Origin of the sequence: Candidatus Pelagibacter sp. (assembly GCF_052049855.1) — a bacterium.
Taxonomy (GTDB): Bacteria; Pseudomonadota; Alphaproteobacteria; order Pelagibacterales; family Pelagibacteraceae; genus Pelagibacter.
In genome coordinates, this window is record NZ_JBNGZE010000002.1 from 56,672 (window position 1) to 110,901 (window position 54,230).

At 29.5% G+C, this 54,230-nt stretch carries 69 protein-coding genes and 1 tRNA gene (2 of these 70 running past the window's edge); 47 read left to right on the top strand and 23 right to left on the bottom strand.

Going from position 1 to position 54,230, the window contains the following annotated elements; translation table 11 throughout:
- The 4 genes from ACTT9X_RS02300 to ACTT9X_RS02315 all read left to right on the top strand — a co-directional run.
- On the top strand, window positions 1-256 hold the 3' end of the coding sequence (locus ACTT9X_RS02300; protein ID WP_440934083.1) for a Gfo/Idh/MocA family protein. The gene continues 782 nt to the left of window position 1, outside the view; 256 of the gene's 1,038 nt are visible here — the last part of the coding sequence; its start codon lies off the left edge, out of view; its stop codon occupies window positions 254-256.
- A 61-nt stretch (window positions 257-317) separates the two neighbouring features.
- Window positions 318-827 (top strand): pentapeptide repeat-containing protein, encoded by a 510-nt coding sequence (locus ACTT9X_RS02305; RefSeq protein WP_440934084.1) that lies wholly within the window; start codon window positions 318-320, stop codon window positions 825-827.
- 3 nt (window positions 828-830) lie between these two features.
- Window positions 831-1,124: a hypothetical protein gene (locus ACTT9X_RS02310; protein ID WP_440934085.1), complete on the top strand. Its 294-nt coding sequence runs from the start codon at window positions 831-833 to the stop codon at window positions 1,122-1,124.
- 119 nt (window positions 1,125-1,243) lie between these two features.
- The gene (locus ACTT9X_RS02315; protein WP_440934086.1) at window positions 1,244-2,683 is read left to right on the top strand and encodes a sodium:solute symporter family transporter; all 1,440 of its coding nucleotides are present in this window, start codon (window positions 1,244-1,246) and stop codon (window positions 2,681-2,683) included.
- Here ACTT9X_RS02315 and ACTT9X_RS02320 read toward each other — a convergent pair.
- The gene (locus ACTT9X_RS02320) at window positions 2,676-3,056 is read right to left on the bottom strand and encodes a thioredoxin family protein (RefSeq protein WP_440934087.1); all 381 of its coding nucleotides are present in this window, start codon (window positions 3,054-3,056) and stop codon (window positions 2,676-2,678) included. The two genes, ACTT9X_RS02315 and ACTT9X_RS02320, sit on opposite strands and share 8 nt — an antisense overlap.
- A gap of 58 nt (window positions 3,057-3,114) precedes the next feature.
- On the opposite strand from ACTT9X_RS02320, the gene ACTT9X_RS02325 reads away from it, so the two are divergent.
- The 7 genes from ACTT9X_RS02325 (at window position 3,115) to ACTT9X_RS02355 (ending at window position 7,575) form a co-directional block, all read left to right on the top strand.
- A complete protein-coding gene (locus ACTT9X_RS02325; protein WP_440934088.1) occupies window positions 3,115-4,050 on the top strand; it encodes an ABC transporter ATP-binding protein in 936 nt (311 codons plus the stop codon).
- The gene (locus tag ACTT9X_RS02330) at window positions 4,043-4,807 is read left to right on the top strand and encodes an ABC transporter permease (RefSeq protein WP_440934089.1); all 765 of its coding nucleotides are present in this window, start codon (window positions 4,043-4,045) and stop codon (window positions 4,805-4,807) included. The genes ACTT9X_RS02325 and ACTT9X_RS02330 overlap by 8 nt, the downstream gene beginning before the upstream one ends.
- Before the next feature lie 173 nt (window positions 4,808-4,980).
- Complete coding sequence (locus ACTT9X_RS02335) at window positions 4,981-5,250, top strand: GNAT family N-acetyltransferase (RefSeq protein ID WP_440934090.1); 270 nt, start codon at window positions 4,981-4,983, stop codon at window positions 5,248-5,250.
- Complete coding sequence (locus ACTT9X_RS02340; protein ID WP_440934091.1) at window positions 5,241-5,987, top strand: sulfite exporter TauE/SafE family protein; 747 nt, start codon at window positions 5,241-5,243, stop codon at window positions 5,985-5,987. The genes ACTT9X_RS02335 and ACTT9X_RS02340 overlap by 10 nt, the downstream gene beginning before the upstream one ends.
- A gap of 51 nt (window positions 5,988-6,038) precedes the next feature.
- The gene (locus ACTT9X_RS02345) at window positions 6,039-6,593 is read left to right on the top strand and encodes a hypothetical protein (protein ID WP_440934092.1); all 555 of its coding nucleotides are present in this window, start codon (window positions 6,039-6,041) and stop codon (window positions 6,591-6,593) included.
- Between the two features lie 2 nt (window positions 6,594-6,595).
- Window positions 6,596-7,162, top strand: a complete 567-nt coding sequence (locus ACTT9X_RS02350; protein WP_440934093.1) for an SOUL family heme-binding protein — start codon at window positions 6,596-6,598, stop codon at window positions 7,160-7,162.
- Entirely contained in the window at window positions 7,159-7,575 is a 417-nt protein-coding gene (locus ACTT9X_RS02355; RefSeq protein ID WP_440934094.1) for a carbonic anhydrase, read from the top strand. The genes ACTT9X_RS02350 and ACTT9X_RS02355 overlap by 4 nt, the downstream gene beginning before the upstream one ends.
- On the opposite strand, the gene ACTT9X_RS02360 is transcribed toward ACTT9X_RS02355, so the two are convergent.
- On the bottom strand, window positions 7,576-10,110 hold the full coding sequence (locus tag ACTT9X_RS02360) for an ABC transporter permease (protein WP_440934095.1): 2,535 nt from the start codon (window positions 10,108-10,110) through the stop codon (window positions 7,576-7,578).
- Complete coding sequence (locus ACTT9X_RS02365) at window positions 10,094-10,759, bottom strand: ABC transporter ATP-binding protein (RefSeq protein WP_440934096.1); 666 nt, start codon at window positions 10,757-10,759, stop codon at window positions 10,094-10,096. The genes ACTT9X_RS02360 and ACTT9X_RS02365 overlap by 17 nt, the downstream gene beginning before the upstream one ends.
- Here ACTT9X_RS02365 and ACTT9X_RS02370 point away from each other — a divergent pair.
- The 7 genes from ACTT9X_RS02370 (at window position 10,758) to ACTT9X_RS02400 (ending at window position 16,087) form a co-directional block, all read left to right on the top strand.
- A complete protein-coding gene (locus ACTT9X_RS02370; RefSeq protein WP_440934097.1) occupies window positions 10,758-11,369 on the top strand; it encodes an arylesterase in 612 nt (203 codons plus the stop codon). The genes ACTT9X_RS02365 and ACTT9X_RS02370 overlap by 2 nt on opposite strands.
- Complete coding sequence (locus ACTT9X_RS02375; protein WP_440934098.1) at window positions 11,370-11,825, top strand: hypothetical protein; 456 nt, start codon at window positions 11,370-11,372, stop codon at window positions 11,823-11,825.
- A 40-nt stretch (window positions 11,826-11,865) separates the two neighbouring features.
- Window positions 11,866-12,414 (top strand): tetratricopeptide repeat protein, encoded by a 549-nt coding sequence (locus tag ACTT9X_RS02380; RefSeq protein WP_440934099.1) that lies wholly within the window; start codon window positions 11,866-11,868, stop codon window positions 12,412-12,414.
- Window positions 12,414-13,034, top strand: a complete 621-nt coding sequence (locus ACTT9X_RS02385) for an SOS response-associated peptidase (RefSeq protein ID WP_440934100.1) — start codon at window positions 12,414-12,416, stop codon at window positions 13,032-13,034. Before ACTT9X_RS02380 ends, ACTT9X_RS02385 begins: the two co-directional genes overlap by 1 nt.
- 63 nt (window positions 13,035-13,097) lie before the next feature.
- Window positions 13,098-14,210, top strand: a complete 1,113-nt coding sequence (rseP, locus tag ACTT9X_RS02390) for an RIP metalloprotease RseP (protein ID WP_440934101.1) — start codon at window positions 13,098-13,100, stop codon at window positions 14,208-14,210.
- 156 nt (window positions 14,211-14,366) lie between these two features.
- The gene (locus ACTT9X_RS02395) at window positions 14,367-14,642 is read left to right on the top strand and encodes an HU family DNA-binding protein (protein WP_023853992.1); all 276 of its coding nucleotides are present in this window, start codon (window positions 14,367-14,369) and stop codon (window positions 14,640-14,642) included.
- Between the two features lie 143 nt (window positions 14,643-14,785).
- Window positions 14,786-16,087, top strand: coding sequence for an ammonium transporter (locus tag ACTT9X_RS02400; RefSeq protein ID WP_440934102.1), 1,302 nt, complete (start codon window positions 14,786-14,788; stop codon window positions 16,085-16,087).
- A 133-nt stretch (window positions 16,088-16,220) separates the two neighbouring features.
- Here ACTT9X_RS02400 and bcp read toward each other — a convergent pair whose 3' ends face one another.
- Window positions 16,221-16,691: a thioredoxin-dependent thiol peroxidase gene (gene bcp / locus ACTT9X_RS02405; protein ID WP_440934103.1), complete on the bottom strand. Its 471-nt coding sequence runs from the start codon at window positions 16,689-16,691 to the stop codon at window positions 16,221-16,223.
- Between the two features lie 46 nt (window positions 16,692-16,737).
- On the opposite strand from bcp, the gene ACTT9X_RS02410 reads away from it, so the two are divergent.
- Window positions 16,738-17,121, top strand: coding sequence for a rhodanese-like domain-containing protein (locus ACTT9X_RS02410; RefSeq protein ID WP_440934104.1), 384 nt, complete (start codon window positions 16,738-16,740; stop codon window positions 17,119-17,121).
- Here the strand turns inward: ACTT9X_RS02410 and ACTT9X_RS02415 are convergent.
- Window positions 17,118-17,696 (bottom strand): 2-hydroxychromene-2-carboxylate isomerase, encoded by a 579-nt coding sequence (locus tag ACTT9X_RS02415; RefSeq protein WP_440934105.1) that lies wholly within the window; start codon window positions 17,694-17,696, stop codon window positions 17,118-17,120. The two genes, ACTT9X_RS02410 and ACTT9X_RS02415, sit on opposite strands and share 4 nt — an antisense overlap.
- Window positions 17,689-18,162, bottom strand: a complete 474-nt coding sequence (locus ACTT9X_RS02420) for an ABA4-like family protein (RefSeq protein ID WP_440934106.1) — start codon at window positions 18,160-18,162, stop codon at window positions 17,689-17,691. Before ACTT9X_RS02420 ends, ACTT9X_RS02415 begins: the two co-directional genes overlap by 8 nt.
- Window positions 18,163-18,188: 26 nt before the next feature.
- On the opposite strand from ACTT9X_RS02420, the gene ACTT9X_RS02425 reads away from it, so the two are divergent.
- Entirely contained in the window at window positions 18,189-18,752 is a 564-nt protein-coding gene (locus ACTT9X_RS02425; RefSeq protein ID WP_440934107.1) for a regulatory protein RecX, read from the top strand.
- Here ACTT9X_RS02425 and ACTT9X_RS02430 read toward each other — a convergent pair.
- From ACTT9X_RS02430 to ACTT9X_RS02440, 3 genes are read right to left on the bottom strand one after another with little or no spacing between them, the layout of a single operon-like run.
- Window positions 18,744-18,887 (bottom strand): hypothetical protein, encoded by a 144-nt coding sequence (locus tag ACTT9X_RS02430; protein WP_440934108.1) that lies wholly within the window; start codon window positions 18,885-18,887, stop codon window positions 18,744-18,746. The two genes, ACTT9X_RS02425 and ACTT9X_RS02430, sit on opposite strands and share 9 nt — an antisense overlap.
- Window positions 18,887-19,651, bottom strand: coding sequence for a 3'(2'),5'-bisphosphate nucleotidase CysQ family protein (locus tag ACTT9X_RS02435; protein ID WP_440934109.1), 765 nt, complete (start codon window positions 19,649-19,651; stop codon window positions 18,887-18,889). Before ACTT9X_RS02435 ends, ACTT9X_RS02430 begins: the two co-directional genes overlap by 1 nt.
- A 2-nt stretch (window positions 19,652-19,653) precedes the next feature.
- Window positions 19,654-19,824 carry a DUF3553 domain-containing protein gene (locus ACTT9X_RS02440; protein ID WP_440934110.1) on the bottom strand — a complete coding sequence of 57 codons (171 nt, stop codon included), beginning with the start codon at window positions 19,822-19,824 and terminating at the stop codon, window positions 19,654-19,656.
- A 41-nt stretch (window positions 19,825-19,865) separates the two neighbouring features.
- Here ACTT9X_RS02440 and mnmA point away from each other — a divergent pair, with 41 nt between their 5' ends.
- The gene (mnmA, locus tag ACTT9X_RS02445; protein WP_440934111.1) at window positions 19,866-20,984 is read left to right on the top strand and encodes a tRNA 2-thiouridine(34) synthase MnmA; all 1,119 of its coding nucleotides are present in this window, start codon (window positions 19,866-19,868) and stop codon (window positions 20,982-20,984) included.
- On the opposite strand, the gene ACTT9X_RS02450 is transcribed toward mnmA, so the two are convergent.
- Window positions 20,948-22,036 carry a hypothetical protein gene (locus ACTT9X_RS02450; RefSeq protein ID WP_440934112.1) on the bottom strand — a complete coding sequence of 363 codons (1,089 nt, stop codon included), beginning with the start codon at window positions 22,034-22,036 and terminating at the stop codon, window positions 20,948-20,950. The genes mnmA and ACTT9X_RS02450 overlap by 37 nt on opposite strands.
- Before the next feature lie 171 nt (window positions 22,037-22,207).
- Here ACTT9X_RS02450 and ACTT9X_RS02455 point away from each other — a divergent pair, with 171 nt between their 5' ends.
- From ACTT9X_RS02455 to ACTT9X_RS02505, 11 genes are all read left to right on the top strand, one after another.
- Entirely contained in the window at window positions 22,208-23,386 is a 1,179-nt protein-coding gene (locus ACTT9X_RS02455) for a trans-sulfuration enzyme family protein (protein ID WP_440934113.1), read from the top strand.
- On the top strand, window positions 23,383-24,603 hold the full coding sequence (locus tag ACTT9X_RS02460; RefSeq protein ID WP_440934114.1) for an MFS transporter: 1,221 nt from the start codon (window positions 23,383-23,385) through the stop codon (window positions 24,601-24,603). The genes ACTT9X_RS02455 and ACTT9X_RS02460 overlap by 4 nt, the downstream gene beginning before the upstream one ends.
- Window positions 24,581-25,795, top strand: a complete 1,215-nt coding sequence (locus tag ACTT9X_RS02465; RefSeq protein ID WP_440934115.1) for a chorismate-binding protein — start codon at window positions 24,581-24,583, stop codon at window positions 25,793-25,795. The genes ACTT9X_RS02460 and ACTT9X_RS02465 overlap by 23 nt, the downstream gene beginning before the upstream one ends.
- Window positions 25,792-26,349 (top strand): aminodeoxychorismate/anthranilate synthase component II, encoded by a 558-nt coding sequence (locus ACTT9X_RS02470; RefSeq protein WP_440934116.1) that lies wholly within the window; start codon window positions 25,792-25,794, stop codon window positions 26,347-26,349. The genes ACTT9X_RS02465 and ACTT9X_RS02470 overlap by 4 nt, the downstream gene beginning before the upstream one ends.
- Complete coding sequence (locus ACTT9X_RS02475; RefSeq protein ID WP_440934117.1) at window positions 26,312-27,055, top strand: aminotransferase class IV; 744 nt, start codon at window positions 26,312-26,314, stop codon at window positions 27,053-27,055. Before ACTT9X_RS02470 ends, ACTT9X_RS02475 begins: the two co-directional genes overlap by 38 nt.
- Before the next feature lie 2 nt (window positions 27,056-27,057).
- Window positions 27,058-27,453 carry an HIT family protein gene (locus ACTT9X_RS02480; RefSeq protein ID WP_440934118.1) on the top strand — a complete coding sequence of 132 codons (396 nt, stop codon included), beginning with the start codon at window positions 27,058-27,060 and terminating at the stop codon, window positions 27,451-27,453.
- Window positions 27,454-27,567: 114 nt separating this feature from the next.
- Entirely contained in the window at window positions 27,568-28,362 is a 795-nt protein-coding gene (locus ACTT9X_RS02485) for an adenylyl-sulfate reductase (RefSeq protein WP_440934119.1), read from the top strand.
- A gap of 31 nt (window positions 28,363-28,393) precedes the next feature.
- Window positions 28,394-28,864 (top strand): adenylyl-sulfate reductase subunit beta, encoded by a 471-nt coding sequence (gene aprB / locus ACTT9X_RS02490; protein WP_440934120.1) that lies wholly within the window; start codon window positions 28,394-28,396, stop codon window positions 28,862-28,864.
- Window positions 28,864-30,723 carry an adenylyl-sulfate reductase subunit alpha gene (gene aprA / locus ACTT9X_RS02495; RefSeq protein ID WP_440934121.1) on the top strand — a complete coding sequence of 620 codons (1,860 nt, stop codon included), beginning with the start codon at window positions 28,864-28,866 and terminating at the stop codon, window positions 30,721-30,723. The genes aprB and aprA overlap by 1 nt, the downstream gene beginning before the upstream one ends.
- A 21-nt stretch (window positions 30,724-30,744) precedes the next feature.
- Entirely contained in the window at window positions 30,745-31,095 is a 351-nt protein-coding gene (locus ACTT9X_RS02500) for a hypothetical protein (protein WP_440934122.1), read from the top strand.
- A gap of 232 nt (window positions 31,096-31,327) precedes the next feature.
- Complete coding sequence (locus tag ACTT9X_RS02505) at window positions 31,328-32,407, top strand: TSUP family transporter (RefSeq protein ID WP_440934123.1); 1,080 nt, start codon at window positions 31,328-31,330, stop codon at window positions 32,405-32,407.
- On the opposite strand, the gene ACTT9X_RS02510 is transcribed toward ACTT9X_RS02505, so the two are convergent.
- The 3 genes from ACTT9X_RS02510 to ACTT9X_RS02520 are packed head-to-tail and all read right to left on the bottom strand — an operon-like array spanning window position 32,404 to window position 34,942.
- Window positions 32,404-33,471, bottom strand: a complete 1,068-nt coding sequence (locus ACTT9X_RS02510) for a YeiH family protein (RefSeq protein ID WP_440934124.1) — start codon at window positions 33,469-33,471, stop codon at window positions 32,404-32,406. The genes ACTT9X_RS02505 and ACTT9X_RS02510 overlap by 4 nt on opposite strands.
- Window positions 33,472-33,486: 15 nt before the next feature.
- Complete coding sequence (locus ACTT9X_RS02515; RefSeq protein ID WP_440934125.1) at window positions 33,487-34,653, bottom strand: UxaA family hydrolase; 1,167 nt, start codon at window positions 34,651-34,653, stop codon at window positions 33,487-33,489.
- Between the two features lie 4 nt (window positions 34,654-34,657).
- Window positions 34,658-34,942: a UxaA family hydrolase gene (locus ACTT9X_RS02520; protein WP_440934126.1), complete on the bottom strand. Its 285-nt coding sequence runs from the start codon at window positions 34,940-34,942 to the stop codon at window positions 34,658-34,660.
- 111 nt (window positions 34,943-35,053) lie between these two features.
- Between ACTT9X_RS02520 and xsc the strand changes: the two genes are divergently transcribed.
- Together xsc and ACTT9X_RS02530 are read left to right on the top strand one after the other, a co-directional pair.
- On the top strand, window positions 35,054-36,838 hold the full coding sequence (gene xsc, locus ACTT9X_RS02525) for a sulfoacetaldehyde acetyltransferase (RefSeq protein WP_440934127.1): 1,785 nt from the start codon (window positions 35,054-35,056) through the stop codon (window positions 36,836-36,838).
- Window positions 36,839-36,877: 39 nt separating this feature from the next.
- Window positions 36,878-38,182, top strand: a complete 1,305-nt coding sequence (locus ACTT9X_RS02530) for an NAD(P)/FAD-dependent oxidoreductase (protein WP_440934128.1) — start codon at window positions 36,878-36,880, stop codon at window positions 38,180-38,182.
- Here ACTT9X_RS02530 and ACTT9X_RS02535 read toward each other — a convergent pair.
- The 4 genes from ACTT9X_RS02535 to ACTT9X_RS02550 are packed head-to-tail and all read right to left on the bottom strand — an operon-like array spanning window position 38,179 to window position 41,910.
- The gene (locus ACTT9X_RS02535) at window positions 38,179-38,979 is read right to left on the bottom strand and encodes a M23 family metallopeptidase (RefSeq protein ID WP_440934129.1); all 801 of its coding nucleotides are present in this window, start codon (window positions 38,977-38,979) and stop codon (window positions 38,179-38,181) included. The two genes, ACTT9X_RS02530 and ACTT9X_RS02535, sit on opposite strands and share 4 nt — an antisense overlap.
- Complete coding sequence (locus tag ACTT9X_RS02540; RefSeq protein WP_440934130.1) at window positions 38,964-39,722, bottom strand: SDR family NAD(P)-dependent oxidoreductase; 759 nt, start codon at window positions 39,720-39,722, stop codon at window positions 38,964-38,966. Before ACTT9X_RS02540 ends, ACTT9X_RS02535 begins: the two co-directional genes overlap by 16 nt.
- Window positions 39,722-40,315 carry a TerC family protein gene (locus ACTT9X_RS02545; RefSeq protein WP_440934131.1) on the bottom strand — a complete coding sequence of 198 codons (594 nt, stop codon included), beginning with the start codon at window positions 40,313-40,315 and terminating at the stop codon, window positions 39,722-39,724. The genes ACTT9X_RS02540 and ACTT9X_RS02545 overlap by 1 nt, the downstream gene beginning before the upstream one ends.
- Window positions 40,315-41,910, bottom strand: coding sequence for a GMC family oxidoreductase (locus ACTT9X_RS02550; protein WP_440934132.1), 1,596 nt, complete (start codon window positions 41,908-41,910; stop codon window positions 40,315-40,317). Before ACTT9X_RS02550 ends, ACTT9X_RS02545 begins: the two co-directional genes overlap by 1 nt.
- A 148-nt stretch (window positions 41,911-42,058) precedes the next feature.
- On the opposite strand from ACTT9X_RS02550, the gene ACTT9X_RS02555 reads away from it, so the two are divergent.
- The 5 genes from ACTT9X_RS02555 (at window position 42,059) to ACTT9X_RS02575 (ending at window position 47,401) form a co-directional block, all read left to right on the top strand.
- Window positions 42,059-43,153: a TRAP transporter substrate-binding protein gene (locus tag ACTT9X_RS02555; RefSeq protein ID WP_440934133.1), complete on the top strand. Its 1,095-nt coding sequence runs from the start codon at window positions 42,059-42,061 to the stop codon at window positions 43,151-43,153.
- Between the two features lie 67 nt (window positions 43,154-43,220).
- Window positions 43,221-43,835 carry a TRAP transporter small permease subunit gene (locus ACTT9X_RS02560; protein ID WP_440934134.1) on the top strand — a complete coding sequence of 205 codons (615 nt, stop codon included), beginning with the start codon at window positions 43,221-43,223 and terminating at the stop codon, window positions 43,833-43,835.
- A complete protein-coding gene (locus tag ACTT9X_RS02565) occupies window positions 43,832-45,166 on the top strand; it encodes a TRAP transporter large permease (RefSeq protein WP_440934135.1) in 1,335 nt (444 codons plus the stop codon). The genes ACTT9X_RS02560 and ACTT9X_RS02565 overlap by 4 nt, the downstream gene beginning before the upstream one ends.
- A gap of 25 nt (window positions 45,167-45,191) precedes the next feature.
- Window positions 45,192-46,649, top strand: coding sequence for a cytosine permease (locus tag ACTT9X_RS02570; RefSeq protein WP_440934136.1), 1,458 nt, complete (start codon window positions 45,192-45,194; stop codon window positions 46,647-46,649).
- A gap of 5 nt (window positions 46,650-46,654) precedes the next feature.
- Complete coding sequence (locus ACTT9X_RS02575) at window positions 46,655-47,401, top strand: SDR family NAD(P)-dependent oxidoreductase (RefSeq protein WP_440934137.1); 747 nt, start codon at window positions 46,655-46,657, stop codon at window positions 47,399-47,401.
- Window positions 47,402-47,403: 2 nt separating this feature from the next.
- On the opposite strand, the gene ACTT9X_RS02580 is transcribed toward ACTT9X_RS02575, so the two are convergent.
- Window positions 47,404-47,535, bottom strand: a complete 132-nt coding sequence (locus ACTT9X_RS02580) for a hypothetical protein (protein ID WP_440934138.1) — start codon at window positions 47,533-47,535, stop codon at window positions 47,404-47,406.
- Window positions 47,536-47,612: 77 nt separating this feature from the next.
- On the opposite strand from ACTT9X_RS02580, the gene ACTT9X_RS02585 reads away from it, so the two are divergent.
- Window positions 47,613-48,266: a DUF3047 domain-containing protein gene (locus ACTT9X_RS02585; protein ID WP_440934139.1), complete on the top strand. Its 654-nt coding sequence runs from the start codon at window positions 47,613-47,615 to the stop codon at window positions 48,264-48,266.
- A gap of 3 nt (window positions 48,267-48,269) precedes the next feature.
- On the opposite strand, the gene ACTT9X_RS02590 is transcribed toward ACTT9X_RS02585, so the two are convergent.
- Window positions 48,270-48,407 (bottom strand): hypothetical protein, encoded by a 138-nt coding sequence (locus ACTT9X_RS02590; RefSeq protein WP_440934140.1) that lies wholly within the window; start codon window positions 48,405-48,407, stop codon window positions 48,270-48,272.
- A gap of 57 nt (window positions 48,408-48,464) precedes the next feature.
- Between ACTT9X_RS02590 and ACTT9X_RS02595 the strand changes: the two genes are divergently transcribed.
- Window positions 48,465-48,878 (top strand): YbgC/FadM family acyl-CoA thioesterase, encoded by a 414-nt coding sequence (locus ACTT9X_RS02595; RefSeq protein ID WP_440934141.1) that lies wholly within the window; start codon window positions 48,465-48,467, stop codon window positions 48,876-48,878.
- Here ACTT9X_RS02595 and ACTT9X_RS02600 read toward each other — a convergent pair.
- Complete coding sequence (locus ACTT9X_RS02600) at window positions 48,868-49,548, bottom strand: uracil-DNA glycosylase (protein ID WP_440934142.1); 681 nt, start codon at window positions 49,546-49,548, stop codon at window positions 48,868-48,870. The two genes, ACTT9X_RS02595 and ACTT9X_RS02600, sit on opposite strands and share 11 nt — an antisense overlap.
- A gap of 2 nt (window positions 49,549-49,550) precedes the next feature.
- On the opposite strand from ACTT9X_RS02600, the gene ACTT9X_RS02605 reads away from it, so the two are divergent.
- Both ACTT9X_RS02605 and ACTT9X_RS02610 read left to right on the top strand, forming a co-directional pair.
- The gene (locus tag ACTT9X_RS02605) at window positions 49,551-50,108 is read left to right on the top strand and encodes a histidine phosphatase family protein (RefSeq protein ID WP_440934143.1); all 558 of its coding nucleotides are present in this window, start codon (window positions 49,551-49,553) and stop codon (window positions 50,106-50,108) included.
- An 11-nt stretch (window positions 50,109-50,119) separates the two neighbouring features.
- On the top strand, window positions 50,120-50,257 hold the full coding sequence (locus ACTT9X_RS02610) for a hypothetical protein (RefSeq protein ID WP_440934144.1): 138 nt from the start codon (window positions 50,120-50,122) through the stop codon (window positions 50,255-50,257).
- On the opposite strand, the gene ACTT9X_RS02615 is transcribed toward ACTT9X_RS02610, so the two are convergent.
- From ACTT9X_RS02615 to ACTT9X_RS02625, 3 genes are all read right to left on the bottom strand, one after another.
- Complete coding sequence (locus ACTT9X_RS02615; RefSeq protein WP_440934145.1) at window positions 50,254-50,601, bottom strand: hypothetical protein; 348 nt, start codon at window positions 50,599-50,601, stop codon at window positions 50,254-50,256. The two genes, ACTT9X_RS02610 and ACTT9X_RS02615, sit on opposite strands and share 4 nt — an antisense overlap.
- 61 nt (window positions 50,602-50,662) lie before the next feature.
- On the bottom strand, window positions 50,663-50,836 hold the full coding sequence (locus tag ACTT9X_RS02620) for a hypothetical protein (protein WP_440934146.1): 174 nt from the start codon (window positions 50,834-50,836) through the stop codon (window positions 50,663-50,665).
- A gap of 8 nt (window positions 50,837-50,844) precedes the next feature.
- Window positions 50,845-51,096 carry a DUF1289 domain-containing protein gene (locus ACTT9X_RS02625; RefSeq protein WP_440934147.1) on the bottom strand — a complete coding sequence of 84 codons (252 nt, stop codon included), beginning with the start codon at window positions 51,094-51,096 and terminating at the stop codon, window positions 50,845-50,847.
- Window positions 51,097-51,197: 101 nt separating this feature from the next.
- Here ACTT9X_RS02625 and ACTT9X_RS02630 point away from each other — a divergent pair.
- The 4 genes from ACTT9X_RS02630 to clpX all read left to right on the top strand — a co-directional run.
- Window positions 51,198-51,282 (top strand) — tRNA-Leu (locus ACTT9X_RS02630).
- Between the two features lie 10 nt (window positions 51,283-51,292).
- A complete protein-coding gene (gene tig, locus ACTT9X_RS02635) occupies window positions 51,293-52,729 on the top strand; it encodes a trigger factor (protein ID WP_440934148.1) in 1,437 nt (478 codons plus the stop codon).
- A 32-nt stretch (window positions 52,730-52,761) separates the two neighbouring features.
- Window positions 52,762-53,373, top strand: a complete 612-nt coding sequence (gene clpP, locus ACTT9X_RS02640; protein WP_440934149.1) for an ATP-dependent Clp endopeptidase proteolytic subunit ClpP — start codon at window positions 52,762-52,764, stop codon at window positions 53,371-53,373.
- Between the two features lie 91 nt (window positions 53,374-53,464).
- A protein-coding gene (gene clpX / locus ACTT9X_RS02645; RefSeq protein ID WP_440934150.1) for an ATP-dependent Clp protease ATP-binding subunit ClpX crosses the window boundary here: on the top strand, window positions 53,465-54,230 show its 5' portion. 503 nt of this gene lie beyond the right edge of the window; 766 of the gene's 1,269 nt are visible here — the first part of the coding sequence; its start codon is at window positions 53,465-53,467; its stop codon lies off the right edge, out of view.

Here is a 54,230-nt window from a genome sequence, read left to right on the forward strand (position 1 = left end):
AAAAGGTTCTTTACAGTTTCCTAATCTTAAATATTGGTTCTATAAAAAAGAACGAAGCTGGTGGAACAAGATTTTTGTTAATGAAGATAAAAACAAAAAGGATGACAATACATTAGTAAATCAAATTGACCATTTTGCTGATGTAGTGACCAAAAAAACTAAACCAAAAGTGAATGGTAATGATGGTTTAATTTCTCTCAAAATTTTTGCAGCAATAACCAAAAGTGCAAAAACTGGTAAAAAAATAAGAATATAAAATTTTTATTAAAATTAAAATCATTCATTGTTTTGACATATTTTATTTGTTAACTTTTTAAATGAAAAAAATTATCTTACTTGCTTTATTTAGTTTGTTATTTTTCACAAATTCAAATGCTGCATGTGATGATCCTTTAACAGAAGGTGTAGATTATTCTAATTGTAGATTTTCAGACTCTCAAGATTTACAAGGAAGTTATCTTCCAAACTCAAATCTTTCATTTGCAAGTTTTATTCAAGTAAATTTTGATAAAAGTATTATGATGACAACAAATCTATCATTTGGTACGTTTCCAGAATCTACATTTGTAAGAGCTAACCTTTATGAGTCTGTTTCGATTGGTGCAAATTTTGAAAAAACTAATTTTTCTGGAGCCAATTTAACTAGAGTAGATTTTATGGGTGCAACATTAATTGAAGCTAATTTTCAAAACTCTAATTTGATGGAAGCCAACTTTACATCTTCAAATATTACCAACGCTAATTTCGATGGAGCAAATTTAACCGGAGCCACATGGACTAATGGTCAAACTTGTGGTCCAGAGTCTATAGGTACCTGTAAACAATAAAGAATGAATACTTCAGTTAATACTGATGATGTTATCTTTAATTTTTTCAAACAAATTTGTGATGAAAAAGATGATCAAAAATGTGTTGAGCTTGGAAAAGAATGGATAAAAGCAATGGAATCAAACTTATCTAGTATGGAGTCAAATTTAAATGGTGCTGATTATATTAAGCATAAAGATGATATACAAAGTAACAGAAATCATCTTGAGAGCTTGAAGAACAAAACATCAACTGAGTGGAGAGAGTATGCTACACAATGTATGATCGAAATAATGAACCATAAAAACCAGAAATAACAATATTTTAAAAATACTTTCCATAATAAAAAAAATAGACTAAAAATACTTAAAAGGGGTGTCTTAACAGACTGAGATCATACCCAAAGAACCTGTCCGGTAATTCAGAAAGGGAAAAAATGGAAAAAACATATTTTTTAACTCAATCAACGTCATTAATATTAGTTATCTCAATTAGTTTAATATTTGCTTTCTTGGGAATTTTTCATTCTAAAAAATTTAAGGGAATTAACAATTATTTAAATGCAAATAGAAACATTGGTTTATTTTCACTTACCACAAGTCTTGTAGCATCAGCTTTAGGAGCTTGGATTTTATTTGGTCCCGTCGCGGCTGCAACTTGGGGCGGAGTAGGTGCTGTTATTGGTTATGCATTAGGTACAGCTTTTCCAATGATTTTCTTAATTTATTTTGGAAAAAAAATTAGAAATGAGTTTCCAAAAGGATCTTCTTTGGTCGAGTTTATGAGAAAGAAATTTGGCAAAAGTCTATTTAAGTTAATTTTGTTAATGACAATCTTTTATATGTTTATTTTTCTTTGTGCAGAAGTAACGGCAGTTGCTGTATTAATTAACTATATATCTGGAACAGAATTGTGGATTACAGCATTAATAGTCTTGGTAGCTACCTTAAGTTACACTCTTTATGGGGGATTAAGAGCGTCAATATTTACTGATAATATTCAAATGATTGTAATTGGTGTTTTATTATTTATTTTAATTTCAATTATTAGCTCATCTTCAGGAGATAATTTTTCTTTTTCATTTATTAATGAGAAAAACTCTCAACTAATAAGTTTAAATTATATTCCAGGATATACTTCTGGGTTAACTTTCTTTATAGCAGTTGCAGCAACTAATTTATTTCATCAGGGAAATTGGCAAAGAGTATATGCAGCGAAAGATTATCAAACACTAAAAAGTGGTTTGATAATTTCTTTCTTTATTATTGTTCCAATAGTTTTTTTAATGGGTTTTATTGGAATGGTTTCATTTTCAATTGATTCATCTGGTAGACCTGATTTAGGATTTTTTAGTTTATTATTAAAAGAACAAACAGAAATTTTATCCTTTTTGATTGTAATCCTTGGTCTTGCATTAACAATTTCTACTGTTGATACTTTGGTTAATGCTATTTCCAGTTTGTTTGTAGTTGATGGCAAAGCAACTTTTAACTTATATAAAAAAATTGATTACTTAAAAATATCTAAATATTTTATTTTAATTTTGTCTGTCATTGCTTTTGGAGTTGCTTCAAGAGGATTTGATATTTTATATTTATTCCTTCTTGCAGATTTATTTTGTTGTGCCTTTGTAGTGACTGTTTTTTACAGTTTCTATAATAAAGTGGATGAAAAAACTGCTTATGTTTCAATTATAGTTGGTCTAGTTGCTGGATTTTTAATGTTTCCATTTCCAGACTTTTCTAAAAGTTTATTAGTGGGAGTATTTTTGTCTAAAAACTTGTTTTCACCTCTTTTAACTCAATCTTTATTATTTTTATCTTTTTTAATTGCAACATTTTTGCCTGCAATAATTTTAAAAATTAAATTTAGATAGAGGATTTTAAAGCATCATAAATAAGTTCTTTGGTAGTCTCACCGATACTTCTGTAAACTTCTTTATTATCTTTGAAAATTAAAAGTGTTGTTTGATATTGAACCTTAAAAAATTGAGCAATTTCTTTATTTGTTACATCAAAAGCAAAGTATTCTATATTTTCAAAATCTTTTTTTGCTTTTTTTAACACTTCCATTTGACCTGCGCATGATGAGCAATATTTAATCCAAGAACTTACCACAACAACTTTTCCTTCCGATAGAGCTTTATCAAATAATTTTTTATCATAAGTCGTTTCTTTGCTAGTTGCTTTGGAAGTTAATGCCAATACAAAACAAATAAATATTAGAAATTTTTTCATAGATGATTTCATTTAGCGGAAATTTTAATTTATTGTAATACATTAAATTGTCTCTATATATGATTATCAAATGTCTAGTGATCAAATAACCATAAATAACTTATCAAAAGTCTATGACAATGGATTTGAAGCATTAAAAAACATAAATCTTAATATTAAAAAGGGTGAAATTTTTGCGATGCTTGGACCAAATGGCGCAGGAAAGACTACTCTTATAAGTATTATCTGTGGAATAGTAAGACCATCTTCAGGAAAAGTTACCGTAGACGAATTTGATATTATTGATGATTATAGAGAAACAAGATCAAAAATTGGTTTAGTTCCACAAGAGCTTACTCTGGAACAATTTGAAACCGTATTTAATAACGTTTCCTACTCCAGAGGTTTGTATGGAAAGAAACCTGACTCAAAACATATTGAAAAAGTTTTAAAAGATTTGAGTTTATGGGATAAAAAAGATTTAAGACTTAGACAGTTGTCTGGAGGCATGAAAAGAAGAGTTTTGATTGCAAAAGCATTATCTCATGAACCAACTATTTTGTTCTTAGATGAACCAACTGCAGGGGTAGATGTTGAGCTAAGACAAGATATGTGGAAAGTTGTTGAAAGTTTAAGAAAAACTGGTGTTACAATAATCTTAACCACACACTACATAGAAGAAGCAGAGGCTATTGCGGATAGAGTGGGAGTAATCAATCAAGGAGAAATCATAGTTGTTGATGAAACAAAAGAATTATTGAAGAAAATGGGTCATAAAAAACTTACAGTAGACTTACAAGAAGAGGTCAAAGAGATACCAAGCAGTTTAGAAAAATATAATCTTGAAATTGGAAAAGATAAAATATCCATTGATTATACTTACAATGTTCAAGCAAAACAAACTGGTATTACAAATTTACTTCAAGATTTAAAAGATGCAGGATTTAAATTAAAAGATTTAAAAACCGAACAAAGCACTTTAGAAAAAATTTTTGTAAGTTTAGTAAAGGAAAATAAAAATGTTTAATTATTATGCTTTTAAAGCAATTTATCTTCATGAGATGGATAGATTTAGACGAACATTGATGCAATCTTTATTATCACCAGTATTATCTACTTCTTTATATTTTATTGTTTTTGGTTCAGTAATCGGAGGCTATGTTGAAAATATTGATGGCATTAGTTATGGATCATATATTGTACCTGGTTTGTTGATGCTTACATTATTAACTCAATCAATAAGCAATACATCTTTTGGTATTTTTTTTCCTAAATTTAATGGAACAATTTATGAAATTTTAGCAGCACCAATATCAACATTAGAAATAGTTCTTGCATTTGTTGGCGCAGGAGCAACTAAAACTTTAATTGTAGGTTGTATGATATTTGTTACTTCAACTTTTTTTGTTGAAGTTGAAGTAAAATTCCCAATATTAATGATTTTTCTTTTAGTATTAGTTTCATTTACTTTTGCATTGTTCGGTTTTTTAATTGGATTGATGAGTTCTAATTTTGAACAGATGTCAATTATACCTACTCTTGTTATAACTCCCATGGTTTTTTTAGGTGGAAGCTTATATTCTTTAGATATGCTTCCTGAGTTTTGGCAAATAGTTACATATTTTAATCCAGTAGTATATTTGATTAATGGACTAAGATTTTCATTTTATGGAGTATCAGATTTTAATATATGGATAAGTGTTGGTTTAATGTTAAGTTTTTTGATTATTTGTATAGTGATAGTAACAAGTCTTCTTAAAAAAGGTTATAATATTAAAGCATAAATAATGATTAAATATATTATTCCAGCAATTATTATTTTTTTGATTGTTTTGTTCTGGGAGAAAATTACAGAATTTGTAGAAAAAAAATTCAATATTAAGCTTAATTATGTTGTCGTAAGCTCCATAATTGCTGCAATTGCGGTAATCCTGTTGCTCCTGAATTACTAGGATTTATGAACAGTCTTGATGTTTCAAATTTTGAAATAAAGGAAACAGATGGAGTTTTTACCTTTAAAAATGAAAATACAACAATAGGCTTTGTTAGATTTAATGATAAAGGCGAGGTAGAGTATATTTTTGTTAATCCAATTTTTAGAAAACAAGGTTTGGCAACTAAATTATTAGAATTAGTAAAACAAAAAACCAAAAAAGAAATTATTCTTCAAGAACCAATTAGTCCTTTAGGGTCAAAATTATTAAAATCGTTAAATAGATGGAAATAAACCTCTTATTTTTCTTAACTGTTGTTCCTGCTATTATTTTATATGGAATTGCAAAATCAGGTCTTGGTGGCTCAATGACTTTAATTTCTGTTCCATTAATGACGATAGTGATGCCATTAAATCAAGCTTTAGGAATTATTTTACCAATATTAATATTTTCAGATTTTATCGCTGTTTATAAATATAGAAAAGAATTTGACTTAGGAACTTTAAAATTAATGGTTCCATTTGCAGCTATTGGGATATTTATTGGATCATTAACTTTTTCATATTTTTCAGAAGAATTACTAAAATTCATTATTGGAGTTATGGGCTTCTTGTTTGCAGGACATTACTTTTTTTTTAAAAAAAATAAGGAAAAAAAATCAGAAAAAAGCTTTTTTAAAGGTGGTACATGTTCAGCCGTGGCAGGGTTTACAAGTTTTTGTGTACATGCAGGAGGAACTCCAACTAGCCTTTATTTACTTCCACTTAGAATGAAAAAAGAAATTTATGTAGGTACAAGAATATTCTTTTTTACTTTCGTAAATTTAATTAAACTTCCATTGTACGTTAGTTTATCAATGACAAACTTTGAGTCTTTTAAACAGTCGGCAACATTGTTTCCAGTTGCATTATTGGGAATATTAATTGGATATCAATTACTTAAAATTATTGAAGAAAAATTATTTTATAATATTTTATATGCTTTAATTTTTGTTACTAGTGCAAAGCTTTTGTATGATTATCTGGTATGATTTAATAACGCATTAAAAATTTAAAATAAATGATAGATAATTATTATTAAAATGAAAAAAAAATTTAATCCGAGAATTAAAGCAAGATTAAGAAAAAATAGACAAGTTTTAACTAAAAATATTGATAATTTTTTTGGGTGGGTTAAAGGTGCAAAACTTGTTGAGCTTAAAGAATGTAATCCCGAAGAGGATCCAGTTAGACCAGAATTGGATAATATGTTTAGAACAGGATATGGAAGAAAAATATTTGGTGTTGAATATCAAGGAGAAATTCATGCGGTAATGTGTTTTGCTTACACAAATGAAATTCCAAAAAGTGTTGAAGAGTTAGAGAAGTTAAGCACAGATGCATTTCTACAAACTGCTATGAGGGATCAATCAGGTGGTCAAATAGCTGTTGCTTATACTGTCTGGTCCAAAAAAAAGGGTGGGGGAAAATTAATTGTAAAAGAAGTGTTTAAAAATATAAAAAAATCCAATCATTTAAATAGATTGGTAACCCTTTCACCACTAACAGAAATGGCAACTAATTTTCATGAAAGAAATGGAGCTAAATTAATTCAAATCAATGAAACTACACAAAATTTTGAATACAAAGTTATGTAACAATGAGAATTATTAAACTTTATTTAATAGTATTTTGTACTTTATTTATTTTACCATATTCTACGGTTATGGCTTATGAAGAAGCAAATTATGAAGTTGTCTCAAAAAATGAGGTATATGAGATTAGGAAATATTCTGATCGTTTAGCGGTAGAAACAATGACATTTGGAATAGATAGTAACTTTAGAAAATTATTTAATTACATTTCAGGTAGAAATGATACCCAGGAGAAAATTAAAATGACAACTCCAGTTACCCAAGTTGAGAAAAATGGAAATATGAGTATGCAATTTTATTTACCTTCAAAATTTAACTCAGAAAATGTACCAAATCCGAGCAGGAAAGATGTTAAAATAGTTAATATTGAAGGGGGATACTACGCGGTGTTGAAGTATTCTGGGCGAGCATCAAATGGAAATTTTCTTAAATATAAAGAAATTTTAGAAAAAGAGTTACAAAAAAATAGTATATTTATTATAAGCCCACCTATTAGAGCAACATATGACAGTCCATTTACCTTACCAATGAATAGAAGAAATGAGGCCATGTTTAAAGTGAAATTAAATTGAAGAAATACAAATTTAAAGCAATGGTATTGTCTTGTATGGATCCAAGATTTCAACATTTAGTTCATAATCACTTAAAGAAAAAAAAATTGACAGGAAAATATAGTGCATTCACAATTGCAGGTGCGGCAGTTGGAGTTACACATAATAAATTTAAGCAATGGCATAAAACTTTTTATGATAATTTAGGAACCTCTATTCAATTACACAAAATAGAAAAATTAATTGTTATTAATCATAAAGATTGTGGTGCAGCTAAAATTGCTAATGGAAAAAAAGAATTTAGTCCGGCCAATGAAAAAAAAATTCATAAAGATTCGTTTTCTAAAATTAAAAAACAAATAAAAAAAAGATTTCCAAAACTTAAATTAGAATTAAATCTGATTTCTTTAGATAGTAAAATTACTAAATTCTAATTATTGATTTCTTATTAGAGGATAAACTTTAGGATTTAGATATTTTAAGTTTGTTAACAATATTAAAATTAAAGTAACAAATCCAATAGAAAATCCTAAATAAATTAAAACTTTAAAGTCAAACATCCATTCTAGCTCAAAAATATTTTTCATTATAAATTTTGAACCAATTATTGCAAAGAATATTGCAATCAAAATTACAGATTTAAAAATAATAATGAATTCAATTAACGATGAAAAAACAATTTGTTTTTTTGAAAAACCTAAAATTTTAAATACTAAATTTTGATATTCTTTAACTTTTCCTTGAACCATGATTGCACTTGAAATTACAATTAAACCAATAACAATGGTAACCGCTGAAATTAAAGTAACTGCAATAAATACTTTATTTAAAACAGCTGTAACTTTAGATAAATAATCTGCAATTTTTATCATTGATAAACTTGGCATGATTTCAAGCATTTCAGTTTCATCAAATTTATTTGAATTAAATTTTGCAGTAGCCAAATATTCGTGTGGAATATTTTTTGCAAATTGAGGATTAAATAACATTACAAAGTTGATGCTCAAATCTCGATAATCTACTTCTCTAAAATTAATGACCTCTCCTTCAATTTCTCGTCCATAAACATTTAAAGTGAAAATATCACCTAACTGAATATTAAAATCTTTAGCCACTTTTGCATCTAAAGATATTTGAAGTTGATTTGGGTTTGATAAATCCCACCATTTACCTTCTAAAATTGGATTATCATCAGGTATATTTTCCACCCATGAAGATCTTCTTTCACTACCAATTACCCAGTAACTATCATTATCTGGTTTAATATAAGTGTTAGGATCCAAACCATTAATTTTCACAATTCCAGATGATACCATTGGTACGATTTCAATAGATGCATTTGGATCCATATTTAAAATACCTTGTTCAAATTTATCTCTTTCTCCATTTTGAATACCAACAAAGAAATAATCAGGTGCAATATCAGGAATAGATTTAGCAATTTCTCTTTGAAAATTTGTACCAACTAAGGCTAAGGTCAGTAACAAAGTAACCCCTAAGCCAAGTGACATAACGGTAATGGGAGTTATACTTTTTGTTTGGGTAATATTTTTAATTGAAACTTTTAAAGAGATTATTGGACTCGATTTGAATTTTTTTAGAAAAAAAATGATTAATTTTGAAAGTAAGAAAAATACAATTAAACAAACAAAAAAAGCAGCAAAGTAACCTAAGCTATAAGAAGGTTGCTCAGATCCAACTGTGAATAATAAAATTAAGATAGATAATAAAATAAAGCTTAAAAAAACTGATTTCTTAGAATAATAAAATTGAAGATTTTGAAATACGTTTCTAAATAAATTAGAAGCTTTAACTTGGTCAATAGAACTGATTGTTGGGATAGAAAAAATTACAAGCACCAATAATCCTACTAAAAATATTTTAAAAAAATTAAGAATTGAAAATACTGGATAAACATTTAATCCCAATCCATCAGATAAATATTTATCTACTATTGGTACAATTAAAAAACTCGATCCATAAGCAATAACAGTTATAATAAATAAAAGTATAAATAACTGAAGGTAATATAGTGTTTTAATATTGCCTGAATAAAAACCAACTGCTTTACGTACAGCTATCGACATATTGTTTTGATTAATAAATGAAAGTAAAGTATTTGCTATTCCAATACCTGCTATCAACATAGCACTGATAGATACAAGAGATAAAAATTGTGAAAAATTATTAATAATTCTTTTTATTCCACTTGCAGAATTTTCAGGATATCTAAGTTTTACTTTTTGGTCGTCTTTAAAGATTTTTTCAATTCTTTGTTCAATTTCTTCTGGAGTATCATTTTCATTAAACTTTACTTTGTATTCATAATTTAAAAAGCTTCCAATTCCGTTTAGTTTTAAAATTTCTAGAGTTTGTTTTCCTGCTAAAGCCCAATCGCCAAATGCAACAAATCCACTTACATCTGGTACTGATTTAATAATTCCAATTACTGTAAAATTTTGTTCTTGAACTTTTACTATTTCATTAATTTTAATATTTAGAGTCTTTGATAAACTTTCATTGATCAGGATAGTATTAGGTTCTTTTTGCATTCTTTCATAAGCATCAATTGGCTCATAAATAACATTTCCATATAATGGATATTTTTCATCCACAGTTTTAATTCTAGTAAATAATGATTTATTTTTTTCTCTGCCAGTAGTTGACAGCATAGTACTGAACTCAATCATTTGAGAAACAGTTGCAAACTCTTTTACTTGGTTAATTAAATCTAAATTTCCCTGATTACGATTATAATCAATCTCTAAATCTCCACCTAAAAGTGCTCTTGCATTATCATTTAGTTCTTTTTTAAGACTATCTTCAATTGTGAAAATAGCACTTAAGATAAACAGACTTATAAATAGCGTAACAATAATACTTGAAATTTTATGATAATTTCTGCCTAAGTCTTTTAAAGCATATTTAAAAATCAAACTAAATTCTGAAGGATTATTTAATTTTTCCATCTTTAATTTTTATCTTTCTTTTAGCTTTCTCAGCAAGCTTGGGATCATGAGTTACCATGATTAAAGAAGAATTTTCTTCTTTAACATACTTAAATAAAATATTTGCGATCATAATAGAATTTTCAGTATCTAAGTTTCCTGTTGGTTCATCAGCTAAGATTAGTTCTGGTTTCATCGCAATTGCTCTAGCGATTGCAACCCTTTGTTGTTCACCGCCTGATAATTGACTTGGTAGATTGTTAAAACGATGTTTCAAACCAAAACGGTCTAATAAAATTTTTGCTTCTTTTTCTGGATTTTTAAAATTATTAAGCTCAAGTGTAAGCGCAACATTTTCGACCGCTGTGTAATTAGGAATTAAATAAAATGACTGAAATATTATTCCAATATTTTTCTTCCTTATCTCAGATACTTCGTCCTCACCCAGACCTGTTATTTCTTGATCATTAAAAATTATTTTACCAGAGGTTGGTTTTTCTAAGCCTCCAATTAACATTATTAAACTTGTTTTTCCTGAGCCACTTTCTCCAACAACAGAAACTGTTTCTTTTTTCTTTATATTTAAATTAATATTTTTTAAAACACTGATACTATCTTTACCAGTTTGGTATTTGAGATTTATTTTTTTTAATTTAAGAAGATTACTCATGAATAAAACTATATTTATTAAAATTATGATAATCTTTCTAGTGCACATAAATGCAAGTGCAATAGAAAAGATAGTCTTATTTGGTGATAGTTTGATGGCCGGATATGGATTACCTAAAGAACATCATTTATCAATAGTTTTAGAAAATAATCTCAAGCAAGCTGGTTTAAACATTAAAGTCATTAATGGAAGTGTTTCTGGAAGCACTTCTTCAGGTGGATTAAATAGAGCTGATTGGAGCTTATCCGAACCAGGAATAGATTTAATTATTTTAGGATTAGGAGCCAATGATATGCTCAGAGGAATTCAACCAGGTGAAACTGAAACAAATTTAAAACAAATAATAAATATTGCCCAGAATAAAAAAATAAAAATTATTTTAGCTGGAATGGTAGCACCAAATACTCATGGAGAAACATATAAAAAAGAATTTGATGCTATTTATCCAAAGTTATCAAAAAAGTACAATATACCATTAATCCCGTTTCTTCTTGAAGGTGTGGCACTTAATCCAAGTTTGAATCAACAAGACGGCATACATCCCAACAAAGAAGGAACAATAAAAGTAAGTGAAACAATAAAAAAAAGTATTATTAATATAATAAATTAAATGAAAATCTTTCTATCAATATTTAGCTTATTGTGTTGCTTTAGTTTTGCTCAAGCTCAAAATACAAATATTACACTAAATTCTAATTTGAACTTAAATTGTAAATTTGAAAAAGTAATTTTAAAAAATCCAGAACATAACTTTGAATCTTTCACAAAAGATCAAATTAAAAGAAAAGATATTAATAAGTTAATAATTGAGTCTAAAACACCAGATGTTCTAAATGTTAAAAATTTATCGGAATTTTTTAATAAAATTGATTTAGAAGTAAAAATTTCGAATAAGGATATATTCTTAATTCAAGCTTTCGATAAAGAGAGAAATTACTCTGAGTCTGCAGTCTATACTAGAAAAACAGGCGAACTTATTCACGAAATCACAACCAATATAAAACAAGAGGAAAAAGAAAAAGACATTTCTTTTTATAGTTGTAAAAATAACAACAAAGACACTTAAGACCAAAGACTCTAATTCTAATATTTGATAGAATCTCAATATGAAGAAGTTATTGTTAGTAATTTTGGTTTATTTATTTTCACAGGTTAGCTCTTTAGCAAACGAAAGGGATAATAGACTGAACCAATTGTTTAATGAGTTAAAAGCAAATAAATCGAAAGTAGCTTTTATAATTGAACAAGAAATTTGGGCTTTATGGAGTACCCATCCAACAGATGAAAGACTTACTGCAAGATTAGAAGAGGGCTCTCAATTTGTAAGAGAACAAAACTATATGAAAGCTAAAGATATTTTTACTGAAGTTATTAATCTTGATCAAAATTGGGCTGAAGCTTGGAATAAAAGAGCAACTGTACTTTATATGTTAGGAGAATTTCAAAAATCTCAAGATGATATAGATCAAGTATTAGCCTTAGAACAAAGACACTTTGGAGCTTTAGCAGGGCAAGGTTTAGTAAATATTCAACTTAAAAATTATGAAAAAGCAATTAGAAGTTACAAACAAGCGCAAGAAATTTATCCTGCTATGAGATCACCAAAAATTATGATTAAGCAAATAGAGGAATTAATGAAACAGCAAACAATATAATGTGTGGAAGATACGTAGTAAAAAACCCTGTAACAAAAACAAATAAATTAATTAAATCTGCAATTCAAGTTGAAGATACTGAAAACTATAATGCACATCCATATCAAAAACTGCCTGTAATTAAAAAATATAAAAATGGAAATACTTTAGAAAATTTACAATGGGGTTTAATTCCAGCATGGGCTAAAGATAAAGATTTTAAAGCATTGATTAATGCAAGATTAGAGACTATTGATGAAAAAGTTTCTTTTAAAAAATTGATTAAAAATAATCGATGTGTTGCAGTTGCTGATGGTTTTTTTGAATGGAAAAGAGAAGAAAAAGAAAAAATTCCACATTATTTTATTCGTAAAGATTCCAATCCTATTTATTTAGCAGGTATTTTTGAAGATAATCAATTTTGTCTAATTACTGAGGATGCAAAAGATAACATAAAAGAAATTCATCATCGTCAGCCAGTAATTCTTAACCAAACAGATATTAATAGTTATTTAAATATAGAACTTCAGGGATCAACTTTTTTGAAGGAACGTAAAATACCTGATCTTATTTTTCATGAAGTTTCAAAAGATGTTAATAAACCAACTAACAATAGTGCTTCATTGGTCCAACCAATTTAAAATGGCGTCAATTTAGTTGTTTATTGAAGGTTGTTAATAATAAATAAAATTATAAGATAAAGTATGTTAAGTTATTTAGTACCTTTTTTAATTTTAATTCTTGTTGTTGTTTTTATTCATGAATATGGACATTACTATTTTGCGAGAAAATATGGAGTAGGTGTTACAGATTTTTCAATTGGTTTCGGTAAAGAATTATTTGGATGGAATGATAAATCAGGCACAAGATGGAAAATATGTGCAATTCCTTTAGGTGGATATGTTAAATTTTTTGGGGACAGAAATGTTTATTCTCAAGCTGATCATCAAGAAATTTTGGAAAAGTACAATGAGGAAGAGAGAGAAAAATTATTTATTTTAAAACCATTATATCAAAGAGTTTTAATTGTATTTGGTGGTCCTTTAGCTAATTTTTTGTTAGCCTTAGTGATATTTTTTTCAATTTACACTTTTATAGGTAAAGATTTTACTCCCGCAGTCATAAATGAAGTTCAAAAAGATAGTCCTGCAATGATAGGAGGACTAAAAGCTGAAGATATAATTTTAGAAATAGATGGAAATGAAGTTAAAAGTATTATGGAAGTTTCTAAATTTATTACCATGTCTACTAGTGATTTTATTGATTTTAAAGTTAAGCGATCTTACGAAGAATTAATCTTAAAAATTAAGCCAAACATTGTTGAAGGTGATGATGGATTGGGAAATAAAATTAATAAAAGAATGGTTGGTATTAAGCTTGGTGCCTATAATAATAAAGTTAACCATGTTAAATTAGGACCTGCTCAGGCTTTATACCATGCAGGTTATGAGGTTTATTTTGTGAGCGTTTCCTCACTAAAATACATTGGAGGAATGATTTTAGGTAAAGCTGACACCTCTCAATTGGGAGGCCCAATAAGAATTGCTAAAATTTCTGGACAAGTGGCAACGTTTGGGGTGTTGGCTTTCATTAGTATGATGGCTTATATTTCAATTAGCTTAGGGCTTATTAATCTATTTCCAATACCAATGTTAGATGGAGGACATTTAATGTTTTATGCATTTGAGAAAGTTTTAGGCAGGCCTCTGTCTCAAAAAACTCAAGAAGGTTTTTTTCGAATCGGATTGTTTTTGTTGCTATCATTGATGTTTTTCACCACATTTAATGATCTTAAAGACCTAGGGTTATTTAGATAATTAATAAATTTTAAAGCTTCAAAAAGTTAATAAAATCAAGGTTTATTTAAGCTTTTACAAGATATTGTGTGTATTTAAAAAATTAACACTAAAAAAAAGCTTGATTTATCAACGTTTATGATAAGTATAAATATAACCAACAAAACCGGAGCTAAAATGAACAAAAAACAACTAATTGCTAAGCTTTCTGGCTCATTAAATTTGAGCAAGGCAGATGCTGAGCGAACTTTTGATACAATTACCAACACTATTTTAGATGCTCTAAAAGGTGATGATTCTGTTAAAATTGCAGGATTTGGTACTTACAAAGTTGCTAAAAGAAAAGCAAGAGTTGGAAGAAACCCTAGAACAGGTGAGCAAATTCAAATCGCTGCTTCTCAAAAGGTAAAATTCTTACCAGCTAAAGCTTTAAAAGAAGTATTCAACAGATAATATTTATTTAACAGCCCTAACGTTTTAGAAACACGTTCAGGGCTGTTACTATATGCAAAAAATGCATAGCCACTTTTCCTAATCAGCGTTACTTTTAAATTATATTAAAACTATAAGACATCTCTTTAACAAGTGGAGGTCTTATGACTAAATTTATAAAAAAAATGTCCGCACCAATTCTTAGTTTAATATTTTTATTAAACATGAGCAGCGCGGGTATGGCAGAAACTACAGTTTCTGCTGAAGTTCAAGCTATATTCAACTCACTATTATTTTTAATGTGTGGTTTCATGGTCATGTTCATGGCAGCAGGTTTTGCGATGCTAGAATCTGGAATGGTAACTTCTAAAAGTGTTTCTGTGATTTGTGCAAAGAACATCGGTCTTTACTCAATTGCTGGGATTATGTTTTGGTTATTTGGATATAACTTAGCGTACGGGATACCAGAGGGTGGATATATAGGAACATTCACACCATGGTCAGATGCAAGTTCAGTTGATACTGGATATGCTGATGGTTCTGACTGGTATTTTCAAATGGTTTTTTGTGCAACAACAGTTTCAATTTGTTCAGGAGCAATGGCTGAAAGAGTAAAACTTTGGCCTTTCTTTCTTTTTGCAGCTATCTTATCAGGAATTATTTATCCAATCGTTATGGGTTGGCAATGGGGTGGAGGCTGGTTAGCAGAACTAGGCTTCTCAGATTTTGCTGGTTCTACATTAGTACACTCAACAGGTGGTGCAGCTGCTTTAGCAGGTATCATGTTGTTAGGTGCTAGATATGGCAGATTTGGAAGCAAAGGTGAAGCAAAAGCTATTAGACCTTTTGCTGCTTCTTCAATTCCACTGGTAACAGTTGGTGTATTCATCTTATGGTTAGGTTGGTTCGGTTTCAATGGTGGATCTCAACTAGCTATCGGAACATTTGATGATGCAGTTGCTGTGTCAAGTATTTTTATAAACACTAATCTTGCTGCTGCTGGTGGTGTAATGGCCGCTGCAATTATTACAAGATTAATGTTTGGTAAAACTGACGTTATTCAAATGTTAAACGGAGCAATTGGTGGTCTTGTGGCTGTAACAGCTGAACCATTAGCACCATCGCCTTTAGCAGCAATTTTCATAGGAGCTGTGGGTGGTTTAATCGTTGTGTTTGGAACAAAATTACTTTTTAGTTTCAAACTTGATGATGTTGTAGGTGCAATTCCAGCTCACATGTTTGCTGGAATATGGGGAACACTGGCAGTGCCATTAACAAACTCAGATGCATCGTTTAGTGCACAATTAATTGGTGTGCTTTCAATTAACATTTTTGTATTTGTGGTGTCATATATCGTGTTCTCAGCTATGAAAGCTACTTTTGGAATAAGACTAAGTAAAGAGGCTGAAGCCAAAGGTACCGACGTAACTGAAACAGGAGTAATAGCATACGCAATACGAGACTAATTGCATGCAATATAGAGGCTCTTCGATCTCCATGTCGTTATCTCATTGAAGAGCCTCTAATAAAAAGAATTAACTATAATCTCTCTCTCTAGTTAGTTAACCAAAGGCCCCTTAGAAATAAGGGGCTTTTTTTTTATTTTTTTACAATGCTTTGAAGAGTTTTAAATACTTCCTTAGCATGATCCTTAACTTTAACATTATTCCAAACCTTAAGTATTTTACCTTTTTTATCGATTAAATAAGTCGACCTAATTATTCCCATAAACTCGCGGCCCATAAATTTTTTCTTACCCCAAACTTTATACTTTTTAAGAACTTTAATATCCTCGTCAGCAAGTAAATCAAACTTAATTTTGTATTTATCTCTAAATTTATCATGACTTTTTAAACTATCTTTTGATAGCCCATAGACTTCACAGTTTAATTTTTTAAATTTAGATAAGAGCTTATTAAAATCATTAGTTTCCATAGTACATCCAGGAGTATCGTCTTTTGGATAAAAATACAAAACAACATATTTTCCGATCGAATCTTTTAATGAGTATTTATTATTTGTAGTTGATGTAACTGTAAAGGAAGGAGCTTTGGAATTAATTTTTAGCATAATTTGATAGCAATATAATATTTTTCAGGTAATTTAAAATAAAATTATGAATGTAAAAACAATTCAAAATTTAGTTTCTGAAGCTATGAATGAAATTAAAACGATTGATGCTGAAGAAGCTTATCAAATGGTCCAAAATAAAAATTGTAATCTTATTGATATAAGAGAAAGTAATGAGTTAGAGAACACAGGTAGGGTTGAGGGAGCAAGTCATATTCCCAGAGGAATGCTTGAGGTATATTTAGATCCTAATAGCCCAATATTTGAAAATGGAAAAATAGACCAAAATAAAGAATTTGTTTTATTTTGTGCAGGAGGTGTAAGATCGGCTCTAGCTGTAAAATCATTAAAAGATATGGGATATCAAAAAGTATCACATATTGATGGTGGGTTTGGGTCTATAGCTAGTAGTAAATTTAAAATAATTTAATTATTAGCAAATTCTTCTAAAGCATATTCAAGTCTATCTTGTCCCCAGAAAATTTTATTATTAACTATAAAAGTTGGGGTTCCAAAAACTTCTTTTTGAAAAGCATCAGTAGTTAATTTAATCAATTTATCTTTAATTGATTGTTGTTTTATAAATTGAAAAAATTCTTCAATATCTATATCTAGATTTCTTATTAATTTAGAAATATTCTCAACACTTGATAAGTCACGATCATCTTTCCAGTAAGCATCAAAAAAACAATTTAAGTAATCAATTTTTTTATTCTCTTCAACATAAAGATATCCTCTCATAATATTTAAAGAATTTATTGGAAAATTAGAATTCCATTTGAATTCAATATTATTTTTTTCAGATACTAAATTGCAATCATTAATATTATTTCTCAATTTATATTTATTAAACGCAGGAGAATCTATACCAGCAAGCTTATGAAGACCACCTAAGTAAATTGGTTTATAATTAAATACTATATTTTTATGTTTAAGAATTTTTTTATGTGCAATATATGCATAAGGGCTAATTATATCGAAATAAAAATCTATATGATTATTCATATAAATTTATTCTTTTGGCGTAAAAAATTCTAATTATCCAATATAAAAATAAACCTATTGGACCAATTAAATATGTCACAATTAAAGGAACAGCTATTAAAACTTTATTAATAGTAAACTTTTGAGAGTCTTTAACAATCCAGCCACCAATAAATAAGTTAATTGCTATAAAATGAGTCCAAAATATCATTATGTACAAATGATCCTCAAACAATCTAGAAAGCTCACTTAGACCTAAGTAAAGAGTGAAATTTCCATCAAAATCATAACCAATTAAATAAGATTGATATAAAATGAAGATATACACACCGCTTAAAATGAAAAAAGGAAAAATTGATGTTACGAAAATTCTACTTAAATGTGATTGAGGAAATACTATCAAGATAAACCAAAAAGGTAGAACTCCAAGGTTGATCCACATGTAAAGTGTCTCAATGGAGAAATAAGTATAAATTTGTTCAATCATATAGATATATTATATTAAATCTATTAATGATTCCTATAAGAAATAGAAAAAAAACACTTCAACTAACTGTAGATGAGATGCGTAATTTTGCCTATGCTTATGTTGAAAAGTACGCTCCTTCAAAACAACAACTCAAAACTTATTTATTAAAAAAATACATGAAACTATCAGCATCTGATGTGAGAAAAAAAGATGTAAATAAATTGATTGATATTGTTTTGTCTGACTTAGAAAAAAACAGATTTATAAATGATCAATTTTATTCCGAAAGTAAAGCTAAAAGCATGATTCAAAGAGGAAATTCAATTAACAAAATTAGAAATTATTTAATAGGAAAAGGAATAGATGAAACATTTATCAAAGATACAGTTGATAAAATAAAAGAAGACAATTCTGACCAAGATTTTTTTTCTGCAATAAAATTATGTAAAAAGAAAAGAATTGGCCCAGCTAGAGTAGAAGATAACAGAACTTTATTTTATAAAAAAGATATATCTTTGCTTGCAAGAAATGGTTTTGATTTTGAAACATCAAAAAAGGTAATGGATATAAAAAAAGACGAATATCTAAAAATAATAAACCTACTTTGAATTTTTATCTTTTTCTTCTTTTACAAGCTGATTTATTTTATTTCTTATGTAATTTTTTACGAAAACAAACACCAACAACCCAAAAATTGAAACAGCAACAATAATTATTAGTATTATTCTTAATTGATCATCCATTATAAAATATTTTTATTTTTCAAAATTATACTTGGATTTTTTAAATTTTTTTTACCATATAAAATTTCATTTCCTTCAAAATCTGTTACATTCCCACCTGCATGTTCCAAAATTGCATGACCAGCTGCTATATCCCATTCATATGCCCTAGGTTCAGCAACATAACCATCATATTCACCAGCAGCAACGACACAGAATTTCAAAGAACTTTTCATTCTAATGTTTTCTTTTACCCCTAAATCATCATAAATCTTTTGAATTTCAGGTTTTATTTTATTTGAGTATGAAATAAATTTTAAATTTTCTGACTTATTAAAAGGCTTATTGCTTAAGTTAATTGTTTTACCATCACTAAATTCAAATGAATTGCCTTTTTCATATGAGTAAAACATCCTTTTTTTTGCAGGAGCATTTATTAATCCTGCAACTGGTCTATTGTTAATTATTAAACCAGCATTAATTGTAAATTCTTCTAATCCATTAATATAGTCATAAGTTCCATCTATTGGATCAATGAGCCAGAAATTCTTTAAATTTTTAATAGCCTTATTATCAGATGTCTCTTCAGATATTATAGGTAAATCAGGAGTAACTTTAGAAATTTTGTTTGATATAAATTTGTTTACTTCCAGATCACCATTACTTACTGGTGTATTATCTGATTTTATTTTTTTAACCAAACCTTCTTTTCTTAATTGAATTGCCAAATCTCCTGCCTCTAAAAAATTTTCAACTAAACTTTCTACAATCTCTTTAAATTTCACCTTTATTTTCCAAGTTTTTTAAGTTCTACGTTTTTTGCGTTAATCACTTTTTTTCCAGCATTTTCAAAATTAACTGTCACTTTGTCGTTAATTATAGATTGTACTTGCCCAATACCCCATTCTATATGTTGAGGATTAGTGACTTTGTCACCTGGTTCATAATCTAAAATCATTTATTTTAACTTATATTGTAAATAAGTATAAATATCACCCAATGAATAAAAATTTAAATTCTATCGGTTTGAATAAAAAACCATCAGATACTACTGTAGTTGTTGCAATGTCGGGGGGAGTAGACTCCTCTACTGTTGCAGGTATTATGAAAAAAGAGGGTTATAAAGTAATTGGAATTACCTTAAAACTTTATGACGCTGGTAAAGAGGTAGCAGTATCAAAACAGTGTTGCTCAGGTCAAGATATAATGGACGCAAAACGTGTCGCTCATAAACTAGGTATAGAGCATAAAATTTTATATTACCAAGATAAGTTTAAACAAGGCGTTATAAATAATTTTGTTGAGAGTTATTTAAAAGGTGAAACTCCAATTCCGTGTGTTCAATGCAATCAAACTGTTAAGTTTAAAGATTTGTTTGAAGTTTCGAAAGAACTTAAAGCGGATGCGTTAGTAACTGGACATTATGTAAAAAGTGTTACAGAAAATAAAACTACAAACATGTATAGAGCTATTGATGAAAATAGAGACCAAAGTTATTTTTTATTTAATACAACTAGAGAACAACTAAATTATTTAAGATTCCCATTAGGTGGAATGATGAAAGACAAGACAAGAGAAATTGCAAAAAATTTAGATTTAAACGTTGCAGATAAACCTGATAGTCAAGACATTTGTTTTGTTCCAAATGGTGATTATGCTTCTGTAATACAAAAGTTTAGGCCCGACTCTTTTCAGAAAGGAAACATAAAAAATTTAAATGGTGATATAATTGGTGTTCATGATGGAATTATAAATTTTACCATTGGACAACGTAAAGGCATTAAAGTTTCAGATAAAGAGGCCCTTTATGTATTAAAGATTAATTCTGATAAAAATGAAATAATAGTTGGATCTAAAGAGATGCTTGGAAAAAAGGTAATAAATTTAAAGGAAATAAATTTATTAACTAATATGGAAGATTTACAGCAAAATGTCTTGGTAAAAGTTAGATCAACCGGCACTCTATTAAAAGCAAAAGTTGATTTATTAAACGATGGTAAAGCAATTGTTAATTTATTTGATTCAGAAGATGGAATTTCACCTGGTCAGGCATGTGTATTTTATAATAAGGATGAGTTTGGTTATAAAGTTTTAGGCGGCGGATGGATTGAAATTTGATTTTTTTTTATCATTATAAAAGTTAAAAAATAAAAAAAAAGTAAAAATGTAAAAAAATTCCACTCAAATATATTCTCAAAATTTGTTTCAGTAACTCTAATTATATAAATGGCAAATACGGACAACACACTAACAATTGTTATAAAATAAATTTTTAATTTAAGAATTTTTAGATTAAAAAAATTAAATGTTATTTCTTTTATTTTATAAAGTCTTAAGGTAAGAATTATTTGAGCTAAAATTTCAAAAAATATAAAAAAAACTATAAAAAATGATTTTATTTTATTAAACAATTGAGTTTCAAATATCACTCCTAAAAAAAATATATGAAAAAACAAAGAAACTGCTGATATTAAACCAAAAAAATAAAATAGTTCTGTTCTTTTATTTTTTTCTATTAAATTAAAAATCGTATTAAATTTTCCCCAATATAAAAACAAAGTAATAGATAAAGCAAACATTAAAGTTTTAAAAAAATAGTTAACAGGATATCTTTTAGCAATGTTGCTTATTGATGTTTCACCATAAAAAAATGGATTTACAGTATTAGATCCAGTTGCTGATATATAATTAATATTTTTTTTGACCTGATTTATTTTTTCAAAAGGATATGGAAAAAATTTGTATAACCAATATATTTCAAAATTTTTAATACAGCTTTTGTTAATTTCTCTAAATATATAAGGCTCAATAGTTATTTTTTGATTTGTTAAACTTTCAAAACTGTTTTTCAAAAGTTGTTCAATATATGCTTCATATCCCCCAGGATATTTTTCATCATTAAGTCTAACTTTAATTCTAAAATGTTTTTTAGAACATTTATCTAATAATGAAATTTTGTTTGGTATTAATATATTTTTACAAAATTTATTTTTTTTGTCACAAGTAATTTTTAGATGTTTTGAATCTGAGTAAGGGAAATGAGATTTAAAATTAAATGAACTTATTGAATTATGCAGTATTAAACTTCCAATTAATCCTAAAACTCCAGTAACAAATATTATAATGCTGTATATTCGAAGAAGTGATCTATTATTTTCAAAGCCGAGCATTTGACCAGAAATTAAACTATTTCTTTTTATTTTTTCTTTTAGCTCTTCTTTTTTTGGAGCCCTGCTTTCTTCGGCCCCTATGTTTTTTTGGGTAACTCATTTAGTTCCATTTAATTTTATTGACGTTTTTATTGGGATATAGCATTGTCTTAATAACATATCAAATTTATTATGGGCAATTCTTTAAAGACTTTCCTTAAACATACTGCTAAAGATTTTCATAATCAGTCAGTAAATCCTCCTGTTGTTCGAGCCTCAACTATTATTTTTAAATCATTACAGGAAATTAAAAAAACACAAAACAGGTATTTAAAAGATCCAGTTAGTGGAAATTTTGATTATGGCAGACAAGGTACCCCAACCACTTATGCACTTCAACAAATTTTAAAGACAATAGAAGACTGCTATAAGGTATACTTAACCCCAACAGGGTTTGGTTCTATTTTTTTAGCGGTGATGAGCGTTGTAAAGCCAGAAGATGAAATATTAGTAACAGACTCTGTATACTCTCCTTCAAGACTTCTTACAGAAAAATATTTAAAAAAATTTAATATTAAAGCTGTATTTTATAATCCAAGTGATTTAAATGATTTAAAATCTAAAATTACAAATAAAACCAAACTTATTTTTGTAGAAAATCCTGGGAGCAACACTTTTGAATTCCAAGATTTATCTAAAATATTACAATTAGCAAAAAAAAATAAAATTTATACAGCAATAGATAATACATGGGGAACACCTTACTTTTTAAAACCAATTAAATTAGGTTTTGACATGTCAATTGTATCTGCAACAAAGTATTATTCTGGCCATTCTGACGTAATGGGTGGTAGTTTAGCTATTAATAAACGTGTTTTTAATTTAGTTGAATCAACAAATAAAGTTTCGGGATTAAGATTAGGTCCAGATGACGCATATTTAATTTTAAGAGGTATTCGAACATTAGATATAAGATTAGAAAAACATCAAGAAAATGCACTAAAAGTTTCAAAGTTTTTATCAAAACAGAAAAAAATAATTAAGGTTTTTTATCCCTATAAAAAAGGTAGTCAAAATTATAAGTTATGGAAAAAATATTATTCCGGAGCTTCTGGTTTACTGGGATTTAAAATTAAATCAAAAAATAAAAACTCAGTTTTGAAATTTATTAATTCTTTAAAACTTTTTGGGTATGGATTTAGTTGGGGAGGTTTTGAAAGCTTAGCTCTTTATCAAACACACCAAGCACTAGGTAAGAGACAATTTACACGTATAAATAAGGATGAACATATAATAAGGATGCATATCGGACTTGAAGATCCTAAAGAGTTAATAAATGATATAAAACAAGCATTAAAGTTTTTAAAATGAGTTCAGAAAGTTTTACTATAAGTAAAAAAGCACTAATTACTTTAATTGCAGCATCTATAGTTGTAATTATTTCTTTAGGAATAAGACAGACCTTTGGTTTGTTTTATTTTGATTTTAATACTGATTTAGATATTTCAATCTCCCATTTTGGATTTGTTATGGGATTGCAGTTATTACTCTGGGGAGTGTTTAGTCCCTTGTTTGGTGTAATTACTGATAAATATGGAGGGGCAGTTGCAATCTTTATTGGTTTTATTTTTTATTTAGTTGGAGTTTTGTTTTTTTATTCTGGCTATAATACTGGAGGTTATTTTACTTTAACTATAGGAGTGATGATTGGAATTGGCTTAGGCTCCACTGCAATCGGTATCCCAGTATCAGTAGTTGCTAAACATTTTCCTGCATCCAATAGAACTATTGCAACAGGAATTGTTACATGTGCAGGTTCATTTGGATATTTTGTATCACCTTTACTTGTAAGATATTCTTTAGTTGAAACAGGCTGGGAGAATACTCTTTTATATTTTTCTCTTCTTTTAGGAATAGGATTAGTGGTAGCTTTGTTTATTAGCACACCAAAAATACCTGTAGGAGTTAACCAAGATAATAATCAAACAGTAAGGGAGGCTCTAAAAGAGGCATTTGCAAACAAAAGTTTTATTTATCTCACTTTAGGTTTTTTTGTTTGTGGTTGGCACATTGCTTTAGTAGCAACACACATTCCTACTTATATGGCAGATAAAGGTTTGCCTGACTGGACCCCTGCAATGGTTTTAGCTTTGATTGGTGTATTTAATATGGCTGGTACTATTACAAGCGGTTATTTAGCAACAAGGTATAGTAAGAAAAAAATTTTAAGTGCCATTTATCTATTAAGAGGAGTTTCTATAATTTATTTTATTTTCTTACCACCAAGTATTTTTAATTCAGTAGTTTTTGGAGTTACTTTTGGTTTTTTATGGCTATCAACAGTTCCTCCTACAAATGGAATTGTTGCGCACATATTTGGTACAAAATATGTTGGACTTTTATATGGAATAGTTTTTGTAAGCCATCAAATTGGTTCTTTCCTAGGGGCATATCTAGGTGGTGTATTCTATGAATTAAATGGAAATTTTGATTATGCATGGTACGGATCTATCGCATTATCAATTTTTGCAGGTCTGATACATTTACCTATAGTAGAGAAAGCAATTGAAAGAACTCAACCAGCATAAATTTAAATTTAATTATTATTTAGAGGATCTGTATCAATCAGATAAACCTCTAATAATTTACAAAGTAGAAGAAGGGTATAATATTTATACAGATTTTTCAAAAAAGATTATTTTAACAAAAAAAAATATACATAAATTTCTAAATTCTTTTGAGAAAAAAAAATACAAAAAAGAAACAGATTTATATCTTGGTTTTTTTGGTTATGAGATTTTATGCAATTTAATTGGTATTAATTTAAAAAAGAAAAAAAGGATAAATTTTTATAAAGGAATTTTTTATAAACCTGAGACTATAATTAAAATAAGAAAAGATATTAAAGTTATATCTAATATTAAAAAACATAAATTCAATTATCAATTTAACAAAACCCAAATACTAAGTCCTTTTAAAATTAATATTTCTTACAAAAAATATAAAAAAATATTTGAATTATTTTCAAAAAAAATAAGAGAAGGTGAGACTTATCAAATTAAAATTTGCACAAAATATAAGAATAAATCATTAATTAATCCGGTTAATTTTTTTTGGAAATTAATGCGTGTTAATGCTTCTCCAGAGTCATTTATGATAAAAGATAAGGATTACTCAATAGTAAGTTGCTCTCCCGAAACATTAATTGATAAGATAAAAAACAAAATAATTACTAAACCAATAGCCGGTACATTTAAGAAAAAATTATTATCCAATAAAAATGTGGCTCTTAAATATTTTAAAAATAATGAGAAAGAAACCAAAGAACACAACATGATAGTTGATATGGAAAGAAGTGATTTATCAAAAATTTGTAAACCTGGAAGTGTTAAAATTATTAAAAAAAAATACGTTGAGGAATATAAGCATCTTTTTCATTATGTTACTTCGATAGGTGGAATAATAAATAAAAATATAAAATTGATTGATATCATCAAGGCAATGATGCCAGGAGGATCTGTAATTGGCTGCCCCAAAATTAGAACTTTAGAACTTTTAAATAACCAAGAAAAAGAAAGTAGGAATATTTTTACAGGAAGTTTTGGATTTATTAAATTTAATCAAGATATGAAATTTAATATTATAATTAGATCTATATTAAATTATAAAAATCAATCGGAGATTTCTGCTGCATCTGGAGTTGTACTAGATAGTTCACCAAAGAAAGAGTTTAATGAAAATTTTATTAAAGCAAAATCTTTACTGGAGTTATTTAAATGATTTACATAATTGATCATCAAGACTCTTTTACCTGGAATGTTGTTCATCAATTTGCAAAATTTGATAAAGTAATTTGCTCAAACTATTATGAAGTAAATGTTAAATTACTTGATAAAAGTGATGTGATCGTTTTATCACCAGGACCTGGATCACCAAAGGATTATTCTACCACTTCAAAAATTTATAAAAAATACAAAGGGAAAAAAAAAATTATTGGCATTTGTCTAGGTTATCAAATGATTTTACATAATGAAGGTGGCAAAATCATACAGCAAAAAAAAATTTATCATGGCTTTCAATCCAAAATAAAAACAAATAATCAAAGTAAAATTTTTAAAAAAAATCAACAGTTCAAAGTTGGAAGATATCATTCATTAAAATTAATGGAGCCATTTAAATCGAATTCAATTAAAATAACTATGAGATGTAGTAAAACAAAAATACCAATGGGTCTTGAAGACAATCAAAACAAAATATATGGATTTCAATTTCATCCAGAATCTTTTTTAACAGAAAATGGTAACACTCTTATTAAAAAAATCTTATCAGCTTAGTAATCTTAAAGAAGTTACTTTCAAAGATCTTTGGGGATCTCGAGGAGTATTTACTACAATGAGAATGATTGGAAAACCTCCTAAGTTAATACTTTTAAAACCACATCTAGAAAATTTAATAAAATCTTCAAAAAAATATGGAATAAGAAAAAAAAATTTAAAAAATATTGTTAAAGATTTAATAGACAAAAATAATTTATACAAAAGTCCTGACACTTTATTTCGTATAGCGTTAAATAAAAAATTAATATCAGTCTCAATCAGAAAAAGACCAAAACCAAAAAGCAATTTTAGTCTATTATTATTTAAATATAAAAGAGTAGAGCCAAATTATAAAAATCTTTATTATAAAAAAATATTAGCAAAATTAAGCAAAGTTGACTCAACTAAATTTGATATTGCTCTAGTCGCCAATGATAAAATTTTAGAAACTGGTACTTCAAATTTAGTTTTTGTGAAAAATGGAAAGATTTTTTCTCCTAAAAAAAATTGTTATTTTGGAAATACACTTAAATTTATAAGCAAGAAAATTAAAATTAATTTTAAAGATATTTCTATTAAATCAATTGATGATTATGATGAAATAATTCTTATTGGATCTGGTAAAGGAGTAACATCAGTTTCAAAAATAAATGATCTTAAATGGAAGAGAAGAAAGACTGTTTGCTACACTAAGTTAAATAAAATATATAGTTCTCTTGTTTAAATATGAAAGATCCAAACAATCCTTGTATATTTTGTAAAATCAGAAAAGAAGAGCTTCAGTTTGAAAACCAATTGGCTTATTCATCCATAGATAGCTATCCAGTTTCAGAATTTCATAGTCTTATCGTTCCTAAAAGACATGTAGAGACATACTTTGAGCTTACTAAAGAAGAAATTCAGGCCTGTAACGATTTAATTTTAAAAACTAAAGAAAAAATTTTAAAAAAAGACTCTAGTGTTAAAGGTTTTAATATAGGCACAAATGCAGGAAAGTCTGCAGGCCAATCAATTATGCATTGTCATATTCATCTAATTCCCAGAAGAGAAGGAGATGTGGAGAATCCGCAAGGAGGTGTTAGGTCTGTGATCCCAAAAAAACAACATTACAAAAGAAAGTAAATATTTTTTTAGTTGTTATTAAAGACAAATTTATCCATAGTTTTTGTTGATATGATGAGTTAACTAGACTAGAAAACTTTAAAATTATTTAAAATAATTTAACATAAGGGTAAAATGCTTGAAACAAATCCATTTTCGTTATTATCAGAAGTAGTTCCTACTGTTGTTATGCAAGGTTTTATAATTGCAATGGTACTTTTAATAGCTATTGGAACAATTATTCAGATGATACATCACAAAAATTTAACTTATTTCTTTAACAATGCGAAAAAAGCAAAATTGCAGGCAACAAGAGAGGTTGGAGCTGCCGAGAAGGCAAAAATTATTGCTAAGACTACTGTTTATGACATTGGAACAACATCAGAATTAGGTTTTGGAAAAAGAAGATTGGCACATGTTCTCGGTATGTATGGAACTATAATCTTTTGGATTGCTTCAACAATGCTAGTGTTTTGTTACACAGGTGTAGATAAAACTTCTTCTACATTGTGGTCAATGCTATGGCATATAGGTGCAATACTTACATGTGTTGGTGGGTTTTGGTTTTGGTTTTTTTTAAGAGTAGATGTTTCTGCTGAAGCACACCCTTGGTATAGAATTATTAAAGCTGATTTGTTTGTTTTAGCATTATTAGCATGTTCAACTTTTGGACTAGCTTGGTCTTACACTCAATTTAATGGTCAAGTGGGTTTGTCATTCTTATTTTTTGCATTGTTTGTAGTTTCAAATTTAGTTTTATTTGGTGGAGTTTATTGGTCAAAATTTGCTCATATGTTCTACAAGCCTGGAGCAGCAATACAAAAAAATTTAGCTGAAGCAGACGGTTCTAGAGATAATTTACCACCTCCTGCAGATGCCCCTGAGCAATTTGGCCTAGGAATAAAAAGAGAAGAGCCAAAACATTATTAATATGATATCAAAAAAGGAAAGAAAATAAATTATGTCAACTTTTGTATATATGACTAGATGTGATGGATGTGGTCACTGCGTAGATATTTGTCCATCTGATATAATGCACATTGATGAAAACATTAGACGTGCGAAAAATATAGAACCTAATTTTTGTTGGGAATGTTATTCATGTGTAAAAGCATGCCCAAATCATGCGATTGACGTAAGAGGTTATGCAGATTTTGCTCCAATGGGACATAGTGTTAGAGTAAGACGTGAAGAAGAAAAAGGAACTATTTCTTGGAAAATTAAATTTAGAAATGGAACAACAAAAGACTTTGTTTCGCCTATAACAACAAAACCATGGGGAAAATTTATTCCTAAACTTGCAGACGGTGAAAAAATTAAACAAGGAGAATTAAACTCACAAAGACTTTACAGTGAACCTGAAGGACTAAACATCGATGGTGAACTCCCTGCAGTTCCAAAAGAGTCTTTTAAAAAAGGAGTTTATTACTAATGGCTAAGCATAAAACTCATTATGAAGACTGCGATGTACTAGTTGTTGGTGGAGGTATGGCTGGTACAGGTGCAACTTTCGAAGCAAGGCACTGGGGCAGAGATATGAAAATTGTTTGTGTTGAAAAAGCAAACATAGATAGAAGTGGGGCAGTGGCTCAAGGTCTTTACGCAATTAACTGTTATATGGGTATGCAGTGGGGCGAAAATCAACCTGAAGATCATGTCAGATACGCAAGAAATGATTTGATGGGAATGGTTAGAGAAGATTTAGGATTTGACATGGCTCGTCATGTAGACTCAACTGTTCATATGTTTGATGAGTGGGGTCTTCCTATGATGAAAAATGAAGAGACCGGAAGATATTTAAGAGAAGGTAAGTGGCAAATAATGATCCACGGTGAAAGTTATAAACCAATTGTTGCAGAAGCAGCAAAAAAATCTGCGGATAAAATTTATAATAGAATTATGATTACTCACCTTTTAATGGATGAGGCTCAAGAGAATAGAGTGGGTGGTGCTGTTGGCTTTAATATGAGAACAGGTGATTTCCATGTATTTAGAGCAAAGGCTGTAATTGTTGCAGCAGGAGGAGCTTCACACATATTTAAGCCTAGAGCTGTTGGAGAAGGTATGGGAAGAACTTGGTATGCTCCTTGGAGTAATGGTTCTGCATACGCATTACCAATCGCAGCTGGTGCTAAAATGACTCAAATGGAAAATAGAATTGTATTATGTAGATTTAAAGATGGATATGGACCTGTTGGAGCTTATTTCTTACATTTAAAAACATATACACAAAATGCAAACGGTGAAAACTACGAGAAGAAATGGTACGACCAGACTAAGGAATTAGTAGGTGAATATATAGATCACCATCCAACACCTACGTGTTTAAGAAATCATGCTTTTATTCAAGAAACAATAGCAGGTGGTGGACCGATCCATATGGTTACTACTGAGGCTTTTCAAGACCCACATTTAGAAACTGTTGGTTGGGAGAATTTCTTAGGAATGACAGTAGGTCAAGCTGTTGTTTGGGCATCTCAAAATATTGACCCGAAATATACAAATCCTGAATTAACAACGTCTGAACCATACGTAATGGGTTCTCATGCTACTTGTTCTGGAGCTTGGGTAAGTGGACCAGAAGATTTGTCTCCACCGGAGTATTTCTGGGGATATAATAGAATGTTAACAATTGATGGATTATTTGGAGCAGGTGATACTGTAGGTGGTAGTGCTCACAAATTTTCTTCAGGCTCATTTACAGAGGGTAGATTAGCAGCAAAAGCAGCAGTAAAATATATTGAAGACAAAAAAGCTGAGGGTTTAAAAGTATCAGATAAACAATGTGAAGATTTCAAAGTTAAAGTTTACAAACCTTTAGAAAATTACACAGTAGCTCAAAATGAGATTACAGGAGGAACTGTATCTCCAAGCTATATCTCACCTATTCAAGGCTTACAACGTTTACAAAGAATAATGGATGAATATGTAGGTGGAATAGCTACAAACTATATGACTAATGCTAATATGCTAAAAAGAGGATTAGAATTGTTAGCTTGGCTTGAGGAAGATCTTGAAAACGTGGGAGCTGAGGATTATCACCAGCTTATGAGGGCATGGGAGCTTAAACACAGAGCTTTGACATCTCAGTGCGTAACAGAACATACTATGTTTAGAGAAGAAACTAGATGGCCTGGATATTACTATAGAGGTGATCATATGAAACTTGATGATGATAATTGGCATTGCTTAACAGTTTCTAGAAGAGATCCAAAAACTGGCAAATTTAGTATGGAAAAAGTTCCTGTTTACCACATAGTGGATGAGAACGAGAAGAAAAAAGCTTCGTAGTAGAAAATCTAATTAAATTATATGGATATTTTATCTAAAACAGATAATGAAATATATGAATTAGCCAAACCTATTTGGGATAATTTGGTTAGATCATCTAATCTCAAAGATTATGGTGGATTTACCAAAGATTTTTCTACTCAAATGCTTTTTGGGGCTAATGAGGTAGAACTTGGAAAACAGTGGGCTAATAACAAGCTAATCACTAATCTTAAAGAGACTTTTGAACCTTTTGGATGCCTTAGAAGAGGAGATCATATAACTGTTTTAATAAAGCAGACAAATAAAGAGATCCCAGGAGAGTTTCTTGGAAGATTAGTTTTAGGAGTTGAGGACGATACAATTAAAGTTTTTGGGGCTACAATCTACTAGGCAAAAAAAATTGCTTAATAATAAATAATTGTTTGACAAATTTCGTTGTGGGTGTATTGACGAATTTAATGTTGCTTTCTAACGTAAAAATTATCAATAAACTCTCAAATTTTAAAACTACATTTATAAAGGCAGGTATTATAGCAAGCTTAACAGCTTACTGGGGAGTGATTTTAGTTGGAACTTTTATCACTTTTAACTAAGTTGTTTTTTAACAACTTTTAAATTTTTTATGGAAGTATTTTTACCGATAGCTCAAGTTTTTGTTAACCCTATCGAGATACTTTTATTAAGTGCGATTGTTGGAGTGCTTTCAGGTTTATTTGGTGTTGGTGGTGGGTTTTTGATGACACCTTTCTTAATTTTTTTAGGAATACCTCCTGCATATGCAGTTGCTAATGAAGCAAATAATATTTTAGCCACATCAGTTTCAGGATCCACCACACATTATTTAAAAAACACTTTAGATTATAAAATGGGATCTATTATTGTTGTTGGTGGTGTAATTGGGACTTCATTAGGTATTTATATTTTTACTTATTTCAAGGGAATTGGAAAAATTGATACTGTTATATCTTTAGCGTACATGTACATACTAGCAATAATTGGAACTTTAATGTTGGTCGAAAGTTTAGGTGAGATAGATAAAGCAAAAAGAAATATTACAGTTAAAAAAAAATTACATGTACATTATTGGATACATGGTCTTCCATTAAGAATGAGATTTCCAAAATCTAAATTATATGAGAGTATTTTTACCCCAATAATAATTGGACTATTAGTTGGTTTTATTGCTGCTATTATGGGAATTGGTGGAGCATTTATTTTAGTCCCAGCGATGATTTATATAATTAAGATGCCTACCAAGTTGGTTCCTGGCACATCTTTATTTGTAACAATCTTTGTAAGCGTGGTTGTTACTTTTCTTCACTCGTTTAATTATGGATCAATAGATTTATTATTAGTTCTAATGCTAGTTGTTGGCTCAATTATAGGAGTTCAAGTTGGGCAGAAATTAGGAGAAAAAATAGACAGTTCTGGTTTACGAGCTTTATTAGCAATTTTGTTATTGATTGTGGGTATAGCTATTGCATACGATACATTTTTTGCAGATCAAATTATTAACGGTTCCGCTAAAGCAACCAGTGCAAATTTAAATATCTTTTCTCAATTTATAATTGATTTTTCAAATGAGATGCCTTTCTTTTACGGATTATTTACAATTATGTTTGCAATAATTTTAGGAGTTGGAGCGGCATTCATAAGAAGATTTATTTCGAATCTTAGAAAAAATTTAGCAGTTAAAACCTAGTTAAAATAAATCAAATATAATTCTATAGTTGTAATACAAACTATTCCGACAGTTGCCATGCCTATAAAACCAACAACAAATGGTTTATAACCCATATTTTTAATTTCTTTTAAGTTAGTAGAAAGACCTATTGCTGCCATTGCCATTGTTAAAAATATTTTTGATGACAATTGAATACCCTCAATTGTAACTAACCATTTGTAATTATTTAAGTACATTAGATCACCTAAATTTCTAATTATTATCATAGCTACAAAACCTAATACAAAGTAAGGAAAAATATCTATTATTGAGTATTTCTTTTCTGTAGTTTTTCCCCGATTATAAAGAAATGCAAATAAAGGGATCATGATAATCAAAAAGGTATTCCTTATTAATTTCGTTACTGTTGCGATATTTAGAGTTTCAGGACTATTAAACTGCTGGTCATAAATTAATCCTGCAGCTGCAACTTGAGAGGTTTCATGAATAGATGTTCCCAGAAATAATCCTATTAATAATGGCTCACTTTCAAAATAAAAGTTTGCAAAATAAGGATAAATAAGCATCGAAAGTATTCCAAACAATGTAATATTAGCAATTGCATACGACACCTCGTTTTTTTTTGCACCAATGACAGGGGCAGTAGCCATAATTGCAGTAGTACCACAAACAGTACTGCCTATAGATATTAGATAAGCCATTCTTGTTGGTATTTTTAATTTTTTAATAAGAAGTTTGATTACAATTAACACACTGATTATACAGATTATAATTAATGGAATTGCTATTGTTCCAAATTCTAAAAATTCAAATGGCTTCAATTGAATACCTAAGCAAATAATACCCAGTTTAAGAATATATTTTTGTGTAAAATCTAGTCCTCTTAAAAAACTTTCTCTTATTTGAAAAACATTTCCGAAAAACATCCCTAATAAAATAGCAATCATTGCAGTAGATATTGGGCTTTTTTCATAGCCTAATAACTCAATACCAAGAATATTATTGAAACCTTGAGATAAAGTGTAAAGAACGAATGCCAATATAATACCCGGTAGTACAACCAGGTATTTCTTAAATTTCATTAAATACTAAATTAATTAAGCACTTCTGTAAAGTTTAGTCATAACAAATTCTTTATGACCTAAAGCTTCAGCACAAGTTAATCTACCGTTAGCTACTCTAAGTGTCGTTTTAATTAATTCATCACCTGCTTCAGATAAATTCATTTCTCTTGAAAGAATTTTTGAAACATCACAATCAATGTGCTCTCCCATACCTTTTACAGTCAATGGATTAGCTGTTAATTTAACAACAGGTTCAATTGGATTTCCAACAATATTACCTTGTCCAGTTGGAAATAAATGAATATTAAAACCAGCAGCAGCTTGAAGTGTTACACATTCAGCAGCAGCAGATGATGTGTCCATAAAATATAAACCTTTTCCCTTAGTTGGTTCCTGAGCTGGTTCAAGAACATCAATAAATTTACAATTTCCAATTTTTTGAAAATTACCAAAAGCTTTTTCCTCAATTGTTGTAAGTCCACCAGCTATATTCCCTGCTGTTGGTTGACTCTCAGAAAGATCGTCTGTTGCTTCTTTTAAAATAAAATCATTATAAGAGCTCCATGTTTTCATAAATTTCTCAGAAGCTTCTTTTGTAGCTCCTCTAGTGGCACAAACTTGTTCTGCACCAGTTAATTCGGATGTTTCACCAAAACACAAGTGAACACCTAATGGTTCAAGTTTATCCATTAAGTTTCCAACAGTTGGGTTTGCAGCTAGTCCCGATGTAGTATCAGACTCTCCACACTTAACTGAGATCCATAAATCACTTAAAGGACACTCTTCTCTTTGTTTTTCTGAAGCCCACATCACAAATTCTTGTGCTTTTTTTGATGCTTTCATTGTCGTACCAATATCTCCTGTACGCTCAATATGAAATCCTTCAACTGGTTTTCCAGTTTTAGCAATTCCATCTACAATTTTTTTTGTCCATTTCGGTTCAATACCAATGACTATTACTGCTGCAACGTTTGGATTACATCCAGTTCCTATCATTGTTCTAAAATGAAGCTCTAAATCTGCACCAAACTGAAGTCTTCCATAAGAATGAGGAAGAGCGATTGTGCCTTTAATATTATTAGCAACTGCCTCTGCACATGCGTTTGAAATATCATCAACTGGCAAAATAATTACATGATTTCTTGTTCCGGCTCTGCCGTTTTCTCTTTTATAACCTAAAAAGCTCTTTGGGACTTCCATACTATTACCACTTCTTTGTTTTTACATTGTGAACGTGAACGTGTTCACCTTTTTTAATAGACTTAACAACTTTGCCAATATCATGACCATATTTTAAAATTGTATCACCCTCATTAAGGTCAACCATAGCGATTTTGTGACCTAAAGGTATTTCGTCTAGGGATTGAATATTTGTTGAACTGTCGTCTTCCATTATCCAGCAGGCACAGTCTTGTTTGGGAGTGATTTTTTCTATAACAACTACTCCCACGTTGTCTATTTTATCATGTATGATTATATCTGTTGCCATATCGTGTCGATTTGTTTGTTTGAAATTCGTAAAAACTTATATATTAATCGCACAAATTAACAAATGAATTTTATAAATAGTGTAATTACACTTTAGAGAGGTTCTAGTTTTATGACTAAAATGACAACAGAGGAAGCTTTTGTAAAAGTTTTACAAATGCATGGTATCGAACATGCATTCGGAATTATCGGTTCAGCCTTTATGCCAATTTCAGATATTTTTCCAGATGCAGGTATTACTTTCTGGGATGTTGCTCATGAAACAAACGGTGGCTTAATTGCTGATGGTTACACCAGAGCTACTGGTAAAATGTCAATGGTTATTGCTCAGAACGGACCTGGAATTACTGGATTAGTTACACCAATCAAAACAGCTTATTGGAATCATACTCCTCTTTTATTAGTTACACCGCAAGCAGCAAACAAGACAATGGGGCAAGGTGGATTTCAAGAAGTAGAGCAAATGAATTTATTCAAAGACATGGTTTGTTATCAAGAAGAAGTAAGAGACCCATCAAGAATGGCTGAAGTACTAAATAGAGTTATAGAAAAAGCAATAAGAGGATCAGCTCCAGCACAAATTAATGTTCCAAGAGATTATTGGTGTCAAGTTATTGATATCGATCTTCCTCCAATTGTAAGACTTGAAAGACAAGGGGGAGGAAATGATGCTGTAGCTAAAGCAGCTGACTTACTATCTAAAGCAAAGTTTCCAGTAATTTTATCAGGAGCAGGTGTCGTTATTGGAGGAGCTATAGAAGCTACAAAAAAACTTGCAGAAAAATTAGATTCACCTGTTTGTTCAGGTTATCAACATAATGACAGTTTCCCAGGGAGCCATCCTTTAGCAGTTGGTCCTTTAGGATATAATGGATCAAAAGCTGCAATGGAATTAATTTCAAAAGCTGACGTAGTGCTAGCTTTGGGAACTAGATTAAATCCATTTTCGACGTTGCCTGGTTATGGAATTGATTATTGGCCAAAAAATGCAAACATCATTCAAGTTGATATTAATCCCGACAGAATTGGTTTGACTAAAAAAGTTACTGTGGGAATAAGCGGTGATGCAAAATTAGTTGCTGAACAAATTTTTGAAAAATTATCTTCAAATGCTGGTGACACTGACAGACAAGCTAGAAAAGACTTAATTCATCAAACTAAATCAGCTTGGTTACAAAAGCTTTCAAGTTTAGATCATGAAGATGATGATGAGGGAACAGTCTGGAACAAAGAAGCAAGAGAAAGAGATGCAGATAGAATGTCACCAAGACAAGCTTGGAGAGCAATTCAAGCAGGAATGCCTGACGATGTAATTATATCAAGTGATATTGGAAACAATTGTGCGATAGGTAATGCTTACCCAACATTTGAAAAACCAAGAAAATATCTAGCACCAGGTTTATTTGGTCCTTGCGGTTATGGTTTCCCATCAATATTAGGAGCAAAAATTGGTTGTCCAAATACTCCTGTTATTGGATTTGCTGGTGATGGTGCTTTTGGAATAAGCATGAACGAAATGAGCTCATGTGCAAGGGAAGAGTGGCCTGCAATAACAATGGTTATTTTCAGAAATTATCAATGGGGTGCGGAAAAAAGAAATACGACACTTTGGTTTGATAATAACTTTGTTGGTACAGAATTAGATCCAGAATTAAGTTATGCTAAAGTTGCTGATGCATGTGGCTTAAAAGGTATAACTGTTAGAACAATGGAAGAAACAACAAATGCAATCAAGCAATCTTGTGAGGATCAGAAGAAAGGTATTACAACATTTATTGAGGTAATTCTTAATCAAGAGCTTGGAGAACCATTTAGAAGAGATGCTATGAAAAAACCAGTAAGAGTAGCTGGCATTAAAAAAGAGGATATGAAAAAGCAGCCTTCTTTAAATTCTTAAAATCTTTTAAATTACAACCAATTATCGTAATCTTCTTTCATGGAAGTATTGAACGATAATAGCTGTAGTTGGGTTAATGATTTAAGTCCAAGAAATAATATTGTAACACTTTCATCTGATATAGAATGTGAATGGTTAATTGTAGGAGCAGGTTATACGGGATTATCTGCAGCAAGAAAATTAGGTCAACTTTACCCAAATCAAAAAATATTATTAGTTGATGCTCAATTAGCAGGAGAGGGTGCTAGCTCAAGAAACTCAGGGTACTTAGTGGATACAACACTTAATGATGGTTTTAACTCTAATAAAGAATTTGATAATTATAAAAAAAAAGCAGATATCTATAAATTGGGAATAGATGTTATTAAAAAATTTATTAAAGAATATCAGGTAGACTGTGATTGGAATGAATGTGGAAAATATTTTGCATCATCAAAGCAAGAAGATAGAAAAATATTAGAAAATTTTTCAGATACCCTCTCAAAATTAGGTTTCGAACATAATTTGCTATCAAATAAAGAACTTAAAAAAAGATTGGGTACCAATTTTTACAATATTGCTCTTCATACAAAGGGAGGGATTTTATTGCATCCAGGTAAATTGGTTAGAGCTATGATTGACACATTACCTGAAAATGTAAATCTTTATGAAAATTCTTCATTATTAAATTGGAAAAAGAAAAATAGTACAGTCATTTGTAAATTTAAAAATGGTTCAATTAAAACTAAAAAGATTATTTTTGCTACAAATGGTTTTCTGAAGTCATTAGGAATAAAATCAAATTATAATTTTCCAATTACTTTAACAGCAAGCATGACTAGATCTTTAACTAAAGAAGAGTTTGCATCTATTGGTGAACCAAAAGAGTGGGGTGTATTACCTGTTAGACCAATGGGAGCTACTATCAGGATGACTAGAGATAGAAGAATTTTAATTAGAAATACTGCAGAAGTTTTTAATCCTTATCAAATGTCTAAATCTGAATTAACTAAAAGATCATTTAAACAAAAGATTGGAATTAAAAAAAGATTTCCAGAATTACCGGATGATATTATCCAATCTTCTTGGTCAGGTATTGTTTCACGAACAAGAAATAGTTCTCAAATTTTTGAAAAAATAGATGATAATATATTTGTTGCAGGTTGTTATAATGGCTCTGGTATTGGAGTTGGCACTTTATTTGGAGAGCAAATTGCAATTAAAGCAAGTAATGAAAATACGAAAGAGATAGAAATTATTGAAGCAAGAAATAAACCCACTTGGCTTCCTCCAGATCCAATTTTAAGTTTAGGAGTTAGAGCTAGATTGATTTATGAACGTTTAAGAGCAAAATCTGAGATTTAGTTTAGAACAGACATGGGATCTAGTCTCGTTTGAAACCAATTCACTCTAAAATCCAAATGTGGTCCTGTTGATCTTCCTGTTGATCCTACAGTTCCTATAACATCTCCTTGATTAATTTGATCACCAACTGAGACTAGTACATTTTCTAAATGAGAATATATTGTGGATATCCCATGACCATGATCCATTATAACTGTGCCACCAGTATAATATAAATCATCTTCAGCCATAGTAACTACACCCGAACCAGAAGATTTAATCATCGTTCCTTGTTTAGCTGCAATATCTATTCCATAGTGAGGCCATCTTGGTTTACCATTTAAAATTCTTTGACTACCATAAACACCACTGATTATTCCTTCAACTGGCATGATAAATTTTTCTTTAAAAAATTGTAGATCTGAATTAATTGCTCTTGCTTCTCCAATTGCATTATTTTCTTTTTTAATTCTTTTATAAACAGACTCAGGTGGGGTGACTTTACTTTCTGCCAGACCATCTATTCTTTGTATATTATATTTCCTCTTTAAAACCTTTTTTGTAATTATTGATTTTTTTCCATTAATAATTTTTGTAAATGTTAGGTCGTATTTTTGATCTCGATCTATACCAAAAACAAAAAAACCATCTTTTGATACTTTAACCTTTTTTTTTCCAACCAAAATTTTAGCATTAGGGTCAGTTTTACCTAATATAAAATGACCTTGTAGAAATTTACCTTGGAATTCAATAGCGTTTACTGGTGATATAAAAATTAAAAAAACAAAAAAAAATCTATAAATTATTGAGCTGTCCATCCACCATCTATAATTATTGATGTTCCTGTAATCATTGAAGATGCTGATGATGCTAAAAAGCATACTGTTGTGGCAACATCACTTTCTGTAGCTGCTTTACCCATTGGGATATTTCCAAGAGCTAATTTTTTAAATTTTTTATTTTTAAAAAAGTTTTTAACCATTGGCGTTTCAACAAAAGTAGGTGCAACTGTGTTAACTCTAATATTTTTTTTAGCTAATTCGACACCCATTCCTTTTGTTAATCCTTCAATTCCAAATTTAGTCATATTGTAAACATTTCTACCACCCATGCCTACATGACCAAGCTGAGATGACATATTTATAATTGATCCAGGCCTTTTTTTATTTTTAATCATCTTTTTAACAACAAGCTGTGCAACGTTAAATGCTGCTTTTAGATTTAAATCCACTAGGTAATTCATACTCTTTTGTTTAATTTTTTCAAAGGGCTCTGGAATATTAGTCCCTGCATTGTTTACTAGCACATCAATAATTTTAATTTTTTCTAATTTTTGTTTTAAATCTTCATAATTCATTACATCGCACGAAACTTTAATAATTTTACCTTTAACTTTTTTAATATCCTTTTCTAATTTATTTAAATCTGAAGGAGTTCTACTTAGAGCTATAACTGTTGCACCTGCTTCAGCTAATGCAATTGAACACGCTCTTCCAAGTCCTTTTCCTGCACCAGTAACTAAAGCATATTTGTTTTTAAGATTTATTTTTTGAAGATACATTAAAAGAATAATATTTTAATATCTGTGTAAATCAACTCAACTGCTACAACTAAAATGGCTAATAATCCAAGCCAAGCTATCCATCTATATTTTTTAATCCATCCAGAAATTAAAGTTGCTGCGGTTGCCATTAAAACAATTGATAAAACTAACCCAAAAACAAGAAGTCCATAATGTTCACCAGCTGCTCCAGCAACACCTAAAACATTATCTAAACTCATTGTAAAATCAGCTAATAGAACAGTCCAAATAGCCTTTAAAAAACTAGAGCTATCTACTTTAATGTCTTCTTCGGTTTGAGAGCCTTTTATTACGTCCACATAAAGTTTGTAAACAATATAAAGGAGCAGCAATCCTCCTATTAACCTCAAACCTGTAATTTGTAAAAGATATGCGGTAAGCAATGTTAAAATAATTCTTAAAATAACTGCACCACCAATTCCCCAGAAAATAACTTTTTTTCTTTGTTCTGGTGGAAATTTAGATGCAACCATTCCAATTATAATTGCATTGTCTCCAGCTAAAACTAAATCAATAAGAATAATTTGAGTTAATATTGCTATTTGCTCAGGTGTAAAAAATTCTGCAAACATTACTGATGTAGTATCATGTCAGAACCTTTTTCTGCAATCATAATAGTTGGTGCATTAGTATTTCCAGAAGTAATATAGGGCATTACAGATGCATCTATCACTCTAAGGTTTTTAATTCCATGAACTTTTAATTGATCAGACACAACAGCATTTTCATCTTTTCCCATCCTACATGTACTGACAGGATGAAAAATAGTATTAGCATATTTTCCCGCTTCAACAGCCAACTGCTCATTGTCAGTAATATTTATACCTGGTCTTAGTTCTTCTGGTCCATAATTTTTATAGGCTTTGGACTCCATAACTATTTTTCTTACTATTTTAAGAGACTTTCCTGCTATTTCTCTATCTTCATCTGTAGAAAGATAATTCATTTTAATCTTTGGAGGAATTCTTGTATCTGAAGATTTAAGTTCAATAGATCCTCTGCTAGTAGGTCTTACATTTGTAATGGTTGGTGTAAAAGCAGGAAATTTGTGTAAAGATGATTTTCCTAAGAGATCTGTACTAGCAGGAGAAACATGAAATTGTAAGTTAGGAGTTTCTAAATGTGGATCACTCTTAACAAAACCACACAAATAACTAGCACCAACTGTAAGAGGACCAGTTCGTGTTAAGAAAAATTTTAATCCAGTAAATATTTTTTTAGTAAAGCTATAATAAATATCATTTAAAGTTTCTAAATTTTTTATTTTATATACTGGTCTTAACATTAGATGGTCAGTTAAGTTTTGGCCTATATTTTTATTTTCCATTAATACTTCAATACCGTTATCTTTTAATAATTTTGCTGGCCCCAAACCTGAAGCTTGAAGAATATGTGGAGATCCAATAGTACCAGCACTTAAAATTATTTCACTATTTGCCTCAACAGTATTTAATTTATCACCAGTCCAAAAATTGACTTTTTTGGCAATCTTATTTTCAAATTCAATATTTTTGATATGAGCTTTAGTTATAATTTTTAAATTACTTCTATTTTTTACAGGATTTAAATAACCAACTGCTGTGCTACATCTAAAACCATTTTTTACTGTTAAAGGGAAATATCCCATTCCCTCATTATCGCCATTATTAAAATCATCAGTTTTTTTATATCCAAATTCCTCTGCAGCTTCTAAAAATAAGTCTAAAACTTTGAATGTAGATCTAATTTTTTCTACTTTTAATGGTCCACCAGAGCCATGAAATTCATTTTTTCCAAATTGGAAATCTTCAGATTTTTTAAAATAAGGTAGAACATCATCCCATGACCATCCTACATTTCCTAATTGTCTCCAATAATTATAATCATTTGATTGCCCTCGAATATAAAGCATTCCATTAATAGAAGAACTTCCTCCAAGTGTTTTTCCCCTTGGGTAAGTCATCTTTCGATTGTCGCAGAAAGGCTCTTCCTCTGTGTTAAAACACCAATCTGTCTCAGGATTATGCATTGTTTTAAAATACCCTCCAGGAATATGTATCCACGGATTAGTATCTTTACCTCCAGCTTCTAAAAGTAAGACTTTATTTTTAGGATTAGATGAAATTCTGTTAGCAAGAACACATCCAGCTGATCCAGCACCAATTATAATATAATCAAAGTTATCCATTACTTAGAACTCTTATAAATTAAAATTTTTTTATTTGTAACATTTCTGTACACAAAAAAATCAAAATAATCCAATATTAACACTTGTTTTAGATTTCATTCTTTGACAAGCTTTCATTTATAAAAATACATAGAGAGGGAAAAACGATATGAAAAAAATCATTTCAATGTTATTTGCAGTTGCGATGGTATTTGGATTTATTTCAAATGCTAATGCTGCAAAAACACTAAAATGTCAGACAGTTCTTAACACTAAAGCTGATGAAGTTAAGATGTTAAAGGACTTTACTGATACAGTAACTGAATTAACTGGTGGATCTTTAAAATTTGAAATTTTACCTGCAGGAGCAGTTGTTGGAGTTAAAGAGACTCTAGATGCTGTTGACAAAGGTTTGATTGACTGTGGATTTGCATGGACTCACTATTGGTCAGGCGAACACCCTGCTGCAATGCTATTTGGTTCTCCAGTAGCTGGTGGTGGAATAGGTATAGATAATTTAGCGTTTTTATCTTGGTTCCAATATGGTGGTGGAAAAGCGCTTTATGATCAATTATGGAAAGAAATGGGAAGAGACATTAAAGGATTTATGCTTCAACCTGTTGGACCAGAGGCTTTAGGTTGGTTTCCAAAACCAATTAAAGATATGGCTGATTTTAGAAAATATAAATTCAGAACGCCTCCAGGAATTCCAGGACAAACTTATAAAGACATCGGTATAGCATCTGTTGCTATGGGTGGTGGAGACATTCTACCAGCTTTAGAAGCAGGAACTATTGATGCTGCTGAATGGTGTTGTCCAAAACCAGACTTAACTTTTGGTTTCCAAAAAGTTTTAAAGCACTATTATTTACAAGGTTTACACCAAGTAGTAGTAAATGCTGACTTTTATATTACTGGAAAAACATATAATGCTATGACTGCACATGAGAAGAAGTCTCTTGAAGTGGCGGCTGATGCGTCTTTGATAAAATCTTTAAGTTATAGAATTTTATCAAATGGTGAAGCTTTACAAGAACTTACAACAAAACATGGAGTGATTTTAGAAGATACTCCATCTGACTACTTCACTGAGTATATGGCAGCTGCTAAAGCAACTTTGAACAAAAATGCTGAAAAAAATGCATTTTTTAAAGAAGTTTATGACTCTATGAAAGTATTTGCTGATAAAGCAGTTCCTTTCTGGAGTGGTGCTCAAATGTCAAATGCTAAGCTAGGAATGGCTCACGCAGCAACATTAAAGTAATCATTAAATAATTAGAACATTAGAGCGGACTTATTAGTCCGCTCTAACTTTTTTAATAAAAATTTTTATGGCTGAAGAACCAAGTAAATTAGATATTTCAGATGAAATGATTGCCGAAAGGCGAGGTGGTTCGGGAAAAATGCCAGAAGACATGCCATCTTGGATGGCAAAGTCTATAATTAACATAGATAAATTTAGCAAGCGAGTTGGTAGTATAGTCTGCTGGATATTAATGCCACTTATTTTTGCTATGACCTATGAGGTACTTGCTAGAAAATTATTTTTAGCACCGACAATATGGGCTTATGATATTAGCAGATTTTTATATGGAGCTCTTTTTATGCTGGGTGCAGGTTATGCACTTTCAAAAGGAATTCATATTAGAGCAGATTTTCTATACAGAAATTTTAAAATTAAAAACCAAGGATTAATAGATTTTTGGCTGTATCTTTTATTTTATTTCCCAGGTCTAATAGTATTTTTTTATATGACTTTTGGATTTGTTGTAGAGTCTATTCAAAGAGGTGAAAGAGGAATGGATACTACCTGGATGCCATATATGTGGCCAATCAAAACATGTTTATTAATTGGAATTATATTTTTACTTATCCAAGGATTTTCAGAATTACTTAAGAGTTACTGGGCAGCTAAAAAGGGTGAGTGGCCAGGAGAGGATAAATGATAGCAGAATTAATTGATCCTGCTATTTTAGGTTTTATTTTGGTTGGAGTAATGCTTTTTGCAATTTTTGTTGGATTTCCAATTTCTTTCACTTTGATTTTTTTAGGTTTTGTATTTGGTTATTTAGGATTTGGAAAATTAGTTTTTTATTTAATGACACTCCAATTTTCAATGGTTATGACTGAACAAACTCTCGCCGCCGTTCCCCTCTTTGTGTTTATGGGAATAATGATGGAACAAGCAGGTTTAATGGAAAGATTGTTTTCAGCCTTCCAGATGATGTTAGCTAGAGTTAAGGGCTCATTATACTACGCAGTATTATTTGTTTCAGTTATTTTTGCAGCTGCAACTGGAATAGTTGGTGCCTCAGTTACTATCTTGGGAATTATGGCTGCAAAATCAATGAACAGATCAAATTACGATGTAAAACTTGCTGCAGGTACAATTACAGCTGGTGGAACTTTGGGAATTTTAATTCCACCCAGTATCATGCTTGTAGTTATGGGGCCAATAATGGAAATTCCAGTTATTGATTTATTTGCAGCTGCAATTATTCCAGGAATTCTTCTTGCAAGTTTATATGCAGGCTACACCACAATCAGATGTATGATAAACCCAAAACTAGGGCCTGTTCTTCCAGAAGAAATGCGAGCTGTTAGCATGAAAGAAGTTTGGATTGAGTTTTTTTTAGGCTTAGTTCCACCCGCAGCATTAGTTTTTGCAGCATTAGGAAGTATTTTATTTGGTTTTGCTACACCGACAGAGGCTGCAGGGTGTGGTGCAATGGGTGCATTGCTACTTTCATTAGCATATAAAAAATTAACATTATCAAAACTTCAAGAAGCTTTAGTTAAAACTTTAGAAATTACAGCTTTGATTATGGTTTTAGTTGCTGCCTCAAATTTTTTTGGAGCAGTATTTGCCAGATTGGGAACACCAACTTTATTAACAGAATTTTTATTAGGTTTAGAAATGAATAAATATCTGATCTTAGGAATGATTATGGTGATGATATTTTTGTTGGGTTGGCCATTAGAATGGGTACCTATAGTTATGATAATTGTTCCAATAATTTTGCCATTAGTAGAGGCGTTAGGATTTAATTTAACTTGGTTTGCAATATTAGTAGCTGTTAATCTCCAGACCGCCTGGCTATCTCCACCTGTTGCACTCTCAGCATATTTTTTAAAAGGTGTAGTACCAGAATGGGATTTAAAAGATATTTATTATGGAATGATGCAATTTATGGTTCTGCAAATAATAGGTTTGGTTTTAATTATTATATTTCCTAAGATTGCCTTATGGTTGCCAACTCTCTTATATGGACAGTAGAATTTATTAGTTTAAAATAAATTTAGTGAATCAGCCAAAAGTAAAATATTCTCTTTCAAATTGGGACCTGGTGACAGTTAACCCAAATTACAAAACTTGGAATTGGAAAGATCTTTTTTGTCTTTGGGGCGCTAATGTACAAAGTCTAATTGGTTTCTCATTAATCTCTTCACTTTACTTAATGTATAGCTTAAACGCATTTGTAGTATTTTTTGGAATAATATTGGGATCTTTTTTTGTTTATTTATTTTCAAATGCAATTGGGAGGCCTTCTCAAAAATTTGGTTTACCTTTTGCAGTATTATTAAGATCTTCGTTAGGATTTAATGGTGCTAAATTATTTGGATTAATCAGAAGTTTGGTTGGGATTTTTTTATTTGGTATCCAAACTTATTTTTTATCTAAAATTTTAGTTTACCTGATAAGGATAACAATTTTTTCAATTGATAATTCTTTATTGGAGCAAGAAGTTTTTATTATCTTCTATTTTGGTTTGAATATTATTGACTGGTTTGCAATAGTGATAACAATTGTTCTACAGACTTTATTTTTTACTGTTGGGATGCAGTATAATAAAAAAATAATTAATTTCTCAGCGATGACAGTCTATGCTGGTATGCTTATTTTTTTCTTTGTTGTTTTATTAAGTGATGTAAAAATAACTACACAAGCTTTTTCAAATATTTTTAATTTAAATAATTTTTTAGATGTTAATAATTTAGCACCTTTATTGACTGTTGCTGGAACAATATTTGCCTATTTTTCAATTTTAATAATTAGTTTTGGTGATTTTTCTAGATATGTAAAAAATGAGAAAGAATTAAAAAAAGGAAACCTAAGTTTAATTTTGAATTTAATTATTTTTTCATTTTTATCTGTTTTCATTGTTATAGGGTCTGATGTTTTTCTTAATCAAAAATTTTCAGATATAGACAGAATTTTTACCAATCCAACAGATATAGTAGGAAAATTTGATAATATACAAATAACAATAGTTGTTCTATTTTTTATTATAATCGCTTCAGCTTCAACAAATTTAGTTGCCAATTTCATCCCATCTCAATACTCTCTAATAAATTTTGCTCCTTCAATATTAAGTTTAAAGAGAGCTAGTTATTTAATTGCTTTTTTTGGTTTGTTGATCGCAATCTTTTGGCTGACTATATTGAGCCAAATAGGAATCTTATCCTTTGTTGATACTTTTGGTGCTTTCTTTGGTCCTTTATTTGGAGTGATGGCAGCTGATTATTATTTAATTAAAAATGAAGAATTAAGTAATAAAGATCTATATTCTTTAGACAAAGATAGTGCTTATTATTATTCAGGTGGTTGGCATATAAAAGGTGTTTATTCTTTAATATTAGGATTTATTTTTTCAGCGTCAACAATTTGGAATACTAATTTAATGTTTTTACAATCTTATGCTTGGATAATAGGTGCATTTGTCGCGTGGATGACATACTACTTGTTAGCAAAAAAATAATTTTAATGCACACATTTGATTTTAAAAATAGAACAGCTGTAGTTACTGGTGGAGCCCAAGGGTTTGGTTTAGATGTTGCAAAAAGATTTTTAGTTTCTGGTGCTAAAGTTTTTATATGGGATATAGATGAAAACCTTCTTAAATCAGCAGTCGATGAAGTAAAAAACCCTAACTTATTTTACAGTGTCGTTGATATATCAAATTATCAAGATGTGGAGAAAAACGTTGCAGATATAACCTCAAAATCAAATATAGATATTTTAATCAATAATGCTGGGATAACAGGTCCTACAGGTCCTTTGTGGGAGTATGATGTCGATATGTGGAATAAAATAGTACAGATAAATTTAATGGGTACTTTTAACTGCTGTCGAGCAATTGTACCAAATATGATTAAAAACAACTATGGAAGAATTGTTAATGTAGCTTCAGTTGCAGGTAAAGATGGTAATGCAAATGCAAGCGCGTATAGCTCAGGAAAAGCTGGCACAATTGGATTAACGAAAGCTTTGGGTAAAGAATTAGCTGACAAAGATATAGCTGTAAACGCTGTCACCCCAGCAGGTGCTAAAACTAGAATTTTAAATCAAATGAGTAAAGAGCATGTACAAAGAATGCTGTCAAAGGTGCCAAGAGGAAGATTTCTTGAAATACATGAGTTTACCTCGCTTGTTTGCTGGCTTTCTTCACAAGAAAACACATTTTCTACAGCTGCGGTATTTGATATCAGTGGTGGTAGATCCACATATTAGTCTCAAAAATTTGAAACTATTTTAAGATCTTTATTTTGATTTTTAATAGAATTTTTACCCATAACTGGTGCTGTGATCATTATTGACCAATATATAAGAAGTATTAACACAGAAATTATTTTCACATTATTCATTTAGCAATCAATCTTGAATTTAGAATGTTTAAATTGTGACTGAATATTGAATTTATAAATAATCTATCTATAAGAAGATGATGTTAAAAATTTTTTATATTTTTATTACATCATTAATCTTTCTTAGCTCCGCACATACAGAAACTGTAAAAGTTTTTGAATTTACTGAAAAAGAATTATCAGCACTAGAGATCCGTAAAGTAAGAGGAGCAGATAACAAAACTTCTTATACTGTTGGATCAAATGAAAATGGTAATTATTTAAAAGCTATAGCAGATAATGCTGCTTCAGGCCTAGGAAAAGTGATCAAAATTGACCTAAATAAAACACCTTTTATTAATATCACATGGAAAATTGAGAAAGACCTTCGTGGAATTAAAGAGAATACGAAAAAAGGTCATGATTATGCTGCTCGTGTTTTTGCTATTAAAAAAACTGGAGCTACACCTTTATCAAATAGAGCAATTAATTATGTTTTTTCAAGTAATAGTGAGGTTGGTGAAAATAGACCCAGTCCATATACAAAAAAATCAATAGACAATGTATTAGCAACTACTAAAGACAACTTAAATGAATGGGTAACAGTAAAAGCCAATGTTAAAGAAGATTTTAAAAAATTTCATGATCTAGATGTGAATGAACTAGATGGTTTGGCTATAATGGCTGATACTGATAATTCTAAAATGAAATCAATTTCTTATTTTCAGAATATTTATTTTTCGGCAGATTAATTATCATTTTACATACTTTTTTAATCCGATACTTAAAAACGATAATAAAATAGCTGCTATAACATCAGCAATTGGAATTGCATTTGGAAATCCAAAGTTCCATATAATTACTCCGATTAACCAAGTTATATAAATTTTCATCTTAAATATTATATCTTAGTTTCTATTAAATTTTTATTTATTTGATATTATTAATTTATGCATAAAAACTTTACTCATAATGTTAAAGTATATTATGAGGACACAGACGCTGGTGGAGTCGTGTACTATGCTAACTATTTAAAATATTTAGAAAGAGCCAGAACAGAAGCGTTATCAACTATTGGATTAAGCAATACAAAAATAAAAAACGATTTTGGTGCTCTTATAATTGTTAAATCGTGCAATATTGAATATAAAAAATCTGCATATTTAGAGGATGATTTACAAATTAAATCTTTTGTATACTCTACTTCAAAAACTTCTTTTTTAATGAACCAATCAATATTTAAAGATGAGGAGTTGATAGTAGAATCTAAAATTCATCTAGTATTTATAAATGAAAAATTTAAGCCAGTTAAAATTCCAGAAAAAATCTTATCAGACTTTAAACCTTATACTTCTAGTTCATAGATATTTTTCTAGCTTTTTTAAATAAATCTACAATCATTCTTTCAGATATAAGTTTAGTATTTACATTTCTGGGGCTAGGGTGATAACAGGCAATTAATTTAATATTTCCTGGTAGTAAATAGGATTTTCCGTGAATAAATTTTATCTTTTCTTTTAAATTGTATTTTTTGTTATAAAATTTAACACAATTATCAAATGCCACTTTTCCTAAAGCAATAATAGTTTTTAATTTTTTTAAATTATAAATCTCACTATCAAAGTATTTTGAACAATTATTAAGCTCTTCTATTTTAGGTTTGTCTCCTGGAGGAACACATTTTAAAATGTTAGTTATATATGTTGATTTTAATTTAAGACCATCATTTAGATTTTCTGAATTTGGTTGGTTTGATATTTGAGCTTTAAATAAACATTTAAATAAAAAATCTCCAGATTTATCACCCGTGAAAGCTCTTCCTGTTCTTGTGCCACCATGGGCTGCTGGAGCTAATCCAAGTATTAAAATTTTTGCATCAATTTCACCAAAACCTGTAACTGGTTTTCCCCAGTAAGTTTCATTTATATTTTGTTTTCTTTTTTCTGTTGAAATTTTTTTTACAAAATCAACAAGCCTTGGACATTTTTTACATTTAAGAATTGTTTTATTTAAACTATCTATTTTAATATTCATAAATGAAAATTTTAAATTATTTAGTCATAATATTTATATGTATTAATCCCTCAGTTAAAGCAGATTCAAATAAAACATTAATTAATGAATTACAAAAGGGCGGAAAATTAATTTTCATAAGACATGCTTATGCCCCTGGTGGTGGTGATCCAGATAATTTCGATATTAACGATTGTACAACTCAAAGAAATTTAAGTGATAGTGGTAGAATTCAATCAAAAAAAATTGGTAATTTTTTTAAGGAAAATAAAATTTCAATTGGAAAAATTTATTCTAGTGAATGGTGTAGATGCAAAGAAACTGCATCTATTGCTTTCAAAAAATACGAAACTAAAAATTTTTTAAACTCTTTTTTTAGTGCAAAATTTTCTGAAAATAGAAAAAAGCAAATAATTGATTTTAATAAATTTTTAAGTACTTGGAATGAGGATCAAAATTTAATTTTCGTCACACATTATGTTGTAATTTCTGAAATTTTAAATTACGCATCCTCATCTGGTGAAATTGTCATATCAGATAAGAGCTTAAAAGTTATTGATACTTTAGAAATTGAATATTAAATTAAATAATTATGTCATCAAAAAGAGCTATGAGACAAGCACAAAAACAAGCTTACACAAAGCATCGTTCAAACGTTATAAATAGCAAATTTGAATTCAAAAAAAAGTTTCAAACAAAAAATAAAGAGGTAAAAAAAAATAAAGATTAACTTTGTTGATCAAATTTTTCTATTTTTTTACAAGTTGACATTTTTGATAAACTTTCAACTTCGTTTAAAACAGCTTTGATATAAATATCTGGTTTATCTTTTTCAAATAATATTTGGGTGTAAAATTGAGGATACCCATGTTTTAGAGTCAGTATTTTCCCCTCCTCCTCATAAATATTTCTGACGTAAGTATTAGATTTTTTTACACTTAAATCTGTTATGCGGTATTTTTGATAAGTTTTTTCATTATAAACATAATTACGTGTCATAATTAGTTCGTTTAGATTTAAAATATATTCATTTTTTAAAAAACCGTCCTCTTTATGATCGCATTTACTCAACACAATTATTTCTGAGTGAGAACTAAAGGATATAAAAAAAAATGATAAAAAAAATATTAAAAACTTATTTTCTCTCATTTTTATCAACAAAAAATAAAGCTATAATAAATATTACAGTCCACACAAATACAGAAATTGTTTTTAAAGGAGTGGTATCTACCCCCCAAACGTCAAAGAATAAAGCACCAATAATTATACCTATAGCATATATAATACTTACAATTTTAACTTTACTCATAGTTTATATTACTCTTTGATTAAATTTTTCTTGAATAAAGACATACCATTTTTAATTTTATAAGAATAAGACTCTTTAAAACTCACAAGCTGCCAACCAGTAAGTCTTTTTTCAATTTGAGTTAAGTTTTCTTTTTTCCAATCATCAGTTGTTTCTTCAAGCTTCCAAATTCTTTTTTCCTCATTACTTCTTCCACAACCATAACAGTAGCCTGTTGATGGATCAGTTTTACAAATGCTTATGCAAGGCGAAATAATCATTTTTTATAAATTAGTATAAATTTTGTTAGATAAATAGATAATTTTTTATTAATTGTCATTGGACAAATAGTTTCAATAATATATAAAACCACGTAATTTGTGGGGCGATGGCGGAATTGGTAGACGCGTTGGTCTTAGGAACCAATATGGCAACATGTGAAGGTTCGAGTCCTTTTCGCCCTACCATTAAAATATTATGAAAGTTACAGTTGAAAACAAAAAAGGACTAAACAAAGACCTTAAAATTTTTATCGATAAAGAGACAATGAACTCTTATATGGATGAAAAGTATGAGGAGATAAAAAGCAGTGTTAATCTTAAAGGATTTAGACCTGGTAAAGTTCCAAAAGAAATTTTGAAAAGACAATTTGGTAAAGCAGTTTTTGGAGAAGTTTTAGACAAAGTTTTAAAAGAAACATCTACTAAAGCATTAGAAGAAAATAAAATTAAACCAGCTGGCCAACCAAAGCTTGACCTAAAGACTTATGGTGAAGACAAAGACCTTGAGTATGTTTTATCAGTAACAGAATTACCAAAAGTAGAAATCAAATCTTTAGAAAATATTAAATTTGATGAATACACAGTCAAAATAGATAATAGTGAAACAGATAAAAGAATAAAAGATATAGCTAAAAACCAACCAAATTTCAAAGAAGTTAGCGCTGATACAAAAGCTAAAAAAGGTGATTTAGTCTCTTTAGATTACAAAGCAACTGTTGATGGTAAGGATTTTAAAGGAAGTGAAGGAAAGAATACTCAGTTAACTTTAGGTAAAGACTTATTTTTAAAAGGCTTTGATGATCAATTAATAGGAGTTAAAAAAGATGATGAAAAAGTTATAGAAGCAACTTTGCCTGAAAATTTTCCTGAAAAAGAATTAGTAAATAAAATAGCTAAATTTAATTGTAAAATTTTGAGCGTCAAACAATCTGAAGAAGTTAAAATTGATGATGATTTTGCAAAAAATTTAGGAGCAAAAGATTTAAAAGATTTAAAAACTTTAATTTCCAAACAAATTAATGATGAATATAAAAATTCTTTAGACCAGCTAGCCAAAAACCAAATTTTAAAAGAAATAGAGAAAATTAAAGTAGACGTAGTACCAGAAAACTTAGTTGAGGAAGAAGTTAAAGTTCTTTCACAAGGTATGTCTGAAGAAGAAGCGAAGAAAAATAAAAAAAGTTTTGTAGAAAAAGCAAAAACAAGAATTAAAACTGGATTAATTTTAAATGAGTTTGGTGAAAAAAATAAAATTAAAGTAACAGAACAAGAAGTTCAAGCTGAAGTGCAAAAACAACTAAGAATGATGCCTGGACAAGAAAAAATGGTTATGGATTTTTATCAAAAAAATCCATCTGCATTAGCGAGTTTAAGAGGAACTGTATATGAGGAAAAAATTTTAAATTTAATTAAAGAAAAAGGTAAAGCAAATAAGAAAGAAATTTCAAAAGAGGAAGCTGAAAAGATTTTAAAAGAAGCTCATCAACATGACCATGATCATGGCCAAGGAGAAGAAAAAAAAGAAGCCAAGAAAAAACCACCCACAACATCTGCTAAAGAAAAAAAACCAGCAACTAAAAAGGTAAAATTAAAGCCAGTATCAAAAAAGACAAAAAAAGTTAGCAAAAAGTAATCTCAAGTTGTATAAGTAGAACGAATCAACTTATGACAACAAAATTATCAGAGCACATGAGCAATCTTGTACCTATGGTTGTTGAACAATCCAGTAAAGGTGAGAGAGCCTATGATATTTACTCAAGGCTTTTAAAAGAGAGAATTATTTTTTTAACCGGTCAGATTAATGACAATGTTGCTTCTTTAATTACTGCTCAACTTTTATTTTTAGAAGCAGAGGATCCAAAAAAAGAAATTTATTTATATATAAATAGTCCAGGTGGTTTGGTTACTGCAGGTCTTGGCATTTATGATACCATGCAATATGTGAAACCAGATATCTCTACTTTGTGCATTGGTCAAGCAGCTTCTATGGGTTCTTTTTTGCTTGCAGCTGGCACAAAAGGAAAAAGATTTTCATTACCAAATTCAAGAATAATGGTTCACCAACCATCTGCAGGTTTTCAAGGTCAGGCAACTGATATTGAGATTCATGCTAATGAGGTCTTATCTTTAAAGAAAAGACTTAATGAAATTTATTCTAAACACACTGGAAAAAGTGTTAATGAAATAAAATCTGCTCTTGAGAGAGATAATTTTATGACAGCAGATGTTGCACAATCTTTTGGTCTTATTGACGAAGTAGTAGAAAAAAGATCTTAATACACAATATATTGAGTCATTATCATTCGAAACTTGATTAGTATGACTCTTCTATAATAGAGTGATTAAATTGATTCGTTAAAAAATTAAAATGACAACAAATAATAAAAATATACTTTATTGTTCCTTCTGCGGCAAAAGCCAACATGAAGTAAGAAAGTTGATTGCTGGCCCAACCGTTTTCATATGTGATGAATGCGTTGAATTATGTATGGACATAATTAAAGAGGAAAGCAAAGATACTTTTGTAAAACATCAAGATGGTCTTCCATCTCCAAAGGAAATTTGTTCAGTATTAGATGATTATGTAATTGGTCAGGCACACGCTAAAAAAGTTTTATCAGTTGCAGTACATAATCATTACAAAAGATTAAATTATGAGAGCAAAACAAGTAAAAATGTTGAGTTATCAAAATCTAATATTCTTTTAGTAGGTCCTACAGGTTGTGGAAAAACTTTGCTTGCACAAACACTAGCAAGAATTCTCGATGTTCCATTTACAATGGCTGATGCAACCACTCTTACAGAAGCAGGCTATGTTGGAGAAGATGTTGAAAATATTATTTTAAAATTGTTACAAGCATCTGACTATAATGTTGAAAAAGCTCAAAGAGGAATTGTCTATATTGATGAAGTAGATAAGATAAGTAGAAAATCTGAAAATCCATCAATAACAAGAGATGTTTCAGGTGAGGGAGTACAACAAGCTCTTCTTAAAATTATGGAGGGAACAGTTGCTAGTGTCCCACCTCAAGGCGGAAGAAAACATCCACAGCAAGAATTTCTACAGGTGGATACTACTAACATCTTATTTATTTGTGGAGGAGCATTTGCTGGTCTTGATAAGATTATATCAC

Bases quoted from the DNA above. Each gene is read 5' to 3' on its own strand.
- ACTT9X_RS02505 (WP_440934123.1), top strand. From the start codon at position 31,328: ATGGAAGTATTTTTACCGATAGCTCAAGTTTTTGTTAACCCTATCGAG.
- xsc (WP_440934127.1), top strand. From the start codon at position 35,054: ATGACTAAAATGACAACAGAGGAAGCTTTTGTAAAAGTTTTACAAATG.
- ACTT9X_RS02475 (WP_440934117.1), top strand. From the start codon at position 26,312: ATGGTAACACTCTTATTAAAAAAATCTTATCAGCTTAGTAATCTTAAA.
- aprA (WP_440934121.1), top strand. From the start codon at position 28,864: ATGGCTAAGCATAAAACTCATTATGAAGACTGCGATGTACTAGTTGTT.
- ACTT9X_RS02605 (WP_440934143.1), top strand. From the start codon at position 49,551: ATGAAAATTTTAAATTATTTAGTCATAATATTTATATGTATTAATCCC.
- ACTT9X_RS02315 (WP_440934086.1), top strand. From the start codon at position 1,244: ATGGAAAAAACATATTTTTTAACTCAATCAACGTCATTAATATTAGTT.
- ACTT9X_RS02325 (WP_440934088.1), top strand. From the start codon at position 3,115: ATGTCTAGTGATCAAATAACCATAAATAACTTATCAAAAGTCTATGAC.
- ACTT9X_RS02530 (WP_440934128.1), top strand. From the start codon at position 36,878: ATGGAAGTATTGAACGATAATAGCTGTAGTTGGGTTAATGATTTAAGT.
- ACTT9X_RS02330 (WP_440934089.1), top strand. From the start codon at position 4,043: ATGTTTAATTATTATGCTTTTAAAGCAATTTATCTTCATGAGATGGAT.
- bcp (WP_440934103.1), bottom strand. From the start codon at position 16,691: ATGCTAAAAATTAATTCCAAAGCTCCTTCCTTTACAGTTACATCAACT.
- ACTT9X_RS02500 (WP_440934122.1), top strand. From the start codon at position 30,745: ATGGATATTTTATCTAAAACAGATAATGAAATATATGAATTAGCCAAA.
- ACTT9X_RS02510 (WP_440934124.1), bottom strand. From the start codon at position 33,471: ATGAAATTTAAGAAATACCTGGTTGTACTACCGGGTATTATATTGGCA.
- ACTT9X_RS02350 (WP_440934093.1), top strand. From the start codon at position 6,596: ATGAGAATTATTAAACTTTATTTAATAGTATTTTGTACTTTATTTATT.
- ACTT9X_RS02320 (WP_440934087.1), bottom strand. From the start codon at position 3,056: ATGAAATCATCTATGAAAAAATTTCTAATATTTATTTGTTTTGTATTG.
- ACTT9X_RS02440 (WP_440934110.1), bottom strand. From the start codon at position 19,824: ATGATTTTAGATTATGAACCAGGTGACAAAGTCACTAATCCTCAACAT.
- ACTT9X_RS02610 (WP_440934144.1), top strand. From the start codon at position 50,120: ATGTCATCAAAAAGAGCTATGAGACAAGCACAAAAACAAGCTTACACA.
- ACTT9X_RS02395 (WP_023853992.1), top strand. From the start codon at position 14,367: ATGAACAAAAAACAACTAATTGCTAAGCTTTCTGGCTCATTAAATTTG.
- ACTT9X_RS02410 (WP_440934104.1), top strand. From the start codon at position 16,738: ATGAATGTAAAAACAATTCAAAATTTAGTTTCTGAAGCTATGAATGAA.
- ACTT9X_RS02365 (WP_440934096.1), bottom strand. From the start codon at position 10,759: ATGAGTAATCTTCTTAAATTAAAAAAAATAAATCTCAAATACCAAACT.
- ACTT9X_RS02360 (WP_440934095.1), bottom strand. From the start codon at position 10,110: ATGGAAAAATTAAATAATCCTTCAGAATTTAGTTTGATTTTTAAATAT.
- ACTT9X_RS02375 (WP_440934098.1), top strand. From the start codon at position 11,370: ATGAAAATCTTTCTATCAATATTTAGCTTATTGTGTTGCTTTAGTTTT.
- ACTT9X_RS02480 (WP_440934118.1), top strand. From the start codon at position 27,058: ATGAAAGATCCAAACAATCCTTGTATATTTTGTAAAATCAGAAAAGAA.
- ACTT9X_RS02540 (WP_440934130.1), bottom strand. From the start codon at position 39,722: ATGTATCTTCAAAAAATAAATCTTAAAAACAAATATGCTTTAGTTACT.
- ACTT9X_RS02580 (WP_440934138.1), bottom strand. From the start codon at position 47,535: ATGAATAATGTGAAAATAATTTCTGTGTTAATACTTCTTATATATTGG.
- ACTT9X_RS02370 (WP_440934097.1), top strand. From the start codon at position 10,758: ATGAATAAAACTATATTTATTAAAATTATGATAATCTTTCTAGTGCAC.
- aprB (WP_440934120.1), top strand. From the start codon at position 28,394: ATGTCAACTTTTGTATATATGACTAGATGTGATGGATGTGGTCACTGC.
- ACTT9X_RS02415 (WP_440934105.1), bottom strand. From the start codon at position 17,696: ATGAATAATCATATAGATTTTTATTTCGATATAATTAGCCCTTATGCA.
- ACTT9X_RS02520 (WP_440934126.1), bottom strand. From the start codon at position 34,942: ATGGCAACAGATATAATCATACATGATAAAATAGACAACGTGGGAGTA.
- ACTT9X_RS02450 (WP_440934112.1), bottom strand. From the start codon at position 22,036: ATGCTCGGCTTTGAAAATAATAGATCACTTCTTCGAATATACAGCATT.
- ACTT9X_RS02555 (WP_440934133.1), top strand. From the start codon at position 42,059: ATGAAAAAAATCATTTCAATGTTATTTGCAGTTGCGATGGTATTTGGA.
- clpP (WP_440934149.1), top strand. From the start codon at position 52,762: ATGACAACAAAATTATCAGAGCACATGAGCAATCTTGTACCTATGGTT.
- ACTT9X_RS02560 (WP_440934134.1), top strand. From the start codon at position 43,221: ATGGCTGAAGAACCAAGTAAATTAGATATTTCAGATGAAATGATTGCC.
- ACTT9X_RS02430 (WP_440934108.1), bottom strand. From the start codon at position 18,887: ATGGATGATCAATTAAGAATAATACTAATAATTATTGTTGCTGTTTCA.
- ACTT9X_RS02625 (WP_440934147.1), bottom strand. From the start codon at position 51,096: ATGATTATTTCGCCTTGCATAAGCATTTGTAAAACTGATCCATCAACA.
- ACTT9X_RS02620 (WP_440934146.1), bottom strand. From the start codon at position 50,836: ATGAGTAAAGTTAAAATTGTAAGTATTATATATGCTATAGGTATAATT.
- ACTT9X_RS02340 (WP_440934091.1), top strand. From the start codon at position 5,241: ATGGAAATAAACCTCTTATTTTTCTTAACTGTTGTTCCTGCTATTATT.
- ACTT9X_RS02515 (WP_440934125.1), bottom strand. From the start codon at position 34,653: ATGGAAGTCCCAAAGAGCTTTTTAGGTTATAAAAGAGAAAACGGCAGA.
- ACTT9X_RS02470 (WP_440934116.1), top strand. From the start codon at position 25,792: ATGATTTACATAATTGATCATCAAGACTCTTTTACCTGGAATGTTGTT.
- ACTT9X_RS02310 (WP_440934085.1), top strand. From the start codon at position 831: ATGAATACTTCAGTTAATACTGATGATGTTATCTTTAATTTTTTCAAA.
- tig (WP_440934148.1), top strand. From the start codon at position 51,293: ATGAAAGTTACAGTTGAAAACAAAAAAGGACTAAACAAAGACCTTAAA.
- ACTT9X_RS02385 (WP_440934100.1), top strand. From the start codon at position 12,414: ATGTGTGGAAGATACGTAGTAAAAAACCCTGTAACAAAAACAAATAAA.
- mnmA (WP_440934111.1), top strand. From the start codon at position 19,866: ATGAATAAAAATTTAAATTCTATCGGTTTGAATAAAAAACCATCAGAT.
- ACTT9X_RS02305 (WP_440934084.1), top strand. From the start codon at position 318: ATGAAAAAAATTATCTTACTTGCTTTATTTAGTTTGTTATTTTTCACA.
- ACTT9X_RS02585 (WP_440934139.1), top strand. From the start codon at position 47,613: ATGATGTTAAAAATTTTTTATATTTTTATTACATCATTAATCTTTCTT.
- ACTT9X_RS02400 (WP_440934102.1), top strand. From the start codon at position 14,786: ATGACTAAATTTATAAAAAAAATGTCCGCACCAATTCTTAGTTTAATA.
- ACTT9X_RS02535 (WP_440934129.1), bottom strand. From the start codon at position 38,979: ATGGACAGCTCAATAATTTATAGATTTTTTTTTGTTTTTTTAATTTTT.
- ACTT9X_RS02345 (WP_440934092.1), top strand. From the start codon at position 6,039: ATGAAAAAAAAATTTAATCCGAGAATTAAAGCAAGATTAAGAAAAAAT.
- ACTT9X_RS02420 (WP_440934106.1), bottom strand. From the start codon at position 18,162: ATGATTGAACAAATTTATACTTATTTCTCCATTGAGACACTTTACATG.
- ACTT9X_RS02600 (WP_440934142.1), bottom strand. From the start codon at position 49,548: ATGAATATTAAAATAGATAGTTTAAATAAAACAATTCTTAAATGTAAA.
- ACTT9X_RS02460 (WP_440934114.1), top strand. From the start codon at position 23,383: ATGAGTTCAGAAAGTTTTACTATAAGTAAAAAAGCACTAATTACTTTA.
- ACTT9X_RS02550 (WP_440934132.1), bottom strand. From the start codon at position 41,910: ATGGATAACTTTGATTATATTATAATTGGTGCTGGATCAGCTGGATGT.
- rseP (WP_440934101.1), top strand. From the start codon at position 13,098: ATGTTAAGTTATTTAGTACCTTTTTTAATTTTAATTCTTGTTGTTGTT.
- ACTT9X_RS02595 (WP_440934141.1), top strand. From the start codon at position 48,465: ATGCATAAAAACTTTACTCATAATGTTAAAGTATATTATGAGGACACA.
- ACTT9X_RS02545 (WP_440934131.1), bottom strand. From the start codon at position 40,315: ATGTTTGCAGAATTTTTTACACCTGAGCAAATAGCAATATTAACTCAA.
- ACTT9X_RS02335 (WP_440934090.1), top strand. From the start codon at position 4,981: ATGAACAGTCTTGATGTTTCAAATTTTGAAATAAAGGAAACAGATGGA.
- ACTT9X_RS02455 (WP_440934113.1), top strand. From the start codon at position 22,208: ATGGGCAATTCTTTAAAGACTTTCCTTAAACATACTGCTAAAGATTTT.
- ACTT9X_RS02380 (WP_440934099.1), top strand. From the start codon at position 11,866: ATGAAGAAGTTATTGTTAGTAATTTTGGTTTATTTATTTTCACAGGTT.
- ACTT9X_RS02425 (WP_440934107.1), top strand. From the start codon at position 18,189: ATGATTCCTATAAGAAATAGAAAAAAAACACTTCAACTAACTGTAGAT.
- ACTT9X_RS02485 (WP_440934119.1), top strand. From the start codon at position 27,568: ATGCTTGAAACAAATCCATTTTCGTTATTATCAGAAGTAGTTCCTACT.
- ACTT9X_RS02575 (WP_440934137.1), top strand. From the start codon at position 46,655: ATGCACACATTTGATTTTAAAAATAGAACAGCTGTAGTTACTGGTGGA.
- ACTT9X_RS02590 (WP_440934140.1), bottom strand. From the start codon at position 48,407: ATGAAAATTTATATAACTTGGTTAATCGGAGTAATTATATGGAACTTT.
- ACTT9X_RS02565 (WP_440934135.1), top strand. From the start codon at position 43,832: ATGATAGCAGAATTAATTGATCCTGCTATTTTAGGTTTTATTTTGGTT.